The organism is Mycobacterium hippophais (genome assembly GCF_027529605.1).
Lineage (GTDB): Bacteria > Actinomycetota > Actinomycetes > Mycobacteriales > Mycobacteriaceae > Mycobacterium > Mycobacterium arseniciresistens.
In genome coordinates this window covers 230687-286922 of sequence record NZ_JAPZPY010000002.1, presented here as the reverse complement: position 1 = coordinate 286922, position 56236 = coordinate 230687, and the positions used below count along the sequence as shown (strand labels likewise).

The 56236-nt window shown below is 70.1% G+C and carries 55 protein-coding genes and 1 pseudogene (2 of these 56 cut by a window edge); 40 read left to right on the top strand and 16 right to left on the bottom strand.

Annotated features, from left to right (window positions below):
* Positions 1-806 carry the 3' portion of an ATP-binding cassette domain-containing protein gene (locus O6P37_RS06995; protein ID WP_269893375.1) on the top strand. The gene continues 16 nt to the left of window position 1, outside the view, so the window shows 806 of its 822 coding nt (coding positions 17-822); its start codon lies beyond the left edge, outside the window; the stop codon is at positions 804-806.
* 18 nt (positions 807-824) lie between these two features.
* On the opposite strand, the gene O6P37_RS06990 is transcribed toward O6P37_RS06995, so the two are convergent.
* The gene (locus tag O6P37_RS06990) at positions 825-1196 is read right to left on the bottom strand and encodes a MerR family transcriptional regulator (protein WP_269893374.1); all 372 of its coding nucleotides are present in this window, start codon (positions 1194-1196) and stop codon (positions 825-827) included.
* 66 nt (positions 1197-1262) lie between these two features.
* Here O6P37_RS06990 and O6P37_RS06985 point away from each other — a divergent pair, with 66 nt between their 5' ends.
* Both O6P37_RS06985 and O6P37_RS06980 read left to right on the top strand, forming a co-directional pair.
* The gene (locus O6P37_RS06985; RefSeq protein WP_456299326.1) at positions 1263-2120 is read left to right on the top strand and encodes a polysaccharide deacetylase family protein; all 858 of its coding nucleotides are present in this window, start codon (positions 1263-1265) and stop codon (positions 2118-2120) included.
* Positions 2121-2214: 94 nt separating this feature from the next.
* Positions 2215-2400: a hypothetical protein gene (locus O6P37_RS06980; RefSeq protein WP_264015414.1), complete on the top strand. Its 186-nt coding sequence runs from the start codon at positions 2215-2217 to the stop codon at positions 2398-2400.
* Here the strand turns inward: O6P37_RS06980 and O6P37_RS06975 are convergent.
* The 4 genes from O6P37_RS06975 to O6P37_RS06960 are packed head-to-tail and all read right to left on the bottom strand — an operon-like array spanning position 2397 to position 6410.
* Positions 2397-3359 (bottom strand): Gfo/Idh/MocA family protein, encoded by a 963-nt coding sequence (locus O6P37_RS06975; RefSeq protein WP_269893372.1) that lies wholly within the window; start codon positions 3357-3359, stop codon positions 2397-2399. The genes O6P37_RS06980 and O6P37_RS06975 overlap by 4 nt on opposite strands.
* Complete coding sequence (locus O6P37_RS06970) at positions 3356-4237, bottom strand: sugar phosphate isomerase/epimerase family protein (protein WP_269893653.1); 882 nt, start codon at positions 4235-4237, stop codon at positions 3356-3358. Before O6P37_RS06970 ends, O6P37_RS06975 begins: the two co-directional genes overlap by 4 nt.
* Before the next feature lie 5 nt (positions 4238-4242).
* Entirely contained in the window at positions 4243-5250 is a 1008-nt protein-coding gene (locus O6P37_RS06965) for a Gfo/Idh/MocA family protein (RefSeq protein ID WP_269893371.1), read from the bottom strand.
* Positions 5247-6410: a phytanoyl-CoA dioxygenase family protein gene (locus O6P37_RS06960; protein WP_269893370.1), complete on the bottom strand. Its 1164-nt coding sequence runs from the start codon at positions 6408-6410 to the stop codon at positions 5247-5249. Before O6P37_RS06960 ends, O6P37_RS06965 begins: the two co-directional genes overlap by 4 nt.
* A gap of 154 nt (positions 6411-6564) precedes the next feature.
* On the opposite strand from O6P37_RS06960, the gene O6P37_RS06955 reads away from it, so the two are divergent.
* From O6P37_RS06955 to O6P37_RS06925, 7 genes and pseudogenes are all read left to right on the top strand, one after another.
* A complete protein-coding gene (locus tag O6P37_RS06955; protein ID WP_269893369.1) occupies positions 6565-7569 on the top strand; it encodes a LacI family DNA-binding transcriptional regulator in 1005 nt (334 codons plus the stop codon).
* Positions 7570-7677: 108 nt separating this feature from the next.
* A complete protein-coding gene (locus O6P37_RS06950; protein WP_269893652.1) occupies positions 7678-8502 on the top strand; it encodes a PfkB family carbohydrate kinase in 825 nt (274 codons plus the stop codon).
* A 343-nt stretch (positions 8503-8845) separates the two neighbouring features.
* A complete protein-coding gene (locus O6P37_RS06945) occupies positions 8846-10831 on the top strand; it encodes a 2-oxoacid:acceptor oxidoreductase subunit alpha (RefSeq protein ID WP_264015409.1) in 1986 nt (661 codons plus the stop codon).
* Entirely contained in the window at positions 10828-11904 is a 1077-nt protein-coding gene (locus O6P37_RS06940) for a 2-oxoacid:ferredoxin oxidoreductase subunit beta (protein ID WP_269893368.1), read from the top strand. Before O6P37_RS06945 ends, O6P37_RS06940 begins: the two co-directional genes overlap by 4 nt.
* A 10-nt stretch (positions 11905-11914) precedes the next feature.
* Positions 11915-12520 (top strand): molybdenum cofactor guanylyltransferase, encoded by a 606-nt coding sequence (mobA, locus tag O6P37_RS06935; protein WP_269893367.1) that lies wholly within the window; start codon positions 11915-11917, stop codon positions 12518-12520.
* Positions 12521-13674: 1154 nt separating this feature from the next.
* A pseudogene (locus O6P37_RS06930) lies at positions 13675-13899 on the top strand (transglycosylase family protein); the annotation flags it as partial.
* Positions 13900-14068: 169 nt separating this feature from the next.
* On the top strand, positions 14069-14584 hold the full coding sequence (locus tag O6P37_RS06925; protein WP_408633124.1) for a transglycosylase family protein: 516 nt from the start codon (positions 14069-14071) through the stop codon (positions 14582-14584).
* On the opposite strand, the gene O6P37_RS06920 is transcribed toward O6P37_RS06925, so the two are convergent.
* Entirely contained in the window at positions 14550-15179 is a 630-nt protein-coding gene (locus O6P37_RS06920; protein ID WP_269893366.1) for a VOC family protein, read from the bottom strand. The genes O6P37_RS06925 and O6P37_RS06920 overlap by 35 nt on opposite strands.
* Positions 15176-16336, bottom strand: a complete 1161-nt coding sequence (locus O6P37_RS06915; protein WP_269893365.1) for an FAD-dependent oxidoreductase — start codon at positions 16334-16336, stop codon at positions 15176-15178. Before O6P37_RS06915 ends, O6P37_RS06920 begins: the two co-directional genes overlap by 4 nt.
* Before the next feature lie 32 nt (positions 16337-16368).
* On the opposite strand from O6P37_RS06915, the gene O6P37_RS06910 reads away from it, so the two are divergent.
* From O6P37_RS06910 to proB, 13 genes are all read left to right on the top strand, one after another.
* The gene (locus O6P37_RS06910; protein WP_269893364.1) at positions 16369-18366 is read left to right on the top strand and encodes a S9 family peptidase; all 1998 of its coding nucleotides are present in this window, start codon (positions 16369-16371) and stop codon (positions 18364-18366) included.
* Between the two features lie 10 nt (positions 18367-18376).
* Positions 18377-19633, top strand: coding sequence for a saccharopine dehydrogenase family protein (locus O6P37_RS06905; RefSeq protein ID WP_269893363.1), 1257 nt, complete (start codon positions 18377-18379; stop codon positions 19631-19633).
* 84 nt (positions 19634-19717) lie between these two features.
* Positions 19718-20338: a DUF937 domain-containing protein gene (locus tag O6P37_RS06900; protein ID WP_269893362.1), complete on the top strand. Its 621-nt coding sequence runs from the start codon at positions 19718-19720 to the stop codon at positions 20336-20338.
* A gap of 101 nt (positions 20339-20439) precedes the next feature.
* A complete protein-coding gene (locus O6P37_RS06895) occupies positions 20440-21000 on the top strand; it encodes a hypothetical protein (RefSeq protein ID WP_269893361.1) in 561 nt (186 codons plus the stop codon).
* 47 nt (positions 21001-21047) lie between these two features.
* The gene (locus O6P37_RS06890) at positions 21048-23696 is read left to right on the top strand and encodes a valine--tRNA ligase (RefSeq protein ID WP_269893360.1); all 2649 of its coding nucleotides are present in this window, start codon (positions 21048-21050) and stop codon (positions 23694-23696) included.
* Positions 23696-25105: a bifunctional tetrahydrofolate synthase/dihydrofolate synthase gene (gene folC / locus O6P37_RS06885; protein WP_269893359.1), complete on the top strand. Its 1410-nt coding sequence runs from the start codon at positions 23696-23698 to the stop codon at positions 25103-25105. The genes O6P37_RS06890 and folC overlap by 1 nt, the downstream gene beginning before the upstream one ends.
* Complete coding sequence (locus O6P37_RS06880; protein ID WP_269893358.1) at positions 25102-25536, top strand: DUF4233 domain-containing protein; 435 nt, start codon at positions 25102-25104, stop codon at positions 25534-25536. Before folC ends, O6P37_RS06880 begins: the two co-directional genes overlap by 4 nt.
* Before the next feature lie 18 nt (positions 25537-25554).
* Complete coding sequence (ndk, locus tag O6P37_RS06875) at positions 25555-25965, top strand: nucleoside-diphosphate kinase (RefSeq protein WP_269893357.1); 411 nt, start codon at positions 25555-25557, stop codon at positions 25963-25965.
* 310 nt (positions 25966-26275) lie between these two features.
* Positions 26276-29275: an Rne/Rng family ribonuclease gene (locus tag O6P37_RS06870; protein WP_408633123.1), complete on the top strand. Its 3000-nt coding sequence runs from the start codon at positions 26276-26278 to the stop codon at positions 29273-29275.
* 191 nt (positions 29276-29466) lie between these two features.
* Complete coding sequence (rplU, locus tag O6P37_RS06865; RefSeq protein WP_264015394.1) at positions 29467-29778, top strand: 50S ribosomal protein L21; 312 nt, start codon at positions 29467-29469, stop codon at positions 29776-29778.
* A 14-nt stretch (positions 29779-29792) separates the two neighbouring features.
* The gene (rpmA, locus tag O6P37_RS06860; protein WP_269893356.1) at positions 29793-30059 is read left to right on the top strand and encodes a 50S ribosomal protein L27; all 267 of its coding nucleotides are present in this window, start codon (positions 29793-29795) and stop codon (positions 30057-30059) included.
* 75 nt (positions 30060-30134) lie between these two features.
* Positions 30135-31580, top strand: coding sequence for a GTPase ObgE (gene obgE / locus O6P37_RS06855; RefSeq protein ID WP_269893355.1), 1446 nt, complete (start codon positions 30135-30137; stop codon positions 31578-31580).
* 29 nt (positions 31581-31609) lie between these two features.
* Positions 31610-32704: a glutamate 5-kinase gene (proB, locus tag O6P37_RS06850; RefSeq protein WP_269893649.1), complete on the top strand. Its 1095-nt coding sequence runs from the start codon at positions 31610-31612 to the stop codon at positions 32702-32704.
* On the opposite strand, the gene O6P37_RS06845 is transcribed toward proB, so the two are convergent.
* From O6P37_RS06845 to O6P37_RS06830, 4 genes are all read right to left on the bottom strand, one after another.
* Positions 32701-33315, bottom strand: coding sequence for a hypothetical protein (locus O6P37_RS06845; protein ID WP_269893354.1), 615 nt, complete (start codon positions 33313-33315; stop codon positions 32701-32703). The two genes, proB and O6P37_RS06845, sit on opposite strands and share 4 nt — an antisense overlap.
* Positions 33316-33323: 8 nt before the next feature.
* Entirely contained in the window at positions 33324-34160 is an 837-nt protein-coding gene (locus O6P37_RS06840; protein WP_269893353.1) for an NAD-dependent protein deacetylase, read from the bottom strand.
* 70 nt (positions 34161-34230) lie between these two features.
* Positions 34231-34716: an Hsp20/alpha crystallin family protein gene (locus tag O6P37_RS06835; protein WP_269893352.1), complete on the bottom strand. Its 486-nt coding sequence runs from the start codon at positions 34714-34716 to the stop codon at positions 34231-34233.
* A gap of 140 nt (positions 34717-34856) precedes the next feature.
* Positions 34857-35396, bottom strand: a complete 540-nt coding sequence (locus O6P37_RS06830; RefSeq protein ID WP_269893351.1) for an isochorismatase family cysteine hydrolase — start codon at positions 35394-35396, stop codon at positions 34857-34859.
* Between the two features lie 42 nt (positions 35397-35438).
* Here O6P37_RS06830 and O6P37_RS06825 point away from each other — a divergent pair, with 42 nt between their 5' ends.
* Positions 35439-37481, top strand: a complete 2043-nt coding sequence (locus O6P37_RS06825; protein WP_269893350.1) for an NAD(+) synthase — start codon at positions 35439-35441, stop codon at positions 37479-37481.
* Between the two features lie 3 nt (positions 37482-37484).
* Here the strand turns inward: O6P37_RS06825 and O6P37_RS06820 are convergent, their stop codons facing one another.
* Positions 37485-38333, bottom strand: coding sequence for an enoyl-CoA hydratase/isomerase family protein (locus tag O6P37_RS06820; protein ID WP_269893349.1), 849 nt, complete (start codon positions 38331-38333; stop codon positions 37485-37487).
* Positions 38269-39162, bottom strand: a complete 894-nt coding sequence (locus O6P37_RS06815) for a ribokinase (RefSeq protein ID WP_269893348.1) — start codon at positions 39160-39162, stop codon at positions 38269-38271. Before O6P37_RS06815 ends, O6P37_RS06820 begins: the two co-directional genes overlap by 65 nt.
* 84 nt (positions 39163-39246) lie before the next feature.
* Between O6P37_RS06815 and O6P37_RS06810 the strand changes: the two genes are divergently transcribed.
* The 8 genes from O6P37_RS06810 to O6P37_RS06775 are packed head-to-tail and all read left to right on the top strand — an operon-like array spanning position 39247 to position 46139.
* Positions 39247-40494 carry a glutamate-5-semialdehyde dehydrogenase gene (locus O6P37_RS06810; protein WP_269893347.1) on the top strand — a complete coding sequence of 416 codons (1248 nt, stop codon included), beginning with the start codon at positions 39247-39249 and terminating at the stop codon, positions 40492-40494.
* A 26-nt stretch (positions 40495-40520) separates the two neighbouring features.
* A complete protein-coding gene (locus O6P37_RS06805) occupies positions 40521-41408 on the top strand; it encodes an AAA family ATPase (protein WP_269893346.1) in 888 nt (295 codons plus the stop codon).
* Positions 41408-42853 (top strand): vWA domain-containing protein, encoded by a 1446-nt coding sequence (locus O6P37_RS06800; protein WP_269893345.1) that lies wholly within the window; start codon positions 41408-41410, stop codon positions 42851-42853. Before O6P37_RS06805 ends, O6P37_RS06800 begins: the two co-directional genes overlap by 1 nt.
* Positions 42854-42886: 33 nt before the next feature.
* Positions 42887-43525, top strand: coding sequence for a nicotinate-nucleotide adenylyltransferase (nadD, locus tag O6P37_RS06795; RefSeq protein WP_269893344.1), 639 nt, complete (start codon positions 42887-42889; stop codon positions 43523-43525).
* Positions 43522-43890, top strand: a complete 369-nt coding sequence (rsfS, locus tag O6P37_RS06790) for a ribosome silencing factor (protein WP_264015379.1) — start codon at positions 43522-43524, stop codon at positions 43888-43890. The genes nadD and rsfS overlap by 4 nt, the downstream gene beginning before the upstream one ends.
* The gene (gene gpgP / locus O6P37_RS06785; protein ID WP_269893343.1) at positions 43887-44561 is read left to right on the top strand and encodes a glucosyl-3-phosphoglycerate phosphatase; all 675 of its coding nucleotides are present in this window, start codon (positions 43887-43889) and stop codon (positions 44559-44561) included. Before rsfS ends, gpgP begins: the two co-directional genes overlap by 4 nt.
* A complete protein-coding gene (octT, locus tag O6P37_RS06780; RefSeq protein WP_269893342.1) occupies positions 44548-45300 on the top strand; it encodes a diglucosylglycerate octanoyltransferase in 753 nt (250 codons plus the stop codon). The genes gpgP and octT overlap by 14 nt, the downstream gene beginning before the upstream one ends.
* 2 nt (positions 45301-45302) lie before the next feature.
* Positions 45303-46139 carry a DegV family protein gene (locus tag O6P37_RS06775; protein WP_269893341.1) on the top strand — a complete coding sequence of 279 codons (837 nt, stop codon included), beginning with the start codon at positions 45303-45305 and terminating at the stop codon, positions 46137-46139.
* Between the two features lie 13 nt (positions 46140-46152).
* On the opposite strand, the gene O6P37_RS06770 is transcribed toward O6P37_RS06775, so the two are convergent.
* The gene (locus O6P37_RS06770) at positions 46153-47211 is read right to left on the bottom strand and encodes an NAD(P)H-dependent amine dehydrogenase family protein (RefSeq protein ID WP_269893340.1); all 1059 of its coding nucleotides are present in this window, start codon (positions 47209-47211) and stop codon (positions 46153-46155) included.
* 155 nt (positions 47212-47366) lie between these two features.
* Between O6P37_RS06770 and O6P37_RS06765 the strand changes: the two genes are divergently transcribed.
* Genes O6P37_RS06765 through holA form a run of 3 tightly spaced genes read left to right on the top strand, consistent with a single transcriptional unit; the run spans position 47367 to position 50733 of the window.
* Positions 47367-48212: a ComEA family DNA-binding protein gene (locus O6P37_RS06765; protein ID WP_269893339.1), complete on the top strand. Its 846-nt coding sequence runs from the start codon at positions 47367-47369 to the stop codon at positions 48210-48212.
* A 7-nt stretch (positions 48213-48219) separates the two neighbouring features.
* Positions 48220-49758 carry a ComEC/Rec2 family competence protein gene (locus tag O6P37_RS06760; RefSeq protein ID WP_269893338.1) on the top strand — a complete coding sequence of 513 codons (1539 nt, stop codon included), beginning with the start codon at positions 48220-48222 and terminating at the stop codon, positions 49756-49758.
* Positions 49759-49770: 12 nt separating this feature from the next.
* Entirely contained in the window at positions 49771-50733 is a 963-nt protein-coding gene (holA, locus tag O6P37_RS06755; protein WP_269893337.1) for a DNA polymerase III subunit delta, read from the top strand.
* Positions 50734-50750: 17 nt separating this feature from the next.
* On the opposite strand, the gene rpsT is transcribed toward holA, so the two are convergent.
* The gene (gene rpsT, locus O6P37_RS06750; protein ID WP_264015371.1) at positions 50751-51011 is read right to left on the bottom strand and encodes a 30S ribosomal protein S20; all 261 of its coding nucleotides are present in this window, start codon (positions 51009-51011) and stop codon (positions 50751-50753) included.
* Between the two features lie 154 nt (positions 51012-51165).
* Here rpsT and O6P37_RS06745 point away from each other — a divergent pair, with 154 nt between their 5' ends.
* The 3 genes from O6P37_RS06745 to O6P37_RS06735 are packed head-to-tail and all read left to right on the top strand — an operon-like array spanning position 51166 to position 54658.
* Positions 51166-52824, top strand: a complete 1659-nt coding sequence (locus tag O6P37_RS06745; RefSeq protein WP_269893336.1) for a circularly permuted type 2 ATP-grasp protein — start codon at positions 51166-51168, stop codon at positions 52822-52824.
* Positions 52825-52835: 11 nt separating this feature from the next.
* Positions 52836-53819, top strand: a complete 984-nt coding sequence (locus O6P37_RS06740; protein WP_269893335.1) for an alpha-E domain-containing protein — start codon at positions 52836-52838, stop codon at positions 53817-53819.
* Entirely contained in the window at positions 53819-54658 is an 840-nt protein-coding gene (locus O6P37_RS06735; protein WP_269893334.1) for a transglutaminase family protein, read from the top strand. Before O6P37_RS06740 ends, O6P37_RS06735 begins: the two co-directional genes overlap by 1 nt.
* Here O6P37_RS06735 and O6P37_RS06730 read toward each other — a convergent pair.
* Positions 54642-55499, bottom strand: a complete 858-nt coding sequence (locus tag O6P37_RS06730) for a ribonuclease Z (protein WP_269893333.1) — start codon at positions 55497-55499, stop codon at positions 54642-54644. The genes O6P37_RS06735 and O6P37_RS06730 overlap by 17 nt on opposite strands.
* A gap of 171 nt (positions 55500-55670) precedes the next feature.
* On the opposite strand from O6P37_RS06730, the gene O6P37_RS06725 reads away from it, so the two are divergent.
* Positions 55671-56099 (top strand): CBS domain-containing protein, encoded by a 429-nt coding sequence (locus tag O6P37_RS06725; protein ID WP_264015366.1) that lies wholly within the window; start codon positions 55671-55673, stop codon positions 56097-56099.
* Positions 56096-56236: the beginning of a GNAT family N-acetyltransferase gene (locus O6P37_RS06720; protein ID WP_269893332.1), read on the top strand. 480 nt of this gene lie beyond the right edge of the window; only the first 141 of its 621 coding nucleotides appear in the window; the start codon lies at positions 56096-56098; its stop codon lies off the right edge, out of view. The genes O6P37_RS06725 and O6P37_RS06720 overlap by 4 nt, the downstream gene beginning before the upstream one ends.

Below are 56236 nucleotides of genomic sequence, written 5' to 3'. Positions count from 1 at the left end.
AAAAGCCCTCTCACGACGTCCCTTCCGGCGGCCGGGTGCCGCTGGTCGAACTGCGCGACGTCGGCAAGTCCTACGGGAACATCACCGCGCTCAACGGCATCTGCCTGCGGGTGCACGCGGGCGAGGTCACCGGCATCCTCGGCGACAACGGCGCGGGCAAGTCCACGCTGATCAAGATCATCGCCGGGCTGCATCAGCAGACCGAGGGCGAACTCCTCGTCGACGGCGAACCCACCCGGTTCGGATCGCCCGCCGATGCGCTCGGCAAGGGCATCGCGACGGTGTACCAGAATCTGGCCGTCGTGCCGTTGATGCCGGTGTGGCGCAACTTCTTCCTGGGCCAGGAGCTTCGCAAGTCGTCGTTCCCGTATTCGCTGGACGCCAACGCGATGCGGGCCACCACGCTGATCGAGCTGTCCAAGATGGGCATCGACCTGCCCGATGTCGACGTGCCGATCGGCTCGCTGTCCGGTGGGCAGAAGCAGTGTGTGGCCATCGCGCGGGCGGTGTTCTTCGGCGCCCGGGTGCTGATCCTCGACGAACCGACCGCGGCGCTGGGCGTCAAGCAGTCCGGCGTGGTGCTGAAGTACATCACCGCGGCCAAGGAGGCGGGCTTCGGCGTCGTGTTCATCACGCACAACCCGCATCACGCCCACATGGTCGGCGACCACTTCGTGCTGCTCAACCGTGGCCGCCAGAAGCTCGACTGCACCTACGACGACATCACCCTCGAGCACCTCACCCAGGAGATGGCCGGCGGCGACGAACTCGAGGCGCTGTCCCACGAGCTTCGCAGCGGCAAGTAGCGATTCGCCGGAATCGCTTCACGCGGGCCGCGCGCAGCGGCGGAGTTCGGCGAGGTAGGCCGAGATCGCGTCGCGGTTGCGGGTGACGTGGTCGATCCGGTCGCCCATCCGGTCGCACTCGCGCTGCAGTACCGCGATGATCTCCGGCGACGCGTCGGCGAAGTGGATGTCGCGCGGTGTCTTCAGGCAGGGCAGCACCTGCCTGATCACCCGCGTCGGCAGGCCACCGTCGAGCAGGCTGCGGATCTGGGCGATCTGGTCGACGAACTCCTCGCCGTAGTCCCGGTATCCGTTGGCCGAGCGCTGCGGCACGATCAGACCCTGGTCCTCGTAGTAGCGCAGCAGCCTGGTGGAGACCCCGGTGCGCCGCGCCAGCTCGCCGATCCGCATGTGACGCACCTCACTCCGTTGCCGGGGTTGACCTTGACATCGATGTCAGGGTTCGACGATACCGCCGTGGACACCCAACTCATCACCTACACACCGATCACCGAACGACCGGCCATCCGGTGGCCCGGCGGCGCCCGGGTGGCGTTCTACGTCGGGCTGAACGTCGAACACTTCGAGGTCGACCGCCCGTCGACCAGCATCCATCCCGACACCGCGGCGCTGACTCCCGACCCGCTGAACTACGGCTGGCGCGATTACGGACTGCGCGTGGGGATCTGGCGCCTCATCGAGATCTTCGACAGGCACGGGATCCGGCCGAGCGTCCTGCTGAACTCCGATGTGGCGCAACACTATCCGCAGGTGATCCGGGCCGGCGTCGACCGCGGGTGGGCGTGGCTGGCACACGGCAGGAACAATTCCACGCTGCAGACCGGTCTCGGCGACGACGAGCGCGACTACCTGCTCGAGGTCCTCGACACCATCGAGAAGGCCACCGGGCAGCGCCCTTCCGGCTGGCTCGGCCCCGCTCTGACCGAGACCTTCCGCACGCCGGAACTGCTGGCCGACCTGGGTGTCCGCTACACGCTGGACTGGACCAACGACGACCAGCCCTATCCGTTGCGGACCCCCGGCCTGCACAGCCTGCCGTATTCCGTGGAACTGAACGACATCCCGCTGTTCGTCGGCAAGAGCCTCCCCGGTGACCAGTTCGTCCAGATCGTGAAGGACCAGGTCGATCAACTGCACGCCGACGCCGAACACAGCGGCAGGGTGATGGCACTGGCGCTGCACCCGTTCGTGACTGGCCAGCCGTTCCGCGCCAGATATCTCGACGAGGCGCTGCGCTACGTCGTCAACCATCCCGACGTGTGGGTCACCACATCCGACGAGATCGCCGCGCACTACCTCGCGGAGCGAGGGTGACCGACACCTCAATTCGACCGCAATTCACCAGGTCGACATCCGTTGCACGGGTGCGTCGACGTGCCGATTCGCCGCAGATGGGCACAATGGAGTCATGGAGCCACATCCCGCACGGAGCCGCGCCTCGGCGTGGCGCGATCCGATGTCGGTCGGCTGGTCTGCCCACCGCCAACTGCTGATGCTGCGGTTGCGGTGGCACGAACGCCGGCACGCCGACACCGACCGCAGACGGCCGCTGGGACAGCTGAGCCAGCGGCTGCACACCAACCGACGCCCCTAGCGCGGCGCCATCCCGGCCGCCCGGTAGGCGTCGTCGACGTAGGCCATGTTCTCGGTCGCGTCGGCGAGATCGATCGGAAGCGGCGCACCGGTTTCCACGTGGGCGGCGAAGGCTTCCAGCTGGTAGGTGTAGGACGGCCGAGTGCCCAGCCGTTCGACCGAGACGCCCGCCGCGGTGCGCACCGTCACCCGGTCGTCGTCGTGGGGCTTGATGAAGTCGTGCACCAGAACCTCACCCGTGGTTCCGGCGATCCGCAAGGTGAACGAATAGTCATCGGCCACCATCGAATTCGTCGACAGGCCGGTGGCTCCGCCGGGGAAGGCTACCTCGACGTCGCAGCGGGCGTCCACACCCGGGAAGCGCTGTTCGGCACGGGCGCTCACGATCGACGGGCGGCCGAGCCTGCGCAGCAGGTGCATCCCGTAGCAGCCCAGGTCCATCATTGCGCCGCCGGCCATCGCCGTTGACCAGCGTGGATCATCGTCCGCCGGTGCGGGCATCGCCATCCGGACCTCTGCGCGGACCAGTTCGCCCAGCGTCCCGTCGGCCGCGAGCTGCAGCGCCCGCTGGGTGACCGGGTGGAAGAGATAGTGGAAGCCCTCCATCACCGTGACCCCGGCGGTGCGTGCGGCGTCGGCAACCTGACGCGCCTCGATGTGGTTGCGGGCGAATGGCTTCTCCGTCAGCACCGGCTTACCCGCCGCGACGGCCGCGAGATTCCACGGGGCGTGCAGCGCGTTGGCCAGCGGGTTGTAGACGACGTCCACCTCCGGATCGGCGACCACGTCGGCGTAGGTGCCGGCCACCCGCTCGATGCCGTGCTTGTCGGCGAACGCCTGCGCGCGGTGCGGGTCGCGCGCGGCCACGGCCACCAGCCGGTGACCCAGTTCTCGCGCCGGGTCGACGATGGCGAACTCGGCGATCCGGGAGGCGCCGAGGACACCGATGCGCAGCGTCACACCGTGACCGCGCGGCAGACGTCCTGCAGGAAGTCGACACTGGCGCGGACGTCGGCGACCGGCCCGGCACCCGTCGGCTCACCGTCGAGGATGGTGTCCTGTTCCATTACGAACCAGCCGTCGAAGCCGTTGGTGCGCAACGTCGTCACGATCCCGGTGATGTCGACGTCACCGGCGCCCAGCGGGGTGTACATGCCCATGTGCACGGCCTCGGTGTAGGTGAGTTCGCCGGACTGCACCCGCGCCGCGAGCGCCGCGTCGACGTCCTTGAGGTGGGTGTGCGCGATCCGGTCGGGGTGTTCGCGGGCCAGTTGCAGCGGGTCGGTGCCACCGATCAGCAGGTGCCCGGTGTCCAGGCACAGCGGGATCGCCGAGCCCGACAGCACCCGCTCGACGTCGGCGCGGGTCTCGACCATCGTCCCGACATGCGGATGCAGGACTGCGAGCAGCCCGCGCGCGGCAACGACGGCGGCCAGCCGGTCGAGGTTGGTCAGCAGTGTGCGCCACTGGTCGTCGTCGAGGACAGGCCGCGAGTCGTATCCGTCGGCGCCGGTGGCCGCGGCGAGCACCACGACGCCGGCGTGCGCGTCGACCAGTGCCTCGAGCGGACCGGCGAGGTCGTGGATCGGGTCCTGAGCGGCGTCGTGAGCCACCACCGGCACGAAGCCGCCGACGCACTCCAGCGCGTGGGCGCGCAGCGTGGCCTGCAGCGCAGCGGGGTCGGTGGGCAGGAAACCCTCCGGCCCGAGTTCCGTCGCCGTCAGCCCGACGTCGTGCATCTCGGCCAGCACGCGGTCGGGATTCAGTTGATGGCCCCAGCCGGGCACCTCGCAGACTCCCCACGAGATCGGCGCTCCCGCGATCTTGATCGGATTCATCGAGTTCATCGGTTACGGACCTCCTCGACGCGCACCGGCGCGTTCTTGTGCAGGGACTCGGTGGCGGCCTCAGCGAGCCACGCCACCTCGACGGCATCGGCGACCGTCGCTCCCCGGATGGGGCCGCCCCTGGTGACGTCGACGAATGCCGCCAGCTCGGTGCGGAAGGCCTCGGTGAACCGGTCCATGAAGAAGTGGTGCGGCTTGCCGGTGGGAAAGTCGCTGTGCGGGTCGAGGTTTCGTACGGGCGCCCCGGAGTCCCAGCCGGCGACCACGGTGTCGTCGAATCCGTGCACCTCGAGGCGGCAGTCGTACCCGCGGGCGTTGTACCGCGCGGCGGAGACCAGGCCCATGGCGCCTCCGTCGAACGTGACCACCACGGCGGCGGTGTCCACATCGCCGTAGTCGGCGAACAGCGGATCACCCTGCCGGGTTCCGGTCGCGTAGACCTCGACCGCCTCCTGACCGGTGACCCAGCGCAGCACGTCGAAGTCGTGCACGGCACAGTCACGGAAGATGCCGCCTGAGCCCCTGATGTAGTCCATCGGCGGGGGAGCGGGGTCCATCGTCGTGCCGCGCACGGTGTGCAGGGTCCCGACCGAACCGTCGTCGACCGCCCGCTTCACCGCGGCGAACGCGGCGTCGAAGCGGCGCTGGTAGCCGACCTGCACCGGCACGCCGGAGCGCGCGATCAACTCGGCGACCCGTGCGCTCTCGATGGCGGTCGAGGCGATCGGCTTCTCGCAGAACGTCGGGATGCCTCGCTCCACGGCGGCCAGGGTGAGCTCGGCATGGGCGGGTGTCGCGGCGGCGACCACCACGCCGTCGACGCCGGAGGCGAGCAGTTCGGCGACGCTGTCGACGGCCTTGACCCCGTGCTGGGCCGCGACGGCCGCGGCAACGTCGGTGCGCTCGTCGGTGATCACCAGGCCGTCGATTCCGTCGATGGCGCAGAGCGTTTCGGTGTGGAAGGCGCCGATCCGGCCGAGGCCGATCACTCCGAGGGTGGTCATGGGGTTCTCCGATCGTTGTGGGCGTCGAGCGCCGTATCGAGTGCGGCGGGGGGCAGACCGTCGGCCAGGGCGGCCAGCACGGCGTCGACCTGACTGGGTGGCGCGAGGTTGCCGAGGGGTTGATCCCGGTCGAGGTTGGTGGGGAACGCGTAGCCCTCGGCGGTGGCGTTGACGACGTTGGTCAGCTCCCGCTCGGAGCGGCCCGCGGCCTTCATGGCGAGCAGCGCCGGGTAGACGGCGCGCACCATCGCGGTGCGGTCCAGTGACTCCATCGCCCGACCGAACGGCGAGGAGATCTGCAGCAGGTTGGCCATCCTGCGGATGTCGGTCGACGTGTTGGACCCGGCACCGTGGTACAGCGCCGGATTGAAGAACACCGCGTCGCCCTTGCGCAGCGGCACCTGCACGTGATGCGCCGCGAAGTAGTCGATGAACTCGGGTCGGTGGAAGGCGACGTAGCCGCCGTCGAATCGCTGTGAGTACGGCAGCAGCATGGTCGGCCCGCTCTCCAGCGGCATGTCGCAGTGCGCCACCGCACCCTGCAGCGTCAGGGCCGCCGCAAGCCGGTGCAGGTGCGCCGGATAGCGGGTCAGGTGATCGGCGTCGACGAACCCGAGGTGGTAGTCGCGGTGCGGAACCTGCGCCGCACCACCGGGATTGACGACGTTGACCTGCGAGGTGACCTGGTAGCGCGGCCCCAGCCAGGCCTGCGACACCAGCGCGAGCGCGTCGGTGGCGTAGTACTCGGCGAACACCTCGGGGGCGAACAGGGCCAACTTCTGGGCGGCGTTCCAGATGCGGTCGTTCGCACCGGCCTCGCCGAAGTGGTCGCCCGCGGCGGCGCCCTCGGTGCGCTGCGCGTCGATCAGCGCGGTGAACGCGGCACTCGCGCGGTCCACCACGTCGTGGGCGAAGGCGTCGGTGAACACCACCACTCCGGGCCCGTCGGCGAGTGCCCGGATCAGCTCGGCCTGCAGCGCACGGCGGTCCGGGCGCGCCAGCGCGTCGGCCGGGTACACCGGCACGCCGGCCCGGACGTCGCCGGCCAGCGGATAGTCGGCCGGATCGGTGGTACGCGAGACCTGCGCGTGGAAGTCCTCCAGGCGGCAGTCGGCGTCCTCGATCCACGCGCCGTCCGTGGTGGTCGCTGAGGCGGTCATGTCCGATAGTCTTGCGGTGACCCACCCCGCAATCAACGGCAAAAAGCCCTCAAAAAACCCTCACTGACGTGCGCGAGCAGACGCAAAGCGCCGCGCTGGACGGCGTGTCGCGGGCAACATGCGTCTGCTCGCCGGGAGAACGGGACCCAGACCCATGGCGCACCGCTACAAGGTCCGCGAGATCGCCCAGCAGGCCGGGCTGAGCGAGGCGACCGTCGACCGCGTGCTCAACAACCGTGCCGGCGTCCGGGAGAACACCCGCGCGGAGGTGGCGCAGGCGATCGCCGACCTGGACAAGCAGCGGGCGCAGCTGAGGCTCAACGGCAGGCGCTACCTGATCGACGTGGTGATGCAGACCCCTCAGCGGTTCTCCGACGCCTTCCGCGCGGCGGTCGAGGCGGAACTGCCCGCCTTCGCGCCGGCGATGGTGCGGGCGCGCTTCCATCTGTGGGAGTCGGGGGAGACTGCACAGATGGTCGACGCGCTGGGCCGCATCCGTGGCAGCCACGGCGTGGTGCTCAAGGCGCAGGACGATCCGGAGGTCGCCGCGGCCGTCGACCGTCTGGTGGGCGCGGGCGTCCCGGTGGTCACCTACGCCACCGACGTGCCCGCCAGCGCGCGGTCCGGGTACGTCGGCATCGACAACCACGGCGCGGGGGTGACCGCGGCCTACCTGATGGACCAGTGGCTGGGCGCGTCCCGATCCGACGTGCTGATCACGCTGAGCCGCACGGTGTTCCGCGGCGAAGGCGAACGTGAGGTCGGCTTCCGCTCGGCCCTGCGCGGCTCGGGCCGGGGCATCGTCGAGGTCAGCGACAGCGACGGTATCGACGCGACCAACGAGCGGCTGGTGCTCGAGGCGCTCGACCGGCACCCCGCCATCGAGGCGGTGTACTCGGTCGGCGGCGGCAACACCGCCACGGTGGCGGCGTTCGAGAAGGTCGGCCGGCGCTGCCGGGCGTTCATCGCCCACGACCTCGACGCCGACAACCTGCGGCTGCTGCGGGACGGGAGGATCTCGGTGGTCCTGCACAACGACCTGCGCGCGGACGCGCGGCTGGCGATCCGGTCGATCCTGGCGCAGCGGGGAGCGCTGCCCGCCGAACCCGTGCGGCCGGCGCCCATCCAGGTCGTCACCCCCTTCAACCTGCCGGTGTGACGATGGAGTCGTCGTCGGGAGACAATCCCCGATAACATCTCGCGCCACGGCCTCAGGTGGCCACAGGGTGAACGGGGAGGGGCAGCGGTGCGACAGCTCGTCGGCGGGGTGACCGTGATGGGGAACCTCGCCGTCGACGTGATCAACGGTGCGGCGCCGAGCCCGGGAGGCTGTGCGTCCTTCGCCGGCGTCGCCCTCGAGGCGATGGCGGGGCCGGGACGCATCATCGGCATGGCCGCCGAGCGCGACCACGCGCTGTTCGATCCGCTGGTCGACCGGTTCGGCGCCTTCCTCCGCGTCCTGCCCGGACGGCGCACCAGCAGCTTCCGGCTCGACTACGTGGACGTCGACCACCGCACGATGACCGTCGAGGCCATCGGGCCGGTGTGGGGTGAGGCGGAGATCGCGGCCGCCGACCCGGACACCACCTGGATCCATCTCGCCCCGCTGCTGCGAGGGGACTTCCCCGCCGAGACGCTCGCGCTGCTCGCCCGCCGCGGGCACCGGATCGTCTATGACGGACAGGGGCTGGTGCGGGCCGACCGGCTGGGACCGCTGACACTGGACCGGCACTTCAGCGATGAGATGCTGCCGCACCTCGCAGTCCTCAAGCTCGCCGAGGACGAGGCGGTGATCGTCGCGGACGGCGAGTTCGACGCGTCGACCGCCGAACGGCTCGGAGTGCCCGAGATCCTCGTGACCTTCGGGTCGGAGGGCTGCGACGTCTACACCGACGGTTCGGTGATCAGGGTGCCCGCGGCGTGGCAGGTGAGCGGCGTGCAGACCACAGGCGCCGGCGACATGTTCACCGCCTGCTACACCGCCAACAGGTCGGCGGGCGCGGATCCCCACGAGGCCGTCGCGCTGGCCAGTGAGCTGGTGGCGCGCGAACTCGACAAGCGCCGCCAGAAAGAACCCGTCGGACGGCCCTGACGTGCTGCTGAGCAGCTGCTCAGCAGTGCTAGCCACGTGCTACCGGTGGGTAACTTTTCCTTAGAAATGACGACGCGTGAAAACGTGACCAACGACACACATTGACGGGTGTCAACTTGTCTTTCACGTCACTGAGCAGCGAATACTACCGACGTGGCCCGGCGACGCGCGGGCGTGTGTGGTAAAGCCTCGCCTAAGAGAAGTGCAATAATCGGTACTGACAGTGACATCAAACGGCGACGCGCCGCTGCGCGAAGCCGAGACCTCCGTGGGTTCCGCCCGGCGGCGGGTTGTCATTGACCGCGACTCGATCACAGCACCACGACCCGGGAAAGGCAGGGGGATGGGCTCGAACGGCAACGCAGCTGGTCCGGCAGCCAGTCCAGCACAGCCACGGCAGAAGCTGGAGAAAGTCGTCATCCGATTCGCCGGTGACTCCGGCGACGGCATGCAGTTGACCGGTGACCGGTTCACCTCCGAGGCGGCGTTGTTCGGCAACGACCTTGCGACGCAGCCGAACTACCCCGCCGAGATCCGGGCACCTCAGGGCACGCTGCCCGGCGTCTCGTCCTTCCAGATCCAGATCGCCGACTACGACATCCTCACCGCGGGTGACCGCCCGGACGTCCTGGTCGCGATGAATCCCGCGGCGCTAAAGGCCAACGTGGGCGACCTCCCGCGCGGTGGTCTGGTGATCGCCAACTCCGACGAGTTCACCAAGCGCAACCTGGCCAAGGTCGGCTACGAAGCCAACCCGCTGGAGAACGACGAGCTGTCCGACTACGTCGTGCAGGCCGTTCCGATGACCACCCTGACGCTCGGCGCGGTGGAGGCGATCGGCGCGACCAAGAAGGACGGCCAGCGCGCGAAGAACATGTTCGCCCTCGGCCTGCTGTCCTGGATGTACGGCCGCGAACTGCATCAGAGCGAGGCCTTCATCCGGGAGAAGTTCGGCCGCAAGCCCGACGTCGCCGAGGCCAATGTGCTGGCGCTGAAGGCCGGCTGGAACTTCGGTGAGACCACCGAGGCCTTCGCCACCACGTACGAGGTCTCGCCCGCCAAGCTCAAGTCCGGCGACTACCGGCAGATCTCCGGCAACACCGCGCTGGCCTACGGCATCGTGGCGGCCGGACAGCTCAGCAACCTGCAGGTGGTGCTCGGCACCTACCCGATCACCCCGGCCTCGGACATCCTGCACGAACTGTCCAAGCACAAGAACTTCAACGTGCTGACCTTCCAGGCCGAGGACGAGATCGCCGGCATCGGCGCGGCCATCGGCGCCTCCTACGGCGGCGCACTCGGTGTGACCAGCACGTCCGGCCCGGGCATCTCGCTCAAGTCGGAGGCGATGGGTCTGGCCGTGATGACAGAACTGCCGCTGATCGTCATCGACGTGCAGCGCGGCGGTCCGTCGACCGGTCTGCCGACCAAGACCGAACAGGCCGACCTGCTCCAGGTGCTCTACGGCCGCAACGGTGAGTCACCGGTCGCCGTGCTGGCACCGCGCTCTCCGTCGGACTGCTTCGACGTCGCCGTCGAGGCCGTCCGGATCGCGATCGGCTACCACACCCCGGTGGTCATCCTCTCCGACGGCGCGATCGCCAACGGCTCGGAGCCGTGGCGGATCCCGGACATCACCACCTATCCGTCGATCGAGCACACCTTCGCCAAGACCGGCGAGCCGTTCCAGCCGTACGCTCGTGATCCCGAGACGCTGGCCCGCCAGTTCGCGGTCCCCGGCACACCCGGTTTGGAGCACCGCATCGGCGGGCTGGAAGCCGCCAACGGTTCGGGCAACATCTCCTACGAGCCGAAGAACCACGATCTGATGGTGCGGTTGCGCCAAGCCAAGGTCGACGGCATCGCGGTGCCCGACCTCGAGGTCGACGATCCCAGCGGCGACGCCGAACTGCTGATGCTGGGCTGGGGCAGCTCGTACGGCCCCATCGGCGAGGCGTGCCGGCGGGCGCGGCGCAACGGCATCAGTGTCGCCCAGGCGCACATCCGGCACATGAACCCGTTCCCCGCCAACCTCGGTGACGTGCTGCGTCGCTACCCGAAGGTGGTGCTTCCGGAGATGAACCTGGGCCAGCTCGCGATGCTGCTGCGCGCCAAGTTCCTCATCGACGTGCAGTCGGTGACCAAGGTGGAGGGGATGGCGTTCCTGGCCGACGAGGTCGAGGGCATCATCGACGCCGCCCTGGAGGGCACACTCGCGGAGAAGGAAATCGACAAGGCCAAGTTCGCACGACTGGCCGCGGCCACCATCGAGGGCCCCGGCCAGGACGATGTGGAAACCGATGCGACCGGTGTGGGAGTGAAAGCATGACCGACCTAGTCGGATCCGATCTGAACCTGACCCCGCTGTCCAAGACGGCTCATGTGCCGACGACGGTCCAGCCGCAGAAGGGCAAGGACTTCACCAGCGACCAGGAGGTCCGCTGGTGCCCCGGCTGCGGTGACTACGTCATCCTCAACACGATCCGCAACTTCCTGCCCGAACTGGGGCTGCGCCGGGAGAACATCGCCTTCGTCAGCGGCATCGGCTGCTCGAGCCGTTTCCCGTACTACCTGGAGACCTACGGTTTCCACTCGATCCACGGGCGGGCGCCGACCATCGCCACCGGCCTGGCGCTGGCGCGCGAGGACCTGTCGGTGTGGGTGGTGACCGGTGACGGCGATGCGCTCTCGATCGGTGGCAACCACCTGATCCACGCGCTGCGCCGCAACATCAACCTGACGATCCTGCTGTTCAACAACCGGATCTACGGTCTGACCAAGGGCCAGTACTCGCCGACCTCCGAGGTCGGCAAGATCACCAAGTCGACGCCGATGGGCTCGCTGGACTACCCGTTCAACCCGGTGTCGCTGGCACTGGGCGCCGAGGCAACCTTCGTCGGCCGGGCGCTCGACTCGGACCGCAAGGGCCTCTCCGAGGTGCTCCGCGGCGCCGCTGCGCACCGAGGTGCCGCCCTGGTGGAGATCATGCAGGACTGCCCGATCTTCAACGACGGCTCGTTCGACGCGCTGCGTAAGGAGGGCGCCGAGGAGCGCCTGATCAGCGTCAGTCACGGTGAGCCGATCACGTTCGGCGCCGACGGCGAGTACTGCGTCGTGCGGTCCGGCTTCGGGCTCGAGGTGGCCAAGACAGCGGATGTGTCGGCCGACGAGATCGTCGTGCACAACGCCCAGGCCGACGACCCCGCGTACGCGTTCGCCCTGTCGCGGTTGAGTGAGCAGAACCTCGAGCACATGGTGATGGGCATTTTCCGCCAGGTCAGCAGGCCCACGTACGACGATGCTGCCCGCGGGCAGGTCCGTGCGGCGCGCGAGGCGCGGCCGCACGACACGGCCGCACTGCAATCGCTGCTTCGCGGCAAGGACACCTGGACCGTCGACTAACGTCGCAGGGGTGACGCCCGCCGTGCCGCTCGCCGCAGTCGTTCTGGCCGGCGGAGCGTCCCGGCGGATGGGACGTGACAAGGCCACTCTGGTCATCGACGGCCCGGCGGGACCCGCCACCCTGGTCGAGACCGTGGTGGCCGCTGTCAGCGGTCGTTGTGCGCCGGTGCTGGTCATGGCGGCCCCCGGCCAGCGGCTGCCCGTATTCGACATCGCACCCGAGCCGTCGGTGCTGCGCGACAAGGAACGCGGCGTCGGACCCCTCCTGGCCACCGGCCGCGGCCTGCGTGCCGCCGCCGAGGCGGGGCTGGAGTGGGCCTTCGTCTGCGCGGTGGACATGCCGCACCTCTCGGTCGATCTCATCGACGCCCTCGTCGGCCCGGCGGCACGGCTGCGCCCCGACGTCGTGCTGCCCTGGGACGGCCGTGACCACTACCTGGCAGGCGTGTACCGGACCGCATTGCATGAGCGCATCTCGACACTCGTGGCGGCCGGGGAACGCAGCATGCGAGCTCTGGTGGACCGCGTCGACACCCAGCGCATCGTCATGCCGGAACAACGGGCACTGACCAACGTCAACACCTCCTCCGATCTCGGCCGACTCGGCAGCCGGTGAACTCCAGCAAATTGCTGTGAATCTCTGGATTCAAGAGCCCGGAGGCTCCTATTTCGCCGTCATCGTTGAATGCACCGAATTCGGTGCCTTTATTCAGTGGCGGCAATTTGATTGTTTCGGCCGTCGAATTACCGCCCTGCGATGGCACGGTGGTTCCGATGTGCCTGCGCCGTAGGGTCTTTCGCCTGATCTGCGGCTGATGTCGTTGCCGGGAAGCCGTTTCCCGAGCGCGTACAGGACGACGTGTCTGTCCAACCGATGTCTTGATGAGGCGTCGGTGTGGGATCCGCCCCCCGTGACGGTGCCGGACCCGGCGGACGGGGCCGAGCGCGGCGTCCCGTCGTGAGTGTCTCGAGATGCCGAAAACCGTTGCCTGCTACTGACGCCCGGCCGATCACGGCCGGCGTGGCCTCCGGCTTCGGTTGGCGCCGTCGCGCATGGAAGCTCAACGGCATGTGGCCGAATACGCTGTGCCACAACATAATTCTCGTATTATCCGCTTCGGTACCCTCAGCAGCCGTCAGCGAACCGGCTCACCACGGATCATCCGAAAAATGCTGCGCGAGGGGGCTCGATACCCGTTGATGTTGCCGCACAAACCCGTTTCGGCGGCCGATTCCGCCCGAGTCGGGTAACCCAGGTCACATTTTGTGCGTGAACTGCCTCACGATCTTTCGCCTGCGTAACGATATTGCGTTCCGCGTCGATACCGCCGCTGACCTGCACAGGCATGCGCTGGCTCGGCGTCGTGATCTGCCCGTGATCAAACCGGGATCGGTGTGAGGACGATATGACTTCGCCCGAATCGGTTTTGTACGGTTCGACCCGGCTTCGGAATTGGAGCAAATAATTTCAAAAACCGAGAACCTGCGTGTGAGCGGGTCCGCGTACGGGTGGGGACACCCCGCGGCCGCCGGGATCCACCCGGCGGGGCGAGATCGCCGCCCCTGGCGTGCCTGACCGAGACGGCACGCCCCGGCTTTCCAGCCTCCTGTGAGGCGACGCGACCCATCCGGGCCGTCGCCGGCGCGCGCTTGGCGAAAGGATCGAACTTGAAGAACATCCGCAAGACGTTTGGGCTGGCCGCCATCACCGGGGCGCTCGCCGTGGCCCCGATGGCACTGGTGACCGGTACCGCGAATGCGGACAGCGGCGTCAACTGGGACGCCGTTGCCTCCTGCGAGTCCGGCAACAACTGGTCGACCAACACCGGAAACGGCTACTACGGCGGCCTGCAGTTCGCCCTGGGCACCTGGAAGGGCAACGGCGGCTCCGGCATGCCGCACCATGCCTCGCGCGAGGAGCAGATCCGCGTGGCCGAGAACGTGCTCAACAGCCAGGGCATCGGCGCATGGCCGGTGTGCGGCGGGCGCGGATAACACGTCGCAGCAGATGATGGCGGTGCCGGGCATGCCCCGGCACCGCCACTTCTTTCTCTCCAGCACCTCTACTGCGTTGCGCCCCGCTGAGAACTTCGGCCCCTCCTGTAACGCGTGACGCCGGTCACACGAATCACCGGATAAGTCACGAGGTCGGGGAAGGACCGCTATGACCGTCAACTGCACGAACGGCATCATCGGCGCACTGCGGAAAGTGCTGGTCCGGGTCGGCTGGCTCACCGCGATCGCGGCGGCGATCGCCGTGCCCATGCTGCTGTCCCCGGCGACGGCGAATGCCGACTCGCTGAACTGGGATGCGATCGCCGAATGCGAGTCGGGCGGCAACTGGTCGACCAACACCGGCAACGGGCACTACGGCGGCCTTCAGTTCAAGCCGTCGACCTGGTCAGCACATGGTGGCATGGGTAACCCGGCGACCGCCCCGCGGTCCGAGCAGATCCGGGTGGCCGAACGGGTGCTCGCCAAGCAGGGCATCGGCGCCTGGCCCAAGTGCGGTCCCCGTGGCGGTGCGCCGGCGATCTGGACTGTCCGCGGCCCTGCCCCCGCGCCCGCCGCGGGCGGCTGCGACGCGATCCGCACCGGAAGCGTGTTCGGCCTCTTCGACCTGCGCCGGCTGTGTTCGTCGGTGCTCAGCCCGCTGACGTCGCTGAGCGTGCCACGCTGATCTCGTTGCCCTGCGGGTCGACCAGCTGATCCGGCCCGTCCTCGACCGCGCCGGCGGCGAGCAGGTGGCCGGCGCCCCGCACGACCGTCGGCCGCCAGCGGTTCGGCCCGACTCGCTCGTCGTCCACCCGGACGAACTTCCAGATCAGACCCTCCCAGCCCGCACAGCCCCGCAGCCAGCGCGGCGTGCCGTCCGGCCCGTCATCGACACGAGCACCCACCAGCGGCGCCCACCACGCCGCCAGTGCTTCGGGCCGGTCGCTGTCGGTACACACCGCGAACGCCTCCGCAGGCGCGTCGGCGGGCAGCGCCGGCACCGGGAAGGCGCAGAACTCATTGCCCTCGATGTCGGCGAGCGTGACCCAGCCGGGCAGATGAGCGGCGAGCAGCCGGGCGCCGAGTGCGATCAGACGGTCCGGATCGTCGACGTAGACATCGAGGTGCACGCGGTTCTTCACCGCTTTCGGCCCTTGCTGCTGCGGGTCGAAGTGCAGCAACCGCTGCTGCTGTCGGACGCCGAGCACGCCGGCCCAGAACTCGCGCAGCGCCGCTGGGTCTGCTGCGTCGACCGCGAGTGGGCCGAGGGCGACGCTCACCGCGGCGGATCGTCGGGCATCGCGAACGCCGAGCGGGCCGCCACCGACGCCAGGTGGCGGGCCAGCACCGCTTCCGGCACGAGCACCGAGGCCCGGCTGGCCGCGGCGCTGAGCAGCGCGGGACGCAGGTTGATCACCCGGCCGATCATCGCGGCTTCGCGCACCAGTGCCCGCGTCCGCGGCCGCCGGAACCGCGCGTACTCGGCGAACGCCGTCGGCAGGTCGGCGCACCGGTGCACCATTGCGGCGAGAACCACCGCATCCTCGAGGCCCTGGCAGCCGCCCTGGCCAAGGTGCGGCCGCATCGGATGAGCGGCGTCACCGACCAGCACCACCGGGCCGCGTGACCACTGGCGCGCGAAGTCGCGGTCGTAGAGGTCGTTGCGCAGCACGTCACCCTCGGCCGTCGCGGCCAACAGCGCGGGGGTCGGCTCCGCCCACGAGGCGAACCGTTGCCTGAGGTGGTTGAGTTCGCCTCCCGGCGCCGTGCCGCCCTCGGCTGCCCGCTCGGTGGCGAACCAATAGGTGTGGTCGGGGCCCAGCGGCACGTGGCCGACCTCACGCCCCGCACCCATCGTCTCGCCCGCGAGATCGGGATCGAGAGGGTAGGCGGCGATAGCCCGCCACGCCGTGTAGCCGGTGTAGCGGTGATTCAGCTGCCCGTTCAGGTGGCGCGCCACCATCGACCCGACGCCGTCGGCGCCGACGACGGCGTCCACGTCGCGCGCCGTCGCATCTGACAGGACGACCCGGACGCCGGTGGCGGTGAGGACCAGTTCGTCGGCCGACAGTCCGGTCTCGACGGTGCCCGGGCGCAGCGCCCCGGCCAGGATCTCGGTGAGCGCATTGCGCCGGATCACGACAAGGGGCTCGCCCAGCGCCCGCACCATGCGCTCGGCGGCGGGGCGGCGAAGCCACGACCCGTCTTCCCAGCGCATCGCGCCCGCGGTGACACGCCCGCCCGCTTCGCGCACCGCGTCCCCGAGGCCGATCTCGTCGAGCGCCGCCAGCGCGTTGGGCCAGATGCTGATGCCGGCCCCGGTGGCGGTGTCGGTCTTCGCCTCGGCGATCGCGACGTCGTGTCCGCGCTGTTGCAGGGCCACCGCGGTGGCCAGGCCGGCGATGCCGGCGCCGACGATCAGTATCCGCTGCGCCATCGGTCGAACGTAGCGTGTGCTACCAACGGGACATGACTGCCGCCGCCGACACGACGCCCTTCGCCGACCTCGACGAGTACCTCGCGCTGCCGCGGGTGTCCGGCCTCGCGGTGTCCCCGGACGGGCGCCGGGTGGTGACCACCATCGCCGAACTCGACAAGAGCCGCACCGAATTCGTCTCTGCGATTTGGGAACTGGATCCGGCCGGCGAGCAGCCGGCGAGACGGCTGACCCACGGGGCCAAGGGGGAGTCGGCACCGGCGTTCACCGCAGGCGGCGATCTGCTGTTCGTGGCGGCGCGCCCGGCGCCCGGCGACGACAGCCCGCCCGCGCGTCTGTGGCGGTTGCCCGCGGCCGGCGGAGAGGCGGTCGAAGTGCTCGCGCCGGCAGGCGGGGTGGCCGGGGTCCGCACCGCCAGGGGAGCCGACACCACGATCGTCACCGTGCCGCTGCTGACCGCGGCCACCGACATCGGCGACGATGCGAGACTGCGGGCGCTCCGCAAGGACAACAAGGTGACCGCCGTGCTCCACACCGGGTACCCGGTCCGTCACTGGGACCACGACCTGGGACCGGATCACCCCCACCTGCTCGACGCCGCCGGCCCGCGCGATCTGACACCCGAACCCGATGCGGGGCTCAATGACTGCACCTTCGACGTGAGCGCCGACGGCCGGTTCGTCGTGACCACGTGGGACGTGCGCGGACCCGGCGCATCCGTGCGCCGCACGCTGGTGCGCGTCGACGTCGCGACGGGGGAGCGCACGCCGCTCGCCGAGGACGCCGGTGCGGACCTGGACCTGCCCGCCATCGCGCCGGACGGCTCCGCGGTGGCGTTCACCCGCGAGACGTACTCCACGCCGACGCAGGCGCCACGAATCACACTGTGTCTGCTGAGATTCGACGACACACAGTTCGTCGAGCTGACCGCCGATTGGGACCGGTGGCCCTCCTCGGTGACCTGGACCGCGGACTCCGCGGCGCTGATCATCACGGCCGACGACGCCGGACGCGGGCCGGTGTTCCGCGTCGATCCGGCGACCGGTGCCGTGGAGCGCGTCACCGGCGACGACCACACCTACACCGATGTGCGCACTGCGCCCGGCGGAGTGATCTACGCGCTGCGCAGTTCCTATGCCGCGCCGCCGCATCCGGTGCGCATCTCCGCCGACGGCACCATCACCGTCCTCGCCGCCGTCGACACGCCCCCGTTGCCCGGCACACTGACCGAGGTGACGGCCACCGCCGCCGACGGCGCAACCGTCCGGTCCTGGCTGACGTTGCCCGACACGACGCCCGACGCGGCGCCGGCGCCGCTGGTGCTGTGGGTGCACGGCGGCCCGCTCGGCAGTTGGAACACCTGGCACTGGCGGTGGAATCCGTGGCTGCTCGCCGCGCAGGGCTATGCGGTGTTGCTGCCGGATCCCGCGCTGTCCACCGGTTACGGCCAGGACTTCGTCCAACGGGGCTGGGGGGCATGGGGATCCGCCCCCTATACCGACCTGATGGCGGCCACCGACGCGGCATGCGCCCACCCGCGCGTCGACGGCACCAGGACCGCAGCCATGGGCGGATCCTTCGGCGGCTACATGGCGAACTGGATCGCCGGCCACACCGACCGGTTCGCCGCCGTGGTGACCCACGCCAGCCTGTGGGCGCTCGACCAGTTCGGCCCCACCACCGACGGCGCCTACTGGTGGGCGCGGGAGATGACCCCCGAGATGGCCGCCGCCAACTCCCCGCACCACCACGTCGCCGCCATCGGGACGCCGATGCTGGTCATTCACGGCGACAAGGACTACCGCGTGCCGATCGGGGAGGCGTTGCGGCTGTGGTACGAACTGCTCACCGAATCCGCACTGCCTGCCGACGAGCACGGCGACACCGCGCACCGGTTCCTGTACTTCCCCACGGAGAATCACTGGGTGCTCCACCCCGCCCACGCCAAACTCTGGTACCAGGTGGTGCTGGCATTCCTGGACCAGCACGTGCTCGGCCGGCACGTCGAGCGGCCGGAACTGCTCGGGTAGCGTCGGGCACATGAGCCAGGAACAGCGTCAATACGACATCGTCCTGTACGGGGCCACCGGCTTCGCCGGCCGGCTCACCGCCGAGTACCTGGCCCGGGCCGGCGGGGACGCGCGCATCGCGCTGGCCGGGCGATCGCAGGACAAGCTGCTCGCGGTCCGCGACTCGCTCGGCCCGAACGCCGCGGACTGGCCGCTGATCAGCGCGGACGCCTCGCAGCCGTCGACCCTCGACGCGATGGCCGCGCAGACCCGCGTGGTGATCACCACGGTCGGCCCGTACACCCGTTACGGCCTGCCCCTGGTCGCCGCCTGTGCCGCGGCGGGCACCGACTACGCCGACCTGACCGGTGAGACGATGTTCATCCGCGACAGCATCGACCACTACCACAAGCAGGCCGCCGACACCGGTGCGCGCATCGTGCATTCCTGCGGATTCGATTCCGTGCCATCCGATCTCACGGTGTACGCGTTGTACCGCAAGGCCGTCGAGGACGGTGCGGGCGACCTCGGCGACACCACGCTGGTGGTCCGCTCGTTCGCCGGCGGAGTGTCCGGGGGGACGCTCGCATCGATGACCGAGGTGATGCGCACGGCGGCCTCCGACCCCGATGCCCGGCGGCAGATGAACGACCCGTACACCCTGACTCCGGACCGCGCCGCCGAACCGGAACTCGGCGGCCAACCCGACCTGCGGTGGCGGCGCGGCGCCGAGATCGCCCCCGAGCTGGCCGGGTACTGGACCACGGCGTTCGTGATGGCGGCGGCCAACACCCGGATCGTGCGGCGCAGCAACGCCTTACTGGAGTACCCCTATGGCCGCCGGTTCGAGTACGGCGAGGTGATGAGCGTGGGCCGGTCGGTCGCCGCTCCCGCCGCCGCGGCGCTGGGCGCGGGCGTCAACGGCGCGGTGTTCGCGCTGGGCACGCGCTTCTTCGACAAGCTGCCCCGCAAGGCCGTGGAGCGCGTCCTGCCCAAGGCGGGCACCGGGCCGAGCGAGAAGGCCCGCGAGCAGGGCCACTACACGGTGGAGACTTACACCACGACCACCAGCGGCGCCCGCTACGTGAGCCGGATGTCCCAGCAGGGCGATCCCGGCTACAAGGCGACGTCGGTGCTGCTCGGCGAGTGCGGGCTGGCGCTGGCGTTCGACCGTGACAAGCTGTCCGACCTGCGGGGAGTGCTCACCCCGGCGGCGGCGATGGGCGACGCCCTGCTGGCCAGGTTCCCGGTGGCCGAGGTCTCGCTGGAGACGTCGCGGCTGGGCTGAGCCGGCCCGGCCGAACAGCCGTCGGACAAGATCAGGTCAACTAGGGTGACCACCATTGGCGCTTCAGCGACGAAGGTGGGAAACATGGCAGGCCTCGACGAACTCTTCGCACAGATCCCGGTTCAGGACATCGCCAGGCAACTCGGCGCCGATCAGGGTGAGGTGGACAACGCCATCCGCACACTGGTGCCCGCACTCGTGGGTGGCGTCCAGGAGAACGTGCAGGCGGACAGCATCGACTCCAGTGAGCTCGAGTCCGCGGTCCACCAGCAGGCCGCGAGCGGGCTGCTCGACGGTGGTGTCAGCGTCGACCAGGTCGACAAGAAGGACGGCGACAAGATCGTCGCGAACATCTTCGGCGGCAACGACAGCGGCGCGGTCGCCTCGGCGCTCGCAGGCAAGGGCGCCGGCGGCAGCGATCTGATCAAGCAACTCCTACCCATCCTCGCCCCGATCGTGCTCGCCTACATCGGCAAGCAGCTCTCCCAGAAGCAGTCCGCCCCCGCCGAGGCGCCGCAGCAGCAGTCCTCGGGCGGAGGGCTCGGCGACGTGCTGGGCAGCATCCTCGGCGGCTCCGGTGGCGGCGGCGGAAACAACCCGCTGGGCAGCATCCTGGGCAGCGTGCTCGGCGGCAACCAGGGCGGCGGCAACCAGGGCAACGTGATCGGCGAGATCCTCGGCGGCATGCTGGGCGGCAAGAAATAGGCGCACCACCGCCGCCCCCGAACTGGACCCCGGCGCCGGGTCAGTACGGGCCGAACCCGTACGGCGCACCGCCGTATGCACCGCAGGCCGCGCAGCAGTCGGTGATCAACCGCTTCCTGCGCCGGCCGCCCGGGTGGCTGCTCGCCGGCGCCGCACTGCTGTGCGCCGCCGCCTTCTGCTGGGCGAACAGTTCACTGGGGACGGCGTTCGGCACCGCGTTGCTGGCCCTCGGCGCCAGTTCGGTCGTGGTCGCCTGCTGGCTCTTCCGGACCGTCGCCAGTGCGATCACCGCCAGGCGCTTCTTCGTCCGAACCCTCGTCGTGCCGTTGATCTTCGGTGCCACCGCGGTCCTCATCGGTGTCGACGCGCCTGCGCGACTGCGCTTCGCCCAGGCGCGACCCGGCTTCGAGCACGCCGTCACCTCGATCGAGCGTGGCGCGGATCCCGCGCGGTTCGTCGGCCGGATCGGGACGTACCGCATCAGTCAGATCAGCACGTACGGCCGTGACGTGTACTTCACCATCCCGGGTGGGTTCCTCGGCACCAACGGACTGGCGTATCTGCCGGACGGGCCGTCCGGGCCCGAGCACCAGGGTGAGTTGAACAGCATTGAGACGCCGTTCACAGGCCCGTGGTACAAGTTCAGCCGCGCCTGGGACTGACCAGGACCCGTGGGGCCTCCGTGCACGTCGATCCCTAGAATTGACCGGTGACCGCCACCCCTGACGCCCGAGCCGACGCCCTGCCCAAACAGTGGGACCCGGCCGCGGTAGAGGACGAGCTGTACCGGGGATGGGTGGAAGCCGGCTACTTCCGGGCCGACCCGTCCAGTGGCAAGCCGCCGTACTCCATCGTGCTGCCGCCGCCGAACGTGACCGGCAGCCTGCACATGGGCCACGCCCTGGACCACACGTTGATGGACGCTCTGACCCGCCGCAAGCGGATGCAGGGCTACGAGGTGCTGTGGCTGCCCGGCATGGACCACGCCGGTATCGCCACCCAGACCGTGGTCGAGAAGCAACTGGCCGTCGACGGCAAGACGAAAGAGGACTTCGGCCGGGAACTGTTCATCGACAAGGTCTGGGACTGGAAGCGCGAATCGGGCGGCACGATCGGCGGCCAGATGCGCCGCCTCGGCGACGGGGTGGACTGGAGTCGCGACCGGTTCACCATGGACGACGGCCTGTCACGGGCGGTGCGCACCATCTTCAAACGGCTCTACGACGCCGGACTGATCTACCAGGCCGAGCGGCTGGTGAACTGGTCACCGGTGCTGCAGACCGCGATCAGCGACCTCGAGGTGAAGTACGAGGACGTCGAGGGCGAGCTGGTGTCGTTCCGCTACGGCTCCATGAACGACGACGAACCCCACATCGTGGTGGCCACAACCCGGATGGAGACGATGCTCGGCGACACCGCGATCGCCGTGCACCCCGACGACGACAGGTACCGCCATCTGGTGGGCCGGACCCTGCCGCACCCGTTCGTCGACCGCGAGCTGATCGTCGTCGCGGACGAGCACGTCGACCCCGAATTCGGCACCGGCGCCGTGAAGATCACCCCCGCGCACGATCCGAACGACTTCGAGATCGGACTGCGCCACCAGCTGCCGATGCCGACGATCATGGACACCACCGGCCGGATCGCCGACACCGGAACAGAATTCGACGGCATGGATCGCTTCGAGGCGCGGGTGCGGGTGCGCGAGGTGCTCGCCGCGCAGGGCCGCGTCATCGCCGAGAAGCGGCCGTACCTGCACAGCGTCGGACACTCCGAGCGCAGTGGCGAACCGATCGAACCGCGGTTGAGCCTGCAGTGGTGGGTGAAGGTGGAATCGCTGGCCAAGGCCGCCGGTGACGCCGTACGCAACGGCGACACCGTGATCCACCCGCCCAGCCTGGAGCCCCGGTGGTTCGCCTGGGTCGACAACATGCACGACTGGACCATCTCCCGGCAGCTGTGGTGGGGCCACCGGATCCCCATCTGGCACGGCCCCGACAGCCAGACGGTGTGCGTGGGCCCCGACGAGACCCCGCCGCAGGGCTGGGAACAGGACCCCGACGTCCTCGACACCTGGTTCTCCTCGGCGCTGTGGCCGTTCTCCACCCTCGGGTGGCCGGAGCGCACCGCCGAACTCGAGACGTTCTATCCGACCACCGTGCTGGTCACCGGCTACGACATCCTGTTCTTCTGGGTGGCCCGGATGATGATGTTCGGCACCTTCGTCGCCGACGATCCGGCGATCACCCTCGACGGGCAGCGGCGTGCGCAGGTGCCTTTCGAGAACGTGTTCCTGCACGGCCTGATCCGCGACGAGCACGGCCGCAAGATGAGCAAGTCGCGCGGCAACGGCATCGACCCCCTGGACTGGGTGGAGATGTTCGGCGCCGACGCGCTGCGATTCACCCTGGCCCGCGGCGCCAGCCCCGGCGGCGACCTGTCCATCGGTGAGGACCATGCCCGGGCGTCGCGCAACTTCGCCACCAAGCTGTTCAACGCCACCCGGTTCGCGCTGATGAACGGGGCCGCCCCGGCCCCGCTGCCCGATGCCGCCGCGCTGACCGACGCCGACCGCTGGATCCTCGGCCGACTCGAAGAGGTTCGGGCAGAGGTGGATTCAACGCTGGACAGCTACGAGTTCAGCAAAGCGTGTGAGTCGCTGTACCACTTCGCCTGGGACGAATTCTGCGACTGGTACGTGGAACTCGCGAAAGTGCAACTCGGCGAGGGTGTTTCACACACGACAGCGGTGCTCGCCGCGGTGCTCGACACCCTGCTCAAACTCCTGCACCCCGTGATGCCGTTCGTCACCGAGGTCCTGTGGAAGGCGCTCACCGACGGTGAGTCGCTGGTGATCGCGGACTGGCCGAAGCCCTCGGCATTCGCCCCCGATGCGGTTGCCGCGCAACGCGTCGCCGACATGCAGAGGCTCATCACCGAGGTGCGCCGGTTCCGCAGCGACCAGGGGCTCGGCGACCGCCAGCGGGTTCCCGCCCGGCTGTCCGGCGTCTCCACGGCCGGTCTCGACGCACAGGTGCCCGCGGTGCGGTCGCTGGCCTGGCTCACCGACGCCGAAGCGGGGTTCACCGCCTCGGCCGCCGTCGAGGTGCGGCTCTCCGGCGGCACGGTCGTCGTCGAGGTCGACACCTCCGGCACCGTCGACGTCGAAGCCGAACGCAAGCGGTTGCAGAAGGACCTGGCTGCCGCCGAGAAGGAGCTGACGCAGACCACGGGCAAGCTCGGTAATGACGCCTTCCTGTCGAAGGCGCCCGAAGCCGTGATCGAGAAGATCCGGTCCCGTCAGCAGCTGGCCCGCGAAGAGGTCGAGCGGATCTCGGGCCGTCTGGCTGCCCTGTGATGACGGTCGAGCCGACCCCCGACGAGATCGCCGCCCTGCTGCAGGTCGAGCACCTGCTCGACCAGCGCTGGCCGGAGACCAAGCTCGAGCCGAGCACGACGCGCATCAGCGCGCTGCTCGAACTGCTCGGTTCGCCACAGCGGGGATACCCGTCGATCCACATCGCAGGCACCAACGGCAAGACCTCGGTGGCCCGCATGGTCGACGCCCTGCTCACGGCCCTGCACCGCCGGACCGGACGCACCACCAGCCCGCACCTGCAGTCGGCGGTGGAGCGCATCTCGATCGACGGCGCACCGATCACACCGGCGCAGTACGTCGAGACGTACCGCGAGATCGAACCGTTCGTCGAGCTCGTCGACCAGCAGTCCGAGGCCGCCGGCGGCCCCAAGATGAGCAAGTTCGAGGTGCTCACCGCGATGGCGTTCGCGGCGTTCGCCGACGCGCCGATCGAGGTGGCCGTGGTGGAGGTCGGCATGGGCGGGCGCTGGGACGCCACCAACGTCGTCACCGCGCCCGTCGCCGTCATCACCCCGATCGGCCTCGACCATGCCGACTACCTCGGCGGAACCATCGCCGAGATCGCCGCCGAGAAGGCGGGCATCATCGTCCGGCAGGACCAGGACGACCTGGTGCCCATCGACACCGTCGCGGTGATCGCCCGCCAGGCGCCCGAGGCCATGGAGGTGCTGCTGGAGCAGACGGTGCGCGCCGACGCCGCGGTGGCCCGGGAGGATTCCGAGTTCGCGGTGCTGAGCCGCCAGGTGGCCGTCGGCGGGCAGCTGCTGGAGCTGCAGGGGCTGGGCGGGCGGTACTCCGACATCTTCCTCCCGCTGCACGGCGAACATCAGGCGCACAACGCGGTGCTCGCGCTGGCCGCGGTGGAGGCGTTCTTCGGGGCGGGGGCGTCGCGCCAGCTCGATGTCGACGCGGTGCGGGCCGGCTTCGCCGCGGTGTCCAGCCCCGGCCGGCTGGAGCGCATGCGCAACGCGCCGACGGTGTTCATCGACGCCGCGCACAACCCGGCCGGAGCGGCGGCGCTGACGTCGGCGCTGGACGACGAGTTCGACTTCCGGTTCCTGGTCGGCGTCGTGTCGGTGATGGCGGACAAGGACGTCGACGGCATCCTCGCGGCACTGGAGCCGGCGTTCGACCAGATCGTGGTGACGCACAACGGTTCTCCGCGTGCCCTCGAGGTCGACGCGCTGGAGCTGCTGGCCCAGGAGCGGTTCGGCCCCGACCGGGTGCTCACCGCCGCCACGCTGCCCGACGCGATCGAGGCGGCCACCGCGCTCGTCGAGGAGGCCGGTCAGGAGGGCGAGGGACTGTCCGGCGCGGGCATGGTGATCACCGGTTCGGTCGTGACCGCCGGCGCGGCCCGCACGCTCTTCGGACGGGACCCGCAATGAGCGAACAGCCCGTGCCGCAGGGTCCCGACCCGTGGCGCAGTTTTCGCGGCGTGATGGCAGGCACGCTGATCCTCGAGGCGATCGTGGTGCTGCTGGCATTGCCGGTCGTCGCCGTCGGTGAACCGGGCCTGACGCCGCCGAGCATCGGCTACCTCGTCGGCCTCGCGGTGCTGATGGTGCTGCTGGCGGGGCTGCAGGGACGGCCGTGGGCGATCTGGGCGAACCTGGGGCTGCAGGTCCCGGTGATCGCCGGTGCGGTGCTGCACGGCGCGATCGGATTCATCGGGGTGCTGTTCGCCGGGGTGTGGCTGCTGATCCTGTACCTGCGGGCCGAGGTGAAACGGCGCCAGGACCACGGATTGTTACCGGGCCAGCAGCCGCCCGCCGCCGGGCTGCAGGGACGCGACTCGGGCGATGACGTTCAGGAGTGACCGGTACGCTCTCATTCCGTGACTGAGCGGACCCTGGTACTCATCAAGCCCGACGGTGTGAAGCGTCGCCTGGTCGGAGAGATCCTGAGCAGGATCGAGCGCAAGGGGCTGACCATCGCGGCCCTCGAGCTGAAGACCGTGAGCGAGGAACTCGCGCGCAAGCACTACGCCGAACACGAGGGGAAGCCGTTCTTCCCGTCGCTGCTCGAGTTCATCACCTCCGGACCGGTGCTCGCCGCCGTCGTCGAGGGACCGCGCGCCGTTGCCGCCTTCCGCCAGATCGCCGGCGGAACCGACCCGGTGGAGAAGGCCGTGCCCGGCACCATCCGCGGCGACCTGGCCCTCGTCACCCAGGACAACCTGGTCCACGGCTCGGATTCGCCCGACTCCGCGGTGCGTGAGATCGAGCTCTGGTTCCCGGGCGGCTAGACCTGCCGAACCGCGAGTTTGCGGCGCTTGGTCGGTCGGGCGCCGATGGTGTGGGATACTGGTCTCGGGTGAGCGGCCTTCATCCGAGGCCGGCCCACCCGAATGAAGACTTCGACGAGCGCGACCACCGTCCCGAACGGTGTGGCGCAGACCGTCCAGCCGTCATTCAGCCAGGCACCGAGTAGGTCCTGACCTGGGGCCGCCCGGAGCGAGACCACAACAAGTCCGGAGAAGTGACCGCCGGGCACAAGAGCGCAAGCCCTCGCGTGGCCGCGTCGATACGACGCGCCCGGGGGCTCGAGGAGAATACGTGGCCGACAGTGACAACTTTGCAGCCCACACCGAAGAGCCTTCAGCGGCAGAGCCGGCACCACCGGCCCAGCCGCAGGACGGCCTGCCTGACCGGCTGAGGGTCCATTCGCTGGCCAGGGTGCTCGGCACCACCAGCAAGCGGGTGCTCGACGCGCTGGCGCAGTTCGACGGCCGCACCCGCAGCGCGCACTCCACCATCGACAAGAGCGACGCCGAACGCGTGCGCGATGCCCTGGCGTCGGCAGAGGGCGACGACGCCGCGGAAGCGCCTGTGACCGAGCAGCCGTCGGACCGGCCCGCCGAGGCGCCTTCCGAACCGGCCACCGAGGAGCCGGCCGAACCGGCCGCCGCCGAGGAACCGGAATCCCGGCTGATGCTGGAGACGGCTCCCACCCCCGCCGCCTACCTTCCGCTGTTCGTCGCGCCGCAGCCGGTCACGGCCGAGGCGCCGGACGACGATGATGACGACGACGACGAGGACGACGAGCCCGAGACGGCGTCGGACTCCGATGACGACCAGGCCGACCGGCCCGCCGCACGCAGGCGCAGGCGAGGACGCCGTGGCCGTGGCCGCGGCCGCGGCGAGCAGAACGACGACGCCGGTGACTCCGAGGGCGACGACCAGCCCGACAACAACGACGAGTCCGCCGATCAGGACAACGGGGACGACTCCGACGACGACAACGGCGACGACGACGGCCAGGACTCCGAAGGCGCCACCCGCCGCCGGCGCAGGCGTCGCCGCCGCAAGTCCGGCACCGGCGACGACGGTGAGTCGGGCTCTCCCGACGACCCGCCGAACACCGTCGTGCACGAACGGCCTCCGCGGGAGAAGTCGGCGAAGAACGCCAAGGACCCCGACGAGATCCAGGGCATCAGCGGGTCCACCCGGCTGGAAGCCAAGCGGCAGCGCCGCCGCGACGGTCGCGACGCGGGCCGTCGCCGGCCGCCGATCCTGTCCGAGGCGGAGTTCCTCGCGCGCCGCGAGGCCGTCGAACGCGTGATGGTGGTGCGCGACAAGGTCCGCAGCGAACCTCCTCACGAAGGCGCGCGCTACACCCAGATCGCCGTGCTCGAGGACGGCGTCGTCGTCGAGCACTTCGTCACGTCGGCGGCCCAGTCGTCGCTGGTCGGCAACATCTACCTCGGCATCGTGCAGAACGTGCTGCCCTCGATGGAGGCGGCGTTCGTCGACATCGGCCGTGGCCGCAACGGTGTGCTCTACGCCGGTGAGGTGAACTGGGAGGCCGCCGGACTCGGCGGCGCCCAGCGCAAGATCGAGCAGGCCCTCAAGCCCGGCGACTACGTCGTCGTTCAGGTCAGCAAGGACCCCGTCGGCCACAAGGGCGCACGGTTGACCACGCAGGTGTCGCTGGCCGGCCGCTACCTGGTGTACGTGCCGGGGGCGTCGTCCACGGGGATCAGCCGCAAGCTGCCCGACACCGAGCGTCAGCGGCTCAAAGAGATCCTGCGCGAGGTGGTGCCGTCGGACGCCGGCGTGATCATCCGCACCGCGTCGGAGGGCGTCAAGGAAGAGGACATCCGCTCCGACGTCAACCGGCTGCAGGAGCGCTGGAACCAGATCGAGGCGAAGTCCGCCGAGGTCATCCAGAAGAAGGCCGGCGCCGCGATGGCGCTCTACGAAGAGCCCGACGTGCTGGTCAAGGTGATCCGCGACCTGTTCAACGAGGACTTCTCCAGTCTCATCGTGTCCGGCGACGAGGCCTGGAAGACGATCGACAGTTATGTCAACGCCGTCGCCCCCGACCTGGTGCCGCGGCTGACGAAGTACGAGCCCGCCGGATCCGGGGACGGCGGGTCGGCCCCCGACGTGTTCGCCGTGCACCGCATCGACGAACAGCTCGCCAAGGCGATGGACCGCAAGGTGTGGCTGCCCTCGGGCGGCACCCTGGTGATCGACCGCACCGAGGCGATGACCGTGGTCGACGTCAACACCGGCAAGTTCACCGGATCCGGTGGCAACCTCGAGCAGACGGTCACCCGGAACAACCTGGAGGCCGCCGAGGAGATCGTGCGCCAGCTCCGGCTGCGCGACATCGGCGGCATCATCGTCATCGACTTCATCGACATGGTGCTGGAGAACAACCGCGATCTGGTGCTGCGGCGTCTCACCGAGGCGCTCGCCCGTGACCGCACCCGCCACCAGGTGTCGGAGGTGACTTCTCTCGGGCTGGTTCAGCTGACCCGGAAGAAGCTGGGCACCGGGCTGGTGGAGGCGTTCTCCACGGCGTGCCCGCACTGCGCCGGACGCGGGATCCTGCTGCACGGCGACCCGGTCGACTCCACGTCGTCGGGCGGCGGGCGCAAGTCCGACTCGGGCGGTGGCGGCGGCAGTGGAGCCGGCGGCGGTGGCGGCGGCAGGCGCGGCAAGCGTGGCAAGAAGGGCGCCAAGCCCGAAGAGGTCCCGGTCGCCAAGGTGCCGAGCCACCCGGCCGGCGAGCACCCGATGTTCAAGGCGATGGCGGCGGCGAACGGCAGGCCCGAGGACGATGACTCTGACGACGGTGAGGACGACGAGACCACCGCCGGCCGCGAGCGCGGGGACGACGAGAAGCTGCACGAGGCCGTCGGCGAGGAACTGGCCGACGAGGACTTCGAAGACTCGGACGACGAAGACTCCGACGACGAGGATTCTGACGACGACGACTCCGATGACGAGGACTCGGATGACGAGGACTCGGACGAGGTCGAACTCGACGCCGATGAAGAGGACGAGGACGAGATCGACGACGACATCGTCGTCATCTCCGACGACGACTCGGATGATGACGACGACTCGGATGACGACGACTCGGATGACGACGACTCGGATGACGATGACGACTCGGATGACGACGACGATGACGACGACTCGGACGACGACGACGAGGACTCCGACGACGAGGAAGACGTCGAGCCCGAGGTGATCGCCGTCTCGAGCCGGCGTCCGCGGCGACGTGCCGCGGCCCGGCCGGCGGGCCCGCCGGCAGGCGACTGAGTGTGAGACCGCTGGCGGTTTGACCCTCTACCCGCTGGTCACGTACCCTTGACCAGTTGTCACCAGGCTGCACGTAATCCGGGCCGGTGGCAGCGGGAACAGATGTTCAAGCATCTGAAGCCCGCACCCCAAGACCCGCGCTCGCGCCCCCCGGGTAGCGCGCGCCCGCGATACGAAGAGGTAGACCATCGATGGCGAGCTACGCAATCGTCAAGACCGGCGGCAAGCAGTACAAGGTCGCCGTCGGTGACATCGTGAAGGTCGAGAAGCTCGACGCCGACGCGGGCGCCTCGGTCTCGCTGCCCGTCGCACTCGTCGTGGACGGCGCGAACGTCACCAGCGCCGCCAAGGAGCTGGAGAAGGTCGCGGTCACCGGCGAGGTGCTCGAGCACACCAAGGGTCCCAAGATCCGTATCCACAAGTTCAAGAACAAGACCGGCTACCACAAGCGCCAGGGGCACCGTCAGCAGCTGACCGTGCTCAAGGTCACCGGAATCAAGTAGGGGAGCGAACGGACATGGCACACAAGAAGGGCGCTTCCAGCTCGCGCAACGGTCGCGACTCCAACGCCCAGCGGCTGGGTGTTAAGCGGTTCGGCGGCCAGGTCGTCAAGGCCGGCGAGATCATCGTGCGGCAGCGCGGCACCCACTTTCATCCCGGCGTGAACGTCGGCCGCGGCGGCGACGACACGCTGTTCGCCACCGCACCCGGCGCCGTCGAGTTCGGCATCAGGCGCGGGCGCAAGCTCGTCAACATCGTCCCGGTCGCCCGCCCGGAGGCTTAAGCTTCGCGACGGTGACGCTGCGGGGGACTCGCGAGCGCTTTTCCGCCCCGGCGTTACTTTCGGAGGAGTACTGCAATGCCCCGCTTCGTCGACCGCGTCGTGATTCACGCGACCGCGGGCAACGGCGGTCACGGCTGCGCCTCGGTGCACCGCGAGAAGTTCAAACCTCTCGGTGGTCCCGACGGCGGCAACGGCGGCCGTGGCGGCAGCATCGTGCTGGTCGTCGATCCGCAGGTGCACACTCTGCTGGACTTCCACTTCCATCCGCATGTCGTCGCGCCGTCCGGCAAGCAGGGCGCCGGCAGCAATCGCGACGGCGCCGCGGGCGCTGACCTCGAGGTGCGGGTGCCCGACGGCACGGTGGTGCTCGACGACCAGGGCCGCGTCCTCGCCGACCTGGTGGGTGCGGGCACGCGATTCGAAGCGGCCGCCGGTGGACGCGGTGGCCTTGGCAATGCGGCGCTGGCGTCACGGGCCCGCAGGGCGCCCGGCTTCGCGCTGCTCGGGGAGAAGGGTCAGGTCCGCGACCTCACCCTGGAACTCAAGACCGTCGCCGACGTCGGTTTGGTCGGCTTCCCCTCGGCGGGCAAGTCATCGCTGGTGTCGGTGATCTCGGCGGCCAAGCCCAAGATCGCCGACTATCCGTTCACCACGCTGGTTCCGAACCTGGGCGTGGTGTCGGCTGGAGACAACACGTTCACCGTCGCCGATGTGCCCGGGCTGATCCCCGGTGCGTCCGAGGGCCGTGGCCTCGGCCTGGAGTTCCTGCGACACATCGAGCGGTGCGCCGTCCTCGTCCACGTCGTCGACTGCGCGACGCTGGAACCGGGCCGGGACCCGGTGTCCGACATCGAGGCGCTGGAAGCCGAATTGGCCGCCTACACCCCGACGCTGCAGGGTGACACGGCGCTGGGCGACCTCACCGAACGGCCACGTGCAGTGGTGCTCAACAAGATCGACGTGCCCGACGCGCGCGAACTTGCCGACTTCGTCCGCGACGAAGTGGTCCGCCGCTTCGGGTGGCCGGTGTTCGAGATCTCGACTGTGAGCCGGGACGGTTTGCGGCCGTTGACCTTCGCGCTGTGGGAGCTGGTCAGCGCCTACCGGGAGGCGCAGCCACCGGTGGTGCCGAGGCGCCCCGTCATCCGTCCGGTCCCGGTGAACGACAGCGGGTTCACCGTGGAATCGGACGGCCAGGGAGGATTCGTGGTGCGCGGCGCGCGACCCGAACGCTGGATCGGCCAGACCGACTTCGAGAACGCCGAGGCGGTCGGGTACCTCGGAGACCGGCTCAACCGGCTCGGGGTCGAGGACGAACTGCTCAAGCTCGGTGCGAAGCCGGGATGCGCGGTCACGATCGGCGACATGACCTTCGACTGGGAGCCGCAGACCCCGGCCGGTGTCGACATGCCGTTGTCCGGCCGTGGCACCGACATCCGCCTCGAGCAGACCGACCGCGTCCGGGCCGCCGAGCGCAAGGTCGCCAGGCGGGAGCGCCGCCGCTCCGGCGGTGACGAGTGACCCCGGACGGGGTCGGCTCCGCACGCTCCATGCACCGCGAGGCCGTCCGCACCGCACGCAGCATCGTCGTCAAGATCGGCACCACCGCGCTGACCACTCCGGCCGGGGTGTTCGACGCCGGCCGGCTGGCGACGCTGGCCGACGCGATCGAGTCCCGGATGAAGGCGGGCTCCGACGTGGTGATCGTGTCCTCCGGTGCGATCGCCGCCGGCATCGAACCGCTGCGGCTGTCCCGCCGGCCCGCCGATCTGGCGACCAAACAGGCCGCCGCGAGTGTCGGACAGGTCGCCCTGATCAACTCGTGGAGCGCGGCGTTCGCCCGCTACCAGCGCACCGTCGGGCAGGTCCTGCTGACCGCGCACGACATCTCGATGCGGGTTCAGCACACCAACGCCCAGCGCACTCTCGACCGGTTGCGGGCACTGCACGCGGTGGCGATCGTCAACGAGAACGACACCGTGGCCACCAACGAGATCCGGTTCGGCGACAACGACCGGCTCTCGGCGCTGGTGGCGCATCTGGTCGGCGCCGATGCGCTGGTGCTGCTGTCGGATGTGGACGGCCTGTACGACTCCGATCCGCGAAAAGGCAACGCGCAGTTCATCGCCGAGGTGGCGCGTCCCGACGATCTGGACGGCGTGGTCGCCGGCCGCGGCAGTCACCTCGGCACCGGCGGCATGGCCTCGAAGCTGTCGTCGGCGTTGCTCGCCGCCGACGCGGGGGTGCCGGTGCTGCTCGCCGCCGCCGCCGACGCGTCCGCTGCGCTGGCCGACGCCTCGGTGGGAACCGTGTTCGCCCCACGCGCCGAACGCATGTCGGCGCGACGGTTCTGGGTGCGCTACGCCGCGGAGGCCGCCGGCGCGCTGACCCTCGACGACGGCGCCGTGCGCGCCGTTGTCGGCCAACGGCGTTCACTGCTGTCCGCAGGCATCACCGCGGTGTCGGGCCGGTTCTACGGCGGCGACGTCGTCGAACTGCGGGCACAGGACGCGACGATGGTGGCCCGCGGGGTGGTGGCCTACGACCACTCGGAACTGGCGACGATGCTCGGCCGCTCCACCTCCGACCTGCCCGCCGAGATGCGCAGGCCCGCCGTGCACGCCGACGACCTGGTCGCCGTCTAGCGGTTCGTCAGGCGTCCCACGAACCGCTTGATCCGGGAGGCCCGCTCCTCGGCCTCCTCGAGGGGGTCGTCGTCGGACGGCCGGACCCGGATGCCCTTCGCCTCGGCGGTCGCGGTGAGCGACGACCGCACGGCGCCGTCGGCGAGCAGCAGCGTGGCCAGAATGCCCGGCGAGAGGGTGCGGCGCCGCACCAGCCCCTGATAGTTGACTTCGGCGGGGATCTTCACGTCCAGCTTGCGCAGCGCATCACCGGTGGCGGCGACGATCGCCGTCAGCGCGGCATCCGAGGCGACGCCGACCACCAGGCTGCGGCCCGGGAAGCGGGGCAGCGGCAGCTTGTTCAGCTGCTTGTCGAGGGCGCCGGAGAACAGGTAGCCGAACAGGCTGACCGTCTCGATGTCGGCGACGTCGGCCCACTCGACGTCATCCCCGTCGAATTCGACGGCGTCGGCACTGATGGCGACCCCGCCGAAGTGGTTGAGCAGGCGCAGCGGCTTAGCGAGCAGATCGGGGGGCCGCAGCACGGCGGCCAGGGTGTCGCCGACACCGGCGGCCCACCTCCCGTCTGCGGGGCCTGGGTCGGGACGCCAGCGGTCCAGCACGGAAGTCACCCGGGCAGTCAAGCGGAGGCGGACAGCGCAGGCAACTCGTCGGCCAGCAGCGCCAGCATCGGCGAGCAACCGTTGTCGAGCTTCACCGTCGCCAGGTCGTCGCCCCGGGTGGGCCCTCGGTTGAGGATCGCGACCGGCATGCCGCGCGCCGCGGCGTGCCGGACGAACCGGTATCCGGAGAAGACGGTCAGCGACGATCCCGCCACCAGCAGCACGTCGGCCGCGTCGACCAACGCGTATGCCCGGTCCACCCGCTCCTTGGGCACGCTCTCGCCGAAGTACACGATGTCGGGTTTGAGCATGCCGCCGCAGCGCTGACAGTCGATGATGCGGAACGACGACGTGTCGCCGACGACGGCGTCCGCATCGGGGGCGACGGCGATCCCGCCGACCGCCTCCGCCAGCTCGAGGAAGCCCGGGTTGGCCGCCTCCAGCAGGTCGGCCAGCGCCGCCCGGGACATGGTGTGCCCGCAGTCCAGGCAGATCACCTGCGCGTAGGTGCCGTGCAGGTCGATGACGTGCCTGCTGCCCGCCTTGGTGTGCAGCAGGTCGACGTTCTGGGTGATCAGTCCGCTGACCACGCCGGCGCGCTCCAGCGCGGCCAGCGCGCGGTGGCCGGCATTCGGCAGCGTCGCGGCCATGTGCCGCCAGCCCACGTGGTTGCGGGCCCAGTAGCGCTGCCGGAACACCGGGTCGCCGGTGAACTGGCGGATCGTCATCGGATTGCTCGGCGGCGAGTCCGGGCCGCGGTAGTCCGGGATGCCGGAGTCGGTGGACATCCCCGCGCCGGTGAGCACCGCGACGCGCCGACCCCGCAGCAGGGCGACGAGTTCGGGCGATTCCACGTCCACCAGAGTAGGGGCAGGCCCGACAACGGCCCCGGAACCGCAGCTCCGGGGCCGTTTCCGACAGGTGCTACTCGCTGTGAGAGGTGACGGTCACGTCACCGTCGACGGCCTGCACCTCGACCTGCTTGCCGGTGTGCTCGTCGCCGTCTACCGGCACCGCGATGCTCAGCACGCCCCGACCGTAGGTCGCGGTGATGGCGTCCTCGTCGGCGCCGACGGGCAGCGGGACGGTCCGGGTGAACGCCCCGTAGCGGAACTCGGAGCGGCCGTTGCTCGCGATCTTCTCGGCCCTGGTGGCCCTGACGGTCAGCTGACCGTCGCGCACCGTGACGCCGATCTCGGCGGGGTCCACCCCGGGCAGCTCGGCGCGCACCTCGTAGCGGCCGTCGAGCACCTCGTCCTCGATACGGATCAGGTGGCTGTCGGAGAACGGCCGAAGGCCGGCCATGGTCGGATAGTTCGGGAACGCCGGGAAGCCGGAGAACAGCTGCGACAGGTCGGACAGTTCAGGCAGGAAGGTGCGCGACGGGCGCTGCACCGCGAGCTTGGTCATGGTTCCTCCAGCAGTGGTCGGGTGGTGTGGCATCGACCCTGCGCGGCCGAGGCGAAATCGGCGGATCGGGCGTGGTGCGAGCTGACGAACTGCCGGCCAACACGAACCGAATCGCGTTCGCGGTCAGCCGATTCGACCGGTCACCCCAGGCACTCGGCGGCCGGGACGATCTCGGCGCTCATGTTCTCCTTCATCATCGTCAGCGCCGCGTCGCTGAGTTCGGGGTCGATGTGCGCCACCGCGTCGGGCGGGACGACGACGGGGAAGTGCCGGACGTAGGCGTCGAGGGCGGTGTAGAGGATGCACTGCTCGGTGACCTGGCCGGTGAGGATCAGCCGCTCGGGCGAGAGTTGGCCGAGCAGGTAGGCCAGCGGGGTCGCATAGAACGCGCTGTGGCGCACCTTCGTCATCAGCCGGCACTTCTCCGGCGGGGCGATCGGCTCGACCAGGTCCTTGCGGTCACCCTCGAGCGCCGAGCGCACGATGTCGCTGAATTCGGCGGTGAAGTCGCCGTAGTTGTCGTTGACGTAGATCAGTTCCACGTCGTCGCGCTCGCGTGCGCCGGCGATCAGCCCGGCCAGGGGATCGATGATCTTCTCGACGTTCGGCGCCAGCTTCTCGGCATCGGGATGTTGGTAGGTGTTCATCATGTCGATGACCAGCAGGACGGTTCCACTCATGTGTGCTGCATACCCCGCGAAGTTTCCGGGCAACAATGAGGCATGGATTTCTATTCGGCCTACCGTCACGGCTTCGTGCGCGTCGCCGCCTGCACCCATCACACCGCGCTCGCGGACCCGGTGAAGAACGCGGAATCGGTGCTCGGGTTGGCGCGCGAATGCCACGACGACGGCGTCGGGCTGGCCGTGTTCCCGGAGTTGACGCTGTCCGGTTACTCCATCGAGGACATCGTCCTGCAGGACGCGCTGCTGGAGAGCGTCGAGGCCGCGCTGCGCGACGTGGTGGCACAGTCGGCGGATCTGCTGCCGGTGCTGGTGGTCGGGGCGCCGCTGCGGCATCGCAATCGCGTCTACAACACCGCCGTGGTGATCCACCGCGGCCGGGTGCTCGGGGTGGTGCCCAAGTCGTACCTGCCGACCTACCGGGAGTTCTACGAGAAGCGCCAGATCGGCGCCGGAGACGACGAACGCGGCGAGATCCGCCTCGGCGGCGAATGGGTGCCGTTCGGTCCGGACCTGCTGTTCGCCGCCACCGACGTGCCGCACTTCGTGCTGCACGTGGAGATCTGCGAGGACATGTTCGTCCCGGTGCCGCCGCACGCGGAGGCCGCACTGGCCGGCGCAACTGTGCTGGCCAACCTGTCCGGCAGCCCGATCACCATCGGGCGGTCCGAGGACCGCTGCCTGCTGGCACGTTCGGCGTCGTCGAGGTGCCTGGCGGCCTACGTCTACGCCGCGGCCGGCGAGGGCGAGTCGACCACCGACCTGGCCTGGGACGGGCAGACGATGATCTGGGAGAACGGGGTGTGCCTGGCGCAGTCCGAGCGGTTCCCCAAGGGGGAGCGCCGGTCGGTCGCCGACGTCGACCTGCAGCTGCTGCGCAACGACCGGCTGCGGATGGGGACGTTCGACGACAACCGCCGCCACCACGGCATCGACGACGACGCGTTCCGGCGGATCGAGTTCACCCTCGACCCGCCGACCGGCGACATCGGCCTGCGCCGCGAGGTGGAGCGCTTCCCCTTCGTGCCCGTTGATCCCGCCCGCCTCGAGCAGGACTGCTACGAGGCCTACAACATCCAGGTGTCCGGCCTGGAACAACGGCTTCGCGCACTGGACTACCCGAAGATCGTGCTGGGACTGTCCGGCGGCCTGGACTCCACCCATGCGCTGATCGTCGCCGCCCGCGCGATGGACCGGGAAGAGCGCCCCCGCAGCGACATCCTGGCGTTCACCCTGCCCGGCTTCGCCACCGGCGACCGGACGAAGAACAACGCGGTCCGCCTCGCCGAGTCGCTCGGGGTGACGTTCGAGACCATCGACATCAAGTCGACCGCCGAACTGATGCTCAAGGAGATGGACCACCCGTTCAGCCGCGGCGAGAAGGTCTACGACGTCACCTTCGAGAATGTGCAGGCCGGTCTGCGGACCGATTACCTGTTCCGGCTGGCCAACCAGCGCGGCGGCATCGTGCTCGGCACCGGTGACCTCTCGGAGCTCGCGCTGGGCTGGTCCACCTACGGTGTCGGCGACCAGATGTCGCACTACAACGTCAACGGCGGGGTGCCCAAGACCCTGATCCAGCACCTGATCCGGTGGGTCATCGCGTCGAACCAGTTCGAGGACGAGGTCAACGAGGTGCTGCAGTCGGTGCTCGACACCGAGATCAGCCCGGAACTGGTGCCCGCCGGTGAGGACGAGGAGATCCAGAGCAGCGAGGGCAAGGTCGGACCCTATGTGCTGCAGGACTTCTCGCTGTTCCAGGTGTTGCGCTACGGATTCCGTCCTTCGAAGGTCGCGTTCCTGGCCTGGCACGCGTGGAGCGACGCCGAGCGCGGTGACTGGCCGTTCGGGGTTCCGGAGAGCAAGCGGCCGTCGTACTCGATCGAGGAGATCCGGCACTGGCTGCAGGTGTTCGCCCAGCGGTTCTACTCGTTCAGCCAGTTCAAGCGCTCGGCGCTGCCGAACGGCCCCAAGGTGTCGGCGGGCGGCTCGCTGTCGCCGCGCGGTGACTGGCGGGCGCCGTCGGACATGTCGGCGCGCACCTGGCTCGACGAGATCGAACGCGAGGTCCCGGAACGCTGAGGGCTACAGGCGCCCGTCGATGCGCAGGTCGGGATGCACCCACTCGGGGGAGCGCCGCTGCTTGAACGCCATGAAGCCCTCGATCGACTCGGGTGCGCCCAGGCTGGCCTGCATGCCGATGCGGTCGTACAGGCCGACGTAGTCGTCGATGCTCGACTTGATCACCGAGCGGGCGCCCGGCGCCGTGCGGCAGCACTGCGCGAGCACCTCGCGGGCCGTGTCATGCAGGTCGTCGTGGGGAACCACGCGGGCCACCATGCCCCAGTCCAGCGCCTCGGCGGCGGACAGGGTGCGGCCGGTGAACATCAGGTCGCGGGTGCGGACCGGCCCGATCAGGCGGGCCAGCATGTGGCTGTAGTACGTGTCGGCGATGCCGCGGTACAACTCCGGCACCCGGAACGTCGCCCGCTCGCTCACCACGGCGATGTCCGCGCACAGCGCGATCTGCATCCCGCCGCCCTGACACAACCCGTTGACCGCCGCCACCACCGGCTTGACCGACTGCCGCAGCGTGTCGAACGGCAACGCGTCCATCCCGAGCGCGGACCCGAAGGTCAGCCAGTTGTCCTCGCCGCCACCGCCCATGTCCCCGCCGGGGGCGAACACATCGCCGGTCCCGGTGATCAGCAGCCCGGCCAGGTCCGGGTCGGCGTCGACATGCTTCACGGCGTACTTGATGCCGAAGTACATCGCCGGAGTCATCGCGTTGCGCGCCTCCGGGCGGTCCAGCGTGCAGACGCCGAACGGACCCTCCCTGTCGAAGCGCAGGAACTTCGTTCCCAGCCAGTCACCCTCGGGCGGTCGCGGAGCGTCGGTCACGCCGTCTCCCTTCCTGTTCGTCGTCGATGTCATCCGAACACGGCGCGCAGTCACCTGCGCCCGGCACCAGGGTCGCCAGCGCGCCCGCCACACACGCCCGGCGCAACGCCGTCTCGTGGCCGCGCAGCCAATCCGCGGCCAGCACGCCGGCGAACACGTCGCCGGCCCCGGTGGTGTCGACCGCCCGGACGGCCGGGGCTGGGACGTCGAAGCGTTCCCCGTCGCCGAGATAGCTCGCGCCGCGCGCGCCGCGGGTGATCACCAGATGCGCCACCGGCCAGTGCCAGTCGGCCGCCTCCGCCTCGTTGACCACCACCACGTCGGCCAGTTCGGACAGTGCCAACAACTCGTGGGCCTTCGCGCCGGCCGGTGAGGCGTTGACGATGACGACCGCGCCCGCGTCGCGCCCCATTCGGGCGGCGTCGACGGCGGTCTGGACGGGGATCTCCAACTGCAGCAACAGCACCTCGGCGGCGGCGATGACGTCGCGTACCGCGGCGGATTCGACCCGCAGCGCGGCGTTCGCGCCCGGCGCCACCACGATGCTGTTCTCCGCCGCCGCGTCGACCATGATCACCGCCGACCCGCTGGGTCCCGGCACGGTGACCACCCCGTCGAGGGCGACCCCGTTGCCGCGCAGATGGCTTCGCAGCGACTGCGCAGCGGCGTCGTCACCGAGCGCGGCGACCAGCGCCACCTCGGCGCCGGCCCGCGCGGCGGCCACCGCCTGGTTGGCGCCCTTGCCGCCCGGCGCGCTCGAGGTCGACGACGCCAGCACCGTCTGTCCTGGCCGCGGCAACGCGGAGACCCGGTACGTCACGTCGGCATTGACACTGCCGACCACGCAGACCCGCGTCGTCATAGTCATCTCACGCTAGACCAGCGCCACCGGCTGCGGTCTCTGACACGCGTCGAGCGCCGGGCACAGGTCCGATACGCTGGGCTGATGAGTCTGCAAGCACCGCCGGTTGCCGACTTGCGCCAGCAGGTCCACGATGCCGCCCGACGCGCCAGGGTCGCGGCCCGCGTCCTCGCGACGCTGCCCACCGCGACCAAGGACCGGGCGCTGCACGCTGCGGCCGACGCGGTCCTCGCCCGGGTGCACGACATCCTGGCGGCCAACACGGTCGACCTGGACACCGCTCGGGCAGCCGGCACCCCGGCCGCGATGCTGGACCGGCTCGCCCTCAACCCCCAGCGGGTCGACGGCATCGCCGCCGGACTGCGACAGGTCGCCGGTCTGCCGGACCCGGTGGGCGAGGTGCTGCGCGGACGCACGCTGCCCAACGGCCTGCAGCTGCGCCAGCAGCGGGTGCCGCTCGGTGTCGTCGGCATGGTCTACGAGGGCAGGCCGAACGTCACGGTGGACGCCTTCGGGCTGACGCTGAAATCCGGCAACGCCGTACTGCTGCGCGGCAGTTCGTCGGCGGTGCACTCGAACGAGGCACTCGTGGTGGCGCTGCGCGCCGCCCTGGCCGCCGAGGGGCTGCCCGTCGACGCCGTACAGCTGCTGCCCAGCCACGACCGGGCCAGCGTCACCCACCTCATCCAGGCCCGCGGCCTGGTCGACGTGGTGATCCCGCGCGGGGGAGCGGGACTGATCGACGCGGTGGTGCGCGACGCCAAGGTGCCCACCATCGAGACCGGCGTCGGCAACTGCCACGTGTACGTCCACGAGGCCGCGGACCTCGACGTCGCCGAACGGATCGTGCTCAACGCCAAGACCCGTCGGCCCAGCGTCTGCAACGCCGCCGAGTCCCTGCTCGTCGACGCGTCGATCGCCGAACACGCGGTGCCCCGCCTCGCCGGTGCGCTGCAGGCCGCCGGGGTGACCGTGCACGGCGACCCGACCGAAGACGAGCTGCGGGCCGAGTTCCTCTCGCTGGACATCGCACTGTCGGTGGTCGACGGCCTCGACGCGGCCATCGCGCACATCAACGAGTACGGCACCGGTCACACCGAGGCCATCGTCACCACGGATCTGGCTGCCGCTCAGCGGTTCACCGAGCAGGTCGATGCGGCGGCGGTGATGGTCAACGCGTCCACCTCGTTCACCGACGGTGAGCAGTTCGGCTTCGGCGCCGAGATCGGCATCTCGACCCAGAAGCTGCACGCTCGCGGGCCGATGGGGCTGCCCGAACTGACCTCGACCAAATGGATCGTCTGGGGAGACGGTCAGACCCGCCCCGCCTGACTTCAGAGTTCCTAGGAGATTGACCTGTGAGCGTTCCCGCACGCCCCGCGCCGCTGTTCGCCGACATCGACGACGTCGCCGCCAAGCTCGCCGAGACGGGCTACCTGCCCGACACCGCAACGGCCACGGCAGTTTTCCTCGCCGACCGGCTCGGCAAGCCGCTCCTGGTGGAGGGGCCCGCCGGCGTCGGCAAGACCGAACTGGCCCGCGCGGTGGCGCAGTGCACCGGCTCGGAGCTGGTCCGGCTGCAGTGCTACGAGGGCGTCGACGAGGCCAGGGCGCTCTACGAGTGGAACCACGCCAAGCAGATCCTGCGCATCCAGGCGGGCAACGCGGCCGATGCCGGCGACTGGGACCAGACCAAGATGGACGTCTTCTCCGAGGAGTTCCTGCTGTCGCGCCCGCTGCTGACGGCGATCCGGCGCACCGACCCGACGGTGCTGCTCATCGACGAGACCGACAAGGCCGACATCGAGATCGAGGGCCTGCTACTCGAGGTGCTCAGCGACTTCGCCGTCACGGTGCCTGAACTCGGCACCATCAAGGCTGAACGCGCACCCTTCGTGCTGCTCACCTCCAACGCCACCCGCGAACTGTCCGAGGCGCTCAAACGGCGCTGCCTGTTCCTGCACATCGACTTCCCCGACCCCGATCTCGAGCGACGGATCCTGCTCTCGCGGGTGCCCGACCTGCCCGAGCACATCGCGTCGGAACTCGTCCGCATCATCGGGGTGCTGCGCGGCATGCAGCTCAAGAAGGTGCCGTCGGTGGCCGAGACCATCGACTGGGGCCGTACCGTGCTGGCGCTGGGCATGGACACCATCGACGACTCGATGATCGCCGCCACCCTGGGTGTGATCCTCAAACACCAGTCCGACCAGCAACGCGCCGCAGGAGAGCTGAGGCTCAACTGATGCCTCCGCGCCGCGTCCGACCTCCGCAGCCGCTGGCTCCGCACGGCCTGCCGGGTCACCTCGTCGAGTTCGTCGAAGCGCTTCGCGGCTTGGGCATCTCGGTCGGCCCGTCGGAGACCGTCGACGCCGGCCGGGTGATGACGGTGCTCGGACTCGGCGACCGCGAGGTGCTGCGCGAAGGCATCGCGTGCGCGGTGCTGCGCAGACCCGACCACCGCGACACCTACGACGCGATGTTCGACCTCTTCTTCCCCGCCGCGCTCGGCGCGAAGACCGTGCTGGAGGACGAGGACGGCGAGAGCGACGACGAGCAGGGACTGCCGCCCGAGGACATCGAGGCGATGCGCGACGCGCTGGTGAAGATGCTGGCCGACAACCCCGACCTGGCCAACCTCGACGAGCGGCTGACCGCGATGATCGCGCAGATCGTCGAGGCCTACGGCCGCTACAACTCCAGCCGCGGACCGTCCTACTCGTCCTATCAGGCGCTCAAGGCGATGAGTCTGGACGACCTGGAGGGCCGGCTGCTGGCCGGACTGCTGGCACCCTACGGCGACGAGCCGTCACCGACCCAGGAGCAGATCGCCAAGGCGCTTGCGGCGCAACGTATCTCGCAGCTGCGCAAGATGGTGGAGTCGGAGACCAAGCGCCGCACCGCCGAGCAGCTCGGTCGCGAGCACGTGCAGATGTACGGCGTGCCGCAGCTGGCGGAGAACGTCGAGTTCCTGCGCGCCTCCGGGGAACAGCTGCGCCAGATGCGCCGGGTGGTGGCGCCGCTGGCCCGCACCCTCGCGACGCGGCTTGCCGCGCGGCGGCGCCGGTCACGGGCCGGCGAGATCGACATGCGCAAGACGCTGCGCAAGTCGATGTCGACCGGCGGGGTGCCGATCGACGTGGTGCTCAAGAAGCCGCACCCCGCGCGACCGGAACTGGTGGTGCTGTGCGACGTGTCCGGCTCGGTGGCCGGGTTCAGCCACTTCACCCTGATGCTGGTGCACGCGCTGCGCCAGCAGTTCTCCCGGGTGCGGGTGTTCGCCTTCAACGACACCACCGACGAGGTCACCACGCTGTTCGGGCCGGACGCCGACCTGGCGGTCGCGGTGCAGCGCATCACCCGCGAAGCGGGCGTCTACACCCGCGACGGCCACTCCGACTACGGCAACGCGTTCTCGTCGTTCCTGCACGGCTTCCCGAACGTGCTGAGCCCGCGCAGTTCGCTGCTCGTGCTCGGCGACGCCCGCAACAACTACCGCAACCCCGAGATCGACCTGCTCACCCAGATGGTCACCGCGAGCAGGCACGCGCACTGGCTCAACCCCGAACCGCGCCACCTGTGGGGCAGCGGCGACTCGGCGGTGCCGCGCTACGAAGAGGTCATCACGATGCACGAGTGCCGGTCGGCCAAACAGCTCGCCGGTGTGATCGACGCGCTGCTGCCGATCTGATCCGCAGGTAACGCTCCCGTAAGCTCGCTTTTCGTGGCAACTCGGCGCAGGCTCGGCGTGATGGGCGGGACGTTCGATCCCATCCACAACGGCCACCTGATCGCTGGCAGCGAAGTCGCCGACCTGTTCGATCTCGACGAGGTGGTGTTCGTGCCGACCGGCCAGCCCTGGCAGAAGCACAACCGCCAGGTGACCGCCGCCGAGGACCGCTACCTGATGACCGTCATCGCCACCGCGTCGAACCCACGGTTCTCGGTGAGCCGCGTCGACATCGACCGCGGCGGGGCCACCTACACCAAGGACACCCTGCGCGACCTGCGCGCACAGAACCCGGACGCCGACCTGTACTTCATCACCGGCGCCGACGCGCTGGCCTCCATCCTGTCGTGGCAGAACTGGGAGGAGATGTTCTCGATCGCCCGGTTCGTCGGCGTCAGCAGGCCGGGTTACGAGCTGGACGGCAAGCACATCGCTGCGGCGATGCGCGAGCTGCCCGCCGACGCGCTGACCCTTGTCGAGGTGCCCGCGCTGGCGATCTCGTCGAGCGACTGCCGGCTGCGGGCGAAGGAGGAACGGCCGATCTGGTACCTCGTACCCGACGGTGTGGTGCAGTACGTGGCCAAGCGCGGGCTCTACACCGCGCCGGCCGACACAGAGGGAGACAACCGATGAGCGCAACCGACGAGGCGATCGAGATGGCCACCGTCGCGGCGCGGGCCGCCGCCGACAAGCTCGCCGACGACGTGGTGGTCATAGACGTGTCGGGCCAGCTCGTCATCACCGACTGCTTCGTCATCGCGTCGGCGTCCAACGAACGCCAGGTCAATGCGATCGTCGACGAGGTGGAGGAGAAGATGCGGCTCGCCGGCCACAAACCGGCCCGGCGGGAGGGCACCCGCGAGGGTCGCTGGACGCTGCTGGACTACGTCGACATCGTCGTGCACATCCAGCACCAGGACGAGCGGAACTTCTACGCACTCGACCGGCTGTGGCGGGACTGCCCGACGGTGCCCGTCGATCTGGACGGGTCGCCGTGACCGTCCGGCGGCTGGTGATGCTGCGCCACGGCCAGACCGAGTACAACGCGGGCAGCCGGATGCAGGGCCAGCTGGACACCGACCTGACCGACCTCGGCCGCGACCAGGCCGTCGCGGCGGCCGAGGTGCTGGCCAAGCGGCAGCCGCTGCTGATCCTGTCCTCGGATCTGCGACGCGCCCTGGACACCGCGACGGTGCTCGGCGAGCGTTCCGGCGTTCCGGTGGGTGTCGACGCGCGGCTGCGTGAGACCCACCTGGGTGACTGGCAGGGCCTGACGCACCTTGACGTGGACGCCGCGGCGCCGGGCGCCCGGCTGGCATGGCGCGACGACGCGCGGTGGGCGCCGCACGGCGGTGAGAGCCGCGTCGACGTCGCCGCGCGCAGCATGCCGCTGGTCGACGAGATCATCGCCGCGCAACCGGACTGGGGCTCCGACCGCGACGGGGCGGACGCCGACCGGCCGGTGGTGCTGGTCGCGCACGGCGGTCTGATCGCCGCCCTCACTGCGGCGCTGCTCGCGCTGCCGGTCGACAACTGGCCGGTGCTCGGCGGCATGGGCAACGCCAGCTGGGTCCAGCTGTCCGGGCATTCCCGGCCCGACGCCGAGGCCGTGCGGTGGCGGCTCGACGTGTGGAACGCCTCGGCGCAGGTGGCCAATGACGTCCTCTGAGTGCAGCGGGCCGCCGGACCGGACGCTGCTCGTGTTCGCGGACTCGCTGGCCTACTACGGCCCGACCGGCGGGCTGCCCGCCGACGATCCTCGGATCTGGCCCAATCTGGTTGCCTCGCAATTGGGTTGGGAGCTCGAACTGATCGGCCGGATCGGCTGGACGTGTCGCGACGTGTGGTGGGCGGCCACTCAGGACCCGCGATCATGGGCGGCGCTGCCCCGGGCCGGAGCGGTGATCTTCGCGACCGGCGGCATGGACTCGCTGCCCTCGCCGCTGCCCACGGCGCTGCGCGAACTGATCCGCTACGTCCGCCCGCCGTGGTTGCGGCGCTGGGTGCGCGACGGCTACGGCTGGGTGCAGCCCCGGTTCTCCCCGGTCGCCCGCGCCGCCCTGCCCCCGCACCTGAGCGTCGAATATCTCGAGATGACCCGCGGGGCCATCGACTTCAACAGGCCAGGCATCCCGGTGGTGGCATCGTTGCCGTCGGTGCACATCGCCGACTCCTACGGCAGGGCGCACCACGGCCGGGCCGGCACGGTGCGTGCGCTGACCGAGTGGGCGCAGGAACACGACGTCCCACTCGTCGATCTCAAGGCGGCGGTGGGCGACGAGGTGATGAGCGGTCGCGGGAACCCCGACGGCATCCACTGGAATTTCGAGGCACATCAGGCGGTGGCCGAGCTGATGCTCAAGGCGCTGGCCGAAGCCGGTGCCGGCGAACCGGATCCGGCGGGCTGACGATGCCGGTCATCGTGGTCACCGACTCGTCGTCGCGGCTGGCGCCCGACGACCTCAAGCAGTACGACATCCGGCAGGTGCCGCTGCACGTGCTCGTCGACGGCGTCGATCTGCGCGACGGCGTCGACCCGGTGCCCTACGACATCCACGACCACGCCCACGCGACGACGGCCGGCGCGACACCCGCCGAGCTCGTCGACACCTACCGGCAGGCGTTGCACGACAGCGGCGGGGACGGCGTTGTGGCGGTGCACATCTCGGCGGCGCTGTCGAGCACGGTCGGCTCCGCAGTGCAGGCGGCGCGGGAGTTCGGACCCGCCGTGCGGGTGGTGAACTCCCGGTCGGCGGCCATGGGTGTCGGCTTCGTCGCCCTCGCGGCGGCGCGGGCGGCGGCGACCGGTGCAGACCTGGACGCGGTCGAGGCGGCGGCCAGGGCGGCGATGCCGCGGGGGCACGCGTTCATCGTCGTGCACCGGCTGGACAACCTGCGGCGCAGCGGCCGGATCGGCACCACCGCATCGTGGCTGGGCACCGCGCTGGCGCTCAAACCGTTGCTGTGCCTCGACGTCGACGGCCGCCTGGTGCTGTCCCAGCGGATCCGCACGGTGTCCAAGGCGCACGCGGCGATGGTCGACCAGATCGCCGAGTTGATCGGTGACCGGCGGGCGGCCGTCACCGTGCACCACGTCGACAACCACGACGCCGCCGACCAGATCGGGGCGGCGCTCACCAGCCGGCTGCCCCAGGTCGAGTCCCTGACGGTGACCGACATGGGCCCGGTGCTGTCGATCCACCTCGGCGGTGGCGCCGTCGGTGTGGTCGTCCAGATCAGCGAGTGACCCGCGGCGCCGATCAGAGCTGCGCGCGGCCCGTGACCGGTGGCAGGTCCTTGAGTGTCACGATGCCGGGGCGCGCGGCCACCACGGCGGGCACCGCGTTGGTGACCGGCATCGCCGTGTAGATCATGCCGAGCCCCATGAAGCCCGGCTCGGTCCAGTCCCTCGGCGGCAGGCAGTGCAGCACGGTGCGCATGTTGGGCAGCCCGAACACCTGGATGACGTGGCCGTGCTCGAGCGGCTTCGGCGGTGTGACATGCGAACCCATGGTCCAGTTGAACCCGACACTCACCACGTTGCGATCGCCGACCCAGCCGCGGTGGTAGCCGTACACGCCGCCGACGGTGCCCGCCGGGATCTGCATGAAGCCCAGATCGCTGTCGCCGGTGGCGGCGGTGAACTCGACGTCGAACGTCATCCGGTCCACGGTCGCGCCGATCGCGTCGGCCATCATCGCCGCCGATTCGGCGAACACCTCGCTCTCGCGGCGCACGCTCTCGGCGAGGCCGGGGGTGTCGGGGTCCCGGCCGAACCCCATCGCCGACTGCGTGCCCGCGGATTCGTAGGTCGAGCAGTCGACGGACTCGGTGATGCGGATCTCGTCGACGCGTTCGCACGACCCGGACAGCACCATGCCGACCATGTTGGTCATGCCGGGGTGTGCGCCGCTGCCGAAGATCGTCGATTCGCCTGTCTCGCAGGCTTTCCGGATCCGGTCCAGGTCCTCGGGTGTCTGCTTGCCGCCGGTGATCCACGCCGCGGTCGAGCACACGTTCACACCGGCCTCCAGTAGCCGGACCAGCTCGTCGACGCTGGGCCACAACGGGTTGTAACAGCACGCGTCGGGCCTCAGCGCGATCAGCGCGTCGATGTCGTCGGTCGCCGTGACGCCGGTCGGCTCCGGCCACCCCGACAGCTCGGCCGCGTCGACGCCGACCTTGTCCGCGCCGTGTGCGTACACCCCGACCAGTTCCATGTCGCTGCGGCCGATGATGGCGTGCAGGGACCGCCGCCCGATGTTGCCCGTCGTCCACTGGATCACGCGCAGTGGCCGGTTCGCCGCCGGTGCGGTCATCTGGTGCCTCCTCGTCGAGTCATGTGGGTAGACACTATTCGCCCGGTGTGCACGGTCGGCAGGGAGTTGTCCACAGTCGTGCGTTCATCCCCAGCGGCGGCTCCGACGCCTCCGTGGCGGCCGTCGCAGTCGGCTCCCGGACCTACGGTCGGCGCATGCCCACCGAATTGCAGTCCGACAGGCCGGCCCGCCGTCCCGGCGCCGGCGCGGACGACGCCGTGCCCGTCGACGGCGATGCCGACCGGCCCACCGGCGACCGGTCCGACACCGCGCTGTCGCGGTGGCTGCCGGAAGACCTGTCGGACAACGGCTCCCGAGGTGCGTCGGCACGGGGATGGCTGGCGACGGTGCGGGCCGATCCCGGCCGGGCGGGCGTGGCGGCGCTCGCCCTCGTCGGGGTGGTCGCCGTGCTGGTGACCGTGTTCACCGTGATCCGCGACAAGCCGCCGCCGGTGGCCGCGGCGAAACTGCCGCCGGTCGCGGCGGTCTCCTCCGCCGGTCCGCAGGCACCGCCCGTCGACGACGGGCCGGTGGTGGTCAGCGTCGTCGGCCTCGTGCACAAGCCGGGCCTGGTCACCCTCGCTGCGGGCGCGCGTATCGCCGACGCCCTCGAAGGTGCGGGCGGCGCGCTGGACGGTGCGGACCTCGTCGGGCTGAACCTCGCGCGACGTGTCACCGACGGCGAGCAGATCATCGTCGGCATCGCGGCGCCGCCGGGCCGGCCGACCACGATGGGCAGTTCGGTGAGCGACGCGACTCCCGCCGCGCCGCCGGGGGCCCCGCCGCGAGATCCGGGCTCCGCACCGCCGGAAGCGGTGGACCTCAACACCGCGACGGCCGAACAGCTCGACGCGCTGCCCGGCGTCGGACCGGTGACCGCGGCGGCGATCATCGCGTGGCGCGACGCCAACGGACGGTTCACCAGTGTCGACCAGCTCGGCGACGTCGACGGCATCGGTCCGGCGCGGCTGGACAAGCTGCGCGACCTGGTCCGGATCTGATCCGCGGGTGGACAGCGACCGCCCGCTCGACCTGCGGCTGGTGCCTGCCGCGGCGACCGGCTGGGCGGTCACCGCCACCACCACGCTGTGGCATGCCGGGGCGGCGGTACTGGTGACACTCGTCGCGCTCGCCCTCACCGCCGCCGCGGCCTGGTGGGCCGGCGGCCGCGGCGACCTCGGTGAGGCCCTACGGACTGCCGGGGCGGGTCTGGCGGCGGTCGCTGCGGTGGGCGCCGCGTTCACCGTCGCCGCGGCGGTGCGCACGCACCAGGTCGACGACCACCCCGTCGCCGCCCTGTACGGCCGGACCGCCAGCGTCACGGTCACCCCTGCGGAGAGCCCGCGCTCGCTGGGCGGCGGCCGGCTGATGTTCCGCGGCACGCTGCAGGCGGTCGACGGCCGGCCGTCGTCGGGCAGGGTCGTCGCGTTCGCGTCGGTGTCCGGGTTCGCCGATCTGACCGCCGGCCGGCCGGCGACCTTCCGGGCGCGCGTCGGCGCACCCGACCGCCGCGATCTCACGGTCGCGGTGCTGTCGGCGACCGGCGAGCCGACGCTCGGTGAGGCGTCGGCCGTGCAGCGGGCCGCCCACGGCATCCGGACCGGATTCGCCGCCCAGGCGCGCAGGGTGCTGCCGCCGGACCAGGCGGCGATGCTGCCCGCGCTGGTGCTCGGCGACACGTCGGCCGTCACGGCGTCGACCACGGCGGACTTCCGCGCCGCGGGCCTGACCCACCTCACCGCCGTCTCCGGCGCCAACGTGACCATCGTCTGCGGGGCGGTGCTGTTCAGCGCGGGTGTCCTGGGTCCGCGGACGGCGGTGCTGCTCGCGGCGCTGGTGCTGCTGGCGTTCGTGGTGGTCGTGCAGCCGTCGGCCAGCGTGCTGCGCGCGGCGGTAATGGGTGCGATCACGCTGCTGGCGGTGGTGTCACACCGCAGAAGGCACGCCGTGCCTGCGTTGGCGGGCAGTGTCGTCGCCCTGCTCATCGGCGCCCCCGAGCTGGCCGTCGACGTCGGGTTCGCGCTGTCGGTGTCGGCGACCGCGGCGCTGATCGTGCTGGCGCCGGTGTGGTCGCGACGCCTGGTGGCGCGGGGCTGGCCGAAACCGCTGGCCGACGCGACCAGTGTCGCGGTCGCCGCACAGCTGGTGACGGCGCCACTGGTGGCCGGCATCTCGGGGACGTTGAGCATGGTCTCGATCGCCGCGAATCTCGTTGTCGCCGCGGTGATCCCACCGATCACGGTGCTCGGCACCGCCGCGGCGGCGCTGTGCCCGCTGTGGCCGGCGGGCGGGCAGCTGCTGATCCGGTTCACCGGCCCCGAACTGTGGTGGCTGCTGAACGTGGCGCGCTGCGCCGCTGGTGTCCCGGGCGCCGCCGTCACGGTGCCGTCGGGGTTGCCCGGTGTGGGCGTGGTGGCCTTCGGCGGACTGGCGCTGGTGATCTGCTGGCGGCTGCGGTGGGTGCGCGTCGCCTGCGCAGGCGCGGCCGTGTGCCTGCTCGCGTGGACGCTGGCGGGCCACGCCGCGGTTGATGTCCGGACGGCGTGAAACGATCGGGGGGTGAGTCGAGAAGTCGGTGGACTGCACCTGGTGCTCGGTGACGAGGAGCTGCTGGTCGAACGCGCGGTCGCCGGTGTGCTGCGCGACGTGCGCAATCAGGCGGGTACCGACGACGTGCCCGTCGACCGGCTGCGCGCGGGCGAGGTCAGCACCAGCGAACTGGCCGAACTGCTCAGCCCGTCGCTGTTCGCCGACGCGCGGGTGGTGGTGCTCGAGGCCGCGGCGGAGGCGGGCAAGGACGCGGTCGCGCTGATCGGCTCCGTGGCCGCGGACCTGCCGCCGGGCACCGTGCTCGTGGTGGTGCACGCCGGTGGTGGGCGGGCCAAGGCACTGGCCGATCAGCTCAAGAAGCTCGGCGCCGAGGTGTATCCGTGCGCCCGCATCACCAAGGCCGCCGAACGCGCCGACTTCGTCCGCCGCGAGTTCCGCGCGCTCAAGATCAAGGTGGGCGACGACACGGTCACGGCGATGCTCGACGCGGTCGGCTCCGACATCCGCGAGCTGGCGGCGGCGTGTTCTCAGCTGGTGGCCGACACCGCCGGGGAAGTGGACGCCGTCGCGGTGCGCCGGTACCACTCGGGCAAGGCCGAGGTGAAGGGCTTCGACATCGCCGACAAGGCGGTCACCGGCGATGTCGCCGGGGCGGCCGAAGCGCTGCGGTGGGCGATGCTGCGGGGGGAGCCGCAGGTGGTGCTGGCCGACGCGCTGGCCGAAGCGGTGCACGCGATCGCCAGGGTGGGTCCGCTGACGGGGGATCCGTACCGGTTGGCCGGCGAGCTCGGCATGCCGCCGTGGCGGGTGCAGAAGGCGCAGAAGCAGGCCCGGCGGTGGTCGCGCGCGTCAGTGGCCGAGGCGATGCGCCTGGTGGCCACGCTCAATGCGGATGTGAAGGGAGCGGCCGCGGATCCCGAGTACGCGCTGGAAGCGGCGGTGCGCCGGGTGGCCGAACTGGTGGCCGACTGACCTGCGGCCGGGCGGGCTCAGAGCTTGTTGAGCGCCAGGGCCAGCGCAGACTTCTTGTTGGCGGCCTGGTTCTTGTGGATGACGCCCTTGCTGGCGGCCTGGTCGAGCTTGCGGCTGGTGGTCTGCAGCAACTCGGCGGCCTTGTCCTTCTCGCCGGCGTCGACGGCCTCGCGGAAGCCGCGGACAGACGTGCGCAGCGCGGACTTCACCGACTGGTTGCGCAGACGGCGGCGCTCGTTGGTGAGGATGCGCTTTTGCTGCGACTTGATGTTGGCCACGCGGTAATTCCTTCGTAAGTCTCGGGTGATTCGGAACAGTTCGACAGAAGTCTCGGCGCCGGCCCGCGTCGGCGGGCAGCGACTGCTCAGGGTACCAGCGGGCGGGTCGATCGACCAAAGCGAGCCGCACTGGCCTGCCGAAACGGCCGGAGTCATGCAACATGGCGGGGTGAGCCTCCGCACCCTGCCCACCGAGTCCGCCCGTTCGTCGCGCAGCACCACCCGGGCGGCCAGACGGCACGAGGGCATCTTCGGCGGCTACAACAAGCTGGGCGGCTACGACCAGGCCTTCGACGAGATGTTCGACAACCAGGGCAACGTGCGAGGACCCTACAAGGGGATCTTTGCCGAGTTGGCCCCGTCCGACGCTTCCGAGCTCGAGGGACGGGCCGAAGCGCTCGCACGCGCGTTCTTCGACCAGGGCGTCACCTTCTCGCTGTCGGGGCAGGAGCGGCCGTTCCCCCTCGACCTCGTGCCCCGGGTGATCTCGGCCGCCGAGTGGACGCGGCTGGAGCGCGGGATCACCCAGCGGGTGCGGGCGATGGAGATGTACCTCGACGACATCTACGGCGAGCAGGAGATCCTGCGCGACGGCGTCATTCCCCGCCGCCTCGTGACGTCATGCGAGCACTTCCATCGCGAAGCCGTCGGCATCCACCCCCCGAACGGGGTGCGCATCCACGTCGCCGGCATCGACCTGATTCGCGACGCGCAGGGCAACTTCCGCGTGCTCGAGGACAACCTGCGTTCGCCGTCCGGGGTGTCCTATGTGATGGAGAACCGCCGAACGATGGCGCGGGTGTTTCCGAACCTGTTCGCCACCAACAGGGTTCGCGCTGTCGGCGATTATTCGTCGCACCTGCTGCGGGCTCTGCGCAACGCCGCTGCCAACAACGTCGCGGATCCGACGGTGGTGGTGCTGACCCCTGGGGTCTACAACTCCGCGTACTTCGAACACTCGCTGCTGGCCCGGCAGATGGGCGTCGAACTCGTCGAGGGCCGCGACCTGTTCTGCCGGGACAACACCGTCTACATGCGCACCACCGAGGGGGAGCGGCAGGTCGACGTGATCTACAGGCGCATCGACGACGCCTATCTGGACCCGATGCAGTTCCGGCCGGACTCGGTGCTCGGCGTCGCGGGAGTGCTCAACGCCGCGCGGGCGGGCAACGTGGTGATCTCCAGTGCCGTCGGTAACGGAGTGGGTGACGACAAGCTGGTGTATACCTACGTGCCGACGATCATCGAGTACTACCTCGGGGAGAAGCCGCTGCTGGCCAACGTCGACACGTTCCGCTGCTGGCTCGAGGAGGAGCGCGAGGAGGTCCTCGACCGGGTCGACGAACTGGTGATCAAACCGGTGGAGGGGTCCGGCGGCTACGGCATCGTGTTCGGTCCCGACGCTTCGGCCAAGGAACTGGCCACGATCTGCAAGAAGATCCGCAGCGACCCGCGCGGGTGGATCGCCCAGCCTGTGATGCAGCTCTCGACGGTGCCCACGCAGATCGACAGCAAGCTCGCGCCGCGGCACGTGGATCTGCGGCCGTTCGCGGTCAACGACGGCGACGACGTGTGGGTGCTGCCCGGCGGGCTGACCCGGGTGGCACTGCCGGAGGGGTCGCTGGTGGTCAACTCCAGCCAGGGCGGCGGCTCGAAGGACACCTGGGTGCTGGCCTCGCGGACGTCGGCCGCCGAGCGTGAACTCGCGGCTGCCGAGGTGGTGCGGTCGCTGCCGAAGTCGGCGAAGGGGCCGCAGACCGAACGCAACGGGGACAGCCAGACACAAGACCAGCAGCAGCAACAGCAACAGTAAGGGGATAGCGAATGCTCGCGCGAAATGCGGAGTCGCTGTACTGGATCGGACGTTACGTCGAACGGGCCGACGACACCGCCCGCATTCTCGACGTGACCATCCACCAATTGCTCGAAGATTCGAGCGTCGACCCCGATCGGGCATCGCGGACACTCCTGCGCGTACTGGGCATCGAGGCGCCCGACGCGTCGCAGCTCGACGTTTGGTCGCTGACCGATCTCGTCGCGTTCAATCGCAACACGCGGGGTGACGGCACGTCGATCGTCGATTCGATATCTGCGGCGCGCGAGAATGCCCGAGGCGCCCGTGAAGTCACCTCGAGTGAGATCTGGGAGTGCCTGAACACCACGTACAACGCACTGGCCGAGCGTGAGCGCGCCGCCAAGCGCCTTGGCCCGCATGAATTCCTGTCTTACGTGGAGGGCCGGGCGGCGATGTTCGCGGGGCTGGCGGACTCGACCCTGTCGCGTGACGACGGATACCGGTTCATGGTGCTGGGACGCGCGATCGAGCGCGTCGACATGACCGTCCGCTTGCTGCTCTCGCGGGTGGGGGACAGCGCGTCGTCGCCGGCCTGGGTCACGTTGTTGCGGTCAGCGGGCGCTCATGATGCCTATTTGCGCACGTACCGTGGCGCACTCGACGCCGGCCGGGTGGTCGAGTTCATGTTGCTGGACCGGCTTTTCCCGCGGTCGATCTACTATTCCCTCCGTCTGGCCGAGCACAGCCTCGAGGAATTGCTGCACCGCCCGCAAAACCGTCTGGGCGCCACCGCCGAGGCCCAGCGCCTGCTCGGCCAGGCCCGCAGCGAGTTGGAGTTCCTGCAACCCGGGATGCTGCTCGAATCCCTTGAAGAGCGGTTGGCCGGGTTCCAGCAGACCTGTTTCGACGTCGGAGAGGCTTTGGCACTGCAGTACTTCCACGCCGCCCCGTGGGTGGCGTGGACCGATGCCGGGCGCAGCGGCGGCGTGGTGATCGAAGAGGGGGAGATCTGATGTGGCGGATGCGGGTCGTGCACTCGACCGGATACGCGTATAAGTCGCCGGTGACGGCGTCGTTCAACGAGGCCCGGCTGACCCCGCGGTCGGATTCCCGGCAGAACGTCATTCTCAACCGCGTCGAGACCGTGCCGGCCACCAGGCAGTACCGCTACGTCGACTACTGGGGCACCGCGGTCACCACCTTCGACCTGCATGCGCCGCACACTGAACTCGAAGTCACCGCGTCGTCGGTGGTGGAGACGGATCCCGCTGGGCATCCCGAGGAACCCGCCGGCTGGGAGGACCTGAAGTCCGAGGGAGTGTTCGACCGGTTCGACGAAGTGCTCTCCCCGACGGACTACACGCCCCACAGCAAGCGCATCGCCCGAGTGGGCGAGCGGATCGCCAAGTACCACGACCCGCAGGAGGCGGTGATCGCGGCCGCGAACTGGGTGCACAGCGAACTCGAATACGTGCCCGGCACGACCGGGGTGCACTCCTCGGGTCTGGACGCCCACCGGGAGGGCAAAGGGGTCTGCCAGGACTTCGCCCACCTGTCGTTGATCCTGTTGCGCAGCATCGGTATTCCGGCCCGCTACGTGTCCGGCTATCTGCATCCCACACGGGAGGCCGCGGTGGGTGACACCGTCGAAGGGGAGAGCCACGCGTGGATCCAGGCGTGGACCGGAGGGTGGTGGCACTACGACCCGACCAACGACAAGGGAATCAACGAGCAGTACGTCAGCGTGGGCGTCGGCCGCGACTACTCCGACGTCACGCCGCTGAAGGGCATCTACTCCGGTGAGGGCTCCACCGATCTCGACGTCGTCGTGGAGATCACCCGGCTGGCCTGACGCACACGCCCGGATGTACCTCGACGCGGTGCAGGTCGTCGCCCAGTTCGATCTGGCGCGGGAACACCGACGCGGCCAGCGCCCGCCAGTCGTCCTCCGTGCCCGGCGCGATGGCCGGGACGTAATGGGTGAGCACCAGGATGCCGACACCGGCGCGGGCAGCGGTCGCGGCGGCCTGCTCGACCGATGAGTGGTAGTCGCAGATGTCGCGGAACCGTTGCTGTGGAAGCGATTCGATGAGGTCGCGGCGAATGGCGGTGTGCACCAGCGCACCGGCGCCCGCCGCGAGGGCGTCGAGGCTGTCGCACGGAACGGTGTCACCGGCGAGGACCGCCGACGCACCGTGATGCTCCACGCGGAACGCGATCGTCGGCGCCACCGGGCGGTGATCGGTGGGTGCGACCACGATGCGCACGCCGTCGCGGTCCCAGACGACGCCGTCGGTGCGCTCGTGCACCTCGACGGCGGGAGGCGCGGTGAGATCGGCGTGGTGGGCGATCCGGTAGCCGATGTCGCGGCCGAACGCCTTCAGCGTCAGGTCGACCACCTCGGCCGTCCCGGGTGGTCCGATGATCGTCAGCGGCACCTGTTCGGTGAACGTGGTCACCCACCGGGTGATCAGCAGGTCACCCAGGTCGGCGATGTGATCGCTGTGCAGGTGGGTGAGCAGCAGTGCCGTGAGGCCTGCGGCGCCGACGCCGGCGGCCGCCATCCGCTGCTGCACACCGCGTCCGCAGTCGACGAGGAGCGTCTGGCCGCCGGCCCGCACCAGCGTCGACGGCCCGGCCCGGCGCGGGTCGGGGATCGGGCTGCCGGTTCCCAGCAGGGTCACCTCGATCATGGCTCATACCTACCGCGTCGACGGCGTGCCGGTGGGCGGTCTGGCCGGATTCCACCGCCCGGATCGACGCCGGGGCGCGCCCGCCGATTCATTCCCGGGCCGTCGAAACCCTCCGCGACGTGCGCCGCCCGCCTAGCCTGATATGACGTAGCTCACAATCGGAGGCTTCCCATGCGGATCGCGGACGTGTTGCGGACGAAAGGGGCGGCGGTCGCGACGATCACGCCGGAGACGTCGGTCAGCGGGCTGCTCACCGAACTGTCGGTGCGCAACATCGGTGCGATGGTGGTGGTCTCACCCGACGGGCTGGCGGGCATCGTGTCCGAGCGCGACGTCGTGCGCAAGCTGCACGAGATGGGCGCGGACCTGCTGGGGCGGCCGGTGTCGGAGATCATGACGACCGTGGTGGCGACCTGCGACCCGGAGGACACCGTCGACAGCCTCAGCGCGCTGATGACGCGCAACCGGGTGCGGCACGTGCCTGTGGTGGTGGACGGACGGCTCGCCGGCATCGTCAGCATCGGCGACGTGGTCAAGACGCGGATGGAAGAATTGCAAGCCGAGCACGAACAGTTGCAGGCCTACATCACCCAGGGATGACCACTGTGCCGACCGACATCGAGGTGCGGCCGCCGGTGCGCGCCGAGATCCGCGCGCTGGCGCGCACGCTGGGGCGGGCGTTCTCCGACGACCCGGTGATGGCGTGGATGGTGCCCGACCCGGCGCGCCGCGCGAAA

Excerpts from the sequence above, each read along its gene's own strand:
- O6P37_RS06990 (WP_269893374.1), bottom strand. The coding sequence starts at position 1,196 with ATGCGGATCGGCGAGCTGGCGCGGCGCACCGGGGTCTCCACCAGGCTG.
- O6P37_RS06980 (WP_264015414.1), top strand. The coding sequence starts at position 2,215 with ATGGAGCCACATCCCGCACGGAGCCGCGCCTCGGCGTGGCGCGATCCG.
- O6P37_RS06970 (WP_269893653.1), bottom strand. The coding sequence starts at position 4,237 with ATGAATCCGATCAAGATCGCGGGAGCGCCGATCTCGTGGGGAGTCTGC.
- O6P37_RS06965 (WP_269893371.1), bottom strand. The coding sequence starts at position 5,250 with ATGACCACCCTCGGAGTGATCGGCCTCGGCCGGATCGGCGCCTTCCAC.
- O6P37_RS06960 (WP_269893370.1), bottom strand. The coding sequence starts at position 6,410 with ATGACCGCCTCAGCGACCACCACGGACGGCGCGTGGATCGAGGACGCC.
- O6P37_RS06955 (WP_269893369.1), top strand. The coding sequence starts at position 6,565 with ATGGCGCACCGCTACAAGGTCCGCGAGATCGCCCAGCAGGCCGGGCTG.
- O6P37_RS06945 (WP_264015409.1), top strand. The coding sequence starts at position 8,846 with ATGGGCTCGAACGGCAACGCAGCTGGTCCGGCAGCCAGTCCAGCACAG.
- O6P37_RS06940 (WP_269893368.1), top strand. The coding sequence starts at position 10,828 with ATGACCGACCTAGTCGGATCCGATCTGAACCTGACCCCGCTGTCCAAG.
- O6P37_RS06925 (WP_408633124.1), top strand. The coding sequence starts at position 14,069 with ATGACCGTCAACTGCACGAACGGCATCATCGGCGCACTGCGGAAAGTG.
- O6P37_RS06915 (WP_269893365.1), bottom strand. The coding sequence starts at position 16,336 with ATGGCGCAGCGGATACTGATCGTCGGCGCCGGCATCGCCGGCCTGGCC.
- O6P37_RS06910 (WP_269893364.1), top strand. The coding sequence starts at position 16,369 with ATGACTGCCGCCGCCGACACGACGCCCTTCGCCGACCTCGACGAGTAC.
- O6P37_RS06905 (WP_269893363.1), top strand. The coding sequence starts at position 18,377 with ATGAGCCAGGAACAGCGTCAATACGACATCGTCCTGTACGGGGCCACC.
- O6P37_RS06900 (WP_269893362.1), top strand. The coding sequence starts at position 19,718 with ATGGCAGGCCTCGACGAACTCTTCGCACAGATCCCGGTTCAGGACATC.
- folC (WP_269893359.1), top strand. The coding sequence starts at position 23,696 with ATGACGGTCGAGCCGACCCCCGACGAGATCGCCGCCCTGCTGCAGGTC.
- O6P37_RS06880 (WP_269893358.1), top strand. The coding sequence starts at position 25,102 with ATGAGCGAACAGCCCGTGCCGCAGGGTCCCGACCCGTGGCGCAGTTTT.
- rplU (WP_264015394.1), top strand. The coding sequence starts at position 29,467 with ATGGCGAGCTACGCAATCGTCAAGACCGGCGGCAAGCAGTACAAGGTC.
- rpmA (WP_269893356.1), top strand. The coding sequence starts at position 29,793 with ATGGCACACAAGAAGGGCGCTTCCAGCTCGCGCAACGGTCGCGACTCC.
- obgE (WP_269893355.1), top strand. The coding sequence starts at position 30,135 with ATGCCCCGCTTCGTCGACCGCGTCGTGATTCACGCGACCGCGGGCAAC.
- proB (WP_269893649.1), top strand. The coding sequence starts at position 31,610 with ATGCACCGCGAGGCCGTCCGCACCGCACGCAGCATCGTCGTCAAGATC.
- O6P37_RS06835 (WP_269893352.1), bottom strand. The coding sequence starts at position 34,716 with ATGACCAAGCTCGCGGTGCAGCGCCCGTCGCGCACCTTCCTGCCTGAA.
- O6P37_RS06830 (WP_269893351.1), bottom strand. The coding sequence starts at position 35,396 with ATGAGTGGAACCGTCCTGCTGGTCATCGACATGATGAACACCTACCAA.
- O6P37_RS06825 (WP_269893350.1), top strand. The coding sequence starts at position 35,439 with ATGGATTTCTATTCGGCCTACCGTCACGGCTTCGTGCGCGTCGCCGCC.
- O6P37_RS06820 (WP_269893349.1), bottom strand. The coding sequence starts at position 38,333 with ATGACATCGACGACGAACAGGAAGGGAGACGGCGTGACCGACGCTCCG.
- O6P37_RS06815 (WP_269893348.1), bottom strand. The coding sequence starts at position 39,162 with ATGACGACGCGGGTCTGCGTGGTCGGCAGTGTCAATGCCGACGTGACG.
- O6P37_RS06810 (WP_269893347.1), top strand. The coding sequence starts at position 39,247 with ATGAGTCTGCAAGCACCGCCGGTTGCCGACTTGCGCCAGCAGGTCCAC.
- O6P37_RS06800 (WP_269893345.1), top strand. The coding sequence starts at position 41,408 with ATGCCTCCGCGCCGCGTCCGACCTCCGCAGCCGCTGGCTCCGCACGGC.
- rsfS (WP_264015379.1), top strand. The coding sequence starts at position 43,522 with ATGAGCGCAACCGACGAGGCGATCGAGATGGCCACCGTCGCGGCGCGG.
- octT (WP_269893342.1), top strand. The coding sequence starts at position 44,548 with ATGACGTCCTCTGAGTGCAGCGGGCCGCCGGACCGGACGCTGCTCGTG.
- O6P37_RS06775 (WP_269893341.1), top strand. The coding sequence starts at position 45,303 with ATGCCGGTCATCGTGGTCACCGACTCGTCGTCGCGGCTGGCGCCCGAC.
- O6P37_RS06770 (WP_269893340.1), bottom strand. The coding sequence starts at position 47,211 with ATGACCGCACCGGCGGCGAACCGGCCACTGCGCGTGATCCAGTGGACG.
- O6P37_RS06765 (WP_269893339.1), top strand. The coding sequence starts at position 47,367 with ATGCCCACCGAATTGCAGTCCGACAGGCCGGCCCGCCGTCCCGGCGCC.
- O6P37_RS06745 (WP_269893336.1), top strand. The coding sequence starts at position 51,166 with ATGCAACATGGCGGGGTGAGCCTCCGCACCCTGCCCACCGAGTCCGCC.
- O6P37_RS06740 (WP_269893335.1), top strand. The coding sequence starts at position 52,836 with ATGCTCGCGCGAAATGCGGAGTCGCTGTACTGGATCGGACGTTACGTC.
- O6P37_RS06735 (WP_269893334.1), top strand. The coding sequence starts at position 53,819 with ATGTGGCGGATGCGGGTCGTGCACTCGACCGGATACGCGTATAAGTCG.
- O6P37_RS06730 (WP_269893333.1), bottom strand. The coding sequence starts at position 55,499 with ATGATCGAGGTGACCCTGCTGGGAACCGGCAGCCCGATCCCCGACCCG.
- O6P37_RS06725 (WP_264015366.1), top strand. The coding sequence starts at position 55,671 with ATGCGGATCGCGGACGTGTTGCGGACGAAAGGGGCGGCGGTCGCGACG.